46 protein-coding genes and 2 riboswitches (1 of these 48 only partly in view) are annotated in these 57671 nt (G+C 64.2%); of the genes, 16 read left to right on the forward strand and 30 right to left on the reverse strand.

The features are described from left to right. The 10 genes from KXD98_RS03600 to KXD98_RS03645 all read right to left on the reverse strand — a co-directional run. On the reverse strand, positions 1-217 hold the start of the coding sequence (locus KXD98_RS03600; protein WP_260761913.1) for a type III restriction-modification system endonuclease. 2864 nt of this gene lie to the left of the window's left edge; the window shows 217 of its 3081 coding nt (coding positions 1-217); its start codon is at positions 215-217; its stop codon lies off the left edge, out of view. Between the two features lie 5 nt (positions 218-222). Then, complete coding sequence (locus tag KXD98_RS03605) at positions 223-2079, reverse strand: site-specific DNA-methyltransferase (RefSeq protein WP_260761914.1); 1857 nt, start codon at positions 2077-2079, stop codon at positions 223-225. An 18-nt stretch (positions 2080-2097) separates the two neighbouring features. Further along, positions 2098-2754 carry a DUF4391 domain-containing protein gene (locus KXD98_RS03610; RefSeq protein ID WP_260761915.1) on the reverse strand — a complete coding sequence of 219 codons (657 nt, stop codon included), beginning with the start codon at positions 2752-2754 and terminating at the stop codon, positions 2098-2100. Beyond that, positions 2751-6020, reverse strand: a complete 3270-nt coding sequence (locus tag KXD98_RS03615; RefSeq protein ID WP_260761916.1) for a helicase-related protein — start codon at positions 6018-6020, stop codon at positions 2751-2753. The genes KXD98_RS03610 and KXD98_RS03615 overlap by 4 nt, the downstream gene beginning before the upstream one ends. A 3-nt stretch (positions 6021-6023) precedes the next feature. Continuing rightward, positions 6024-6218, reverse strand: a complete 195-nt coding sequence (locus KXD98_RS03620) for a helix-turn-helix domain-containing protein (protein WP_260761917.1) — start codon at positions 6216-6218, stop codon at positions 6024-6026. Positions 6219-6393: 175 nt separating this feature from the next. Beyond that, positions 6394-6810 carry a hypothetical protein gene (locus tag KXD98_RS03625; protein ID WP_260761918.1) on the reverse strand — a complete coding sequence of 139 codons (417 nt, stop codon included), beginning with the start codon at positions 6808-6810 and terminating at the stop codon, positions 6394-6396. Then, the gene (locus tag KXD98_RS03630) at positions 6807-8849 is read right to left on the reverse strand and encodes a hypothetical protein (protein WP_260761919.1); all 2043 of its coding nucleotides are present in this window, start codon (positions 8847-8849) and stop codon (positions 6807-6809) included. Before KXD98_RS03630 ends, KXD98_RS03625 begins: the two co-directional genes overlap by 4 nt. A gap of 14 nt (positions 8850-8863) precedes the next feature. Then, positions 8864-10684, reverse strand: coding sequence for a hypothetical protein (locus KXD98_RS03635; RefSeq protein WP_260761920.1), 1821 nt, complete (start codon positions 10682-10684; stop codon positions 8864-8866). Then, complete coding sequence (locus KXD98_RS03640) at positions 10671-12080, reverse strand: site-specific integrase (protein ID WP_260761921.1); 1410 nt, start codon at positions 12078-12080, stop codon at positions 10671-10673. Before KXD98_RS03640 ends, KXD98_RS03635 begins: the two co-directional genes overlap by 14 nt. A gap of 4 nt (positions 12081-12084) precedes the next feature. Then, positions 12085-12840, reverse strand: coding sequence for a hypothetical protein (locus tag KXD98_RS03645; protein ID WP_260761922.1), 756 nt, complete (start codon positions 12838-12840; stop codon positions 12085-12087). A gap of 131 nt (positions 12841-12971) precedes the next feature. On the opposite strand from KXD98_RS03645, the gene KXD98_RS03650 reads away from it, so the two are divergent. Next, positions 12972-13379, forward strand: coding sequence for a DEAD/DEAH box helicase family protein (locus KXD98_RS03650; protein WP_260761923.1), 408 nt, complete (start codon positions 12972-12974; stop codon positions 13377-13379). On the opposite strand, the gene KXD98_RS03655 is transcribed toward KXD98_RS03650, so the two are convergent. Further along, positions 13359-14330: an IS481 family transposase gene (locus tag KXD98_RS03655; protein WP_047328137.1), complete on the reverse strand. Its 972-nt coding sequence runs from the start codon at positions 14328-14330 to the stop codon at positions 13359-13361. The two genes, KXD98_RS03650 and KXD98_RS03655, sit on opposite strands and share 21 nt — an antisense overlap. A gap of 30 nt (positions 14331-14360) precedes the next feature. Here KXD98_RS03655 and KXD98_RS03660 point away from each other — a divergent pair, with 30 nt between their 5' ends. The 6 genes from KXD98_RS03660 to KXD98_RS03685 all read left to right on the forward strand — a co-directional run bounded on the left by KXD98_RS03660 (position 14361) and on the right by KXD98_RS03685 (position 27547). Continuing rightward, the gene (locus tag KXD98_RS03660) at positions 14361-16511 is read left to right on the forward strand and encodes a helicase-related protein (protein ID WP_260761924.1); all 2151 of its coding nucleotides are present in this window, start codon (positions 14361-14363) and stop codon (positions 16509-16511) included. Further along, positions 16508-20464 (forward strand): Eco57I restriction-modification methylase domain-containing protein, encoded by a 3957-nt coding sequence (locus KXD98_RS03665; RefSeq protein WP_260761925.1) that lies wholly within the window; start codon positions 16508-16510, stop codon positions 20462-20464. Before KXD98_RS03660 ends, KXD98_RS03665 begins: the two co-directional genes overlap by 4 nt. A 20-nt stretch (positions 20465-20484) precedes the next feature. After that, positions 20485-22764, forward strand: coding sequence for an McrB family protein (locus KXD98_RS03670; protein WP_260761926.1), 2280 nt, complete (start codon positions 20485-20487; stop codon positions 22762-22764). After that, positions 22739-23941, forward strand: a complete 1203-nt coding sequence (locus KXD98_RS03675) for an McrC family protein (protein WP_260761927.1) — start codon at positions 22739-22741, stop codon at positions 23939-23941. Before KXD98_RS03670 ends, KXD98_RS03675 begins: the two co-directional genes overlap by 26 nt. A 4-nt stretch (positions 23942-23945) precedes the next feature. After that, complete coding sequence (locus KXD98_RS03680; RefSeq protein WP_260761928.1) at positions 23946-24656, forward strand: hypothetical protein; 711 nt, start codon at positions 23946-23948, stop codon at positions 24654-24656. Between the two features lie 80 nt (positions 24657-24736). After that, positions 24737-27547, forward strand: coding sequence for a DEAD/DEAH box helicase family protein (locus KXD98_RS03685; RefSeq protein ID WP_260761929.1), 2811 nt, complete (start codon positions 24737-24739; stop codon positions 27545-27547). 24 nt (positions 27548-27571) lie between these two features. Here KXD98_RS03685 and KXD98_RS03690 read toward each other — a convergent pair. Continuing rightward, positions 27572-28824 (reverse strand): IS3 family transposase gene (locus KXD98_RS03690; RefSeq protein WP_260760098.1). Its coding sequence is split into 2 segments (ribosomal slippage): positions 27572-28551 and positions 28551-28824, totalling 1254 coding nucleotides; the frame shifts between segments, so codons are not numbered across the junction. A gap of 361 nt (positions 28825-29185) precedes the next feature. Continuing rightward, positions 29186-30253, reverse strand: a complete 1068-nt coding sequence (locus KXD98_RS03695) for an HNH endonuclease (protein WP_260761930.1) — start codon at positions 30251-30253, stop codon at positions 29186-29188. Between the two features lie 71 nt (positions 30254-30324). On the opposite strand from KXD98_RS03695, the gene KXD98_RS03700 reads away from it, so the two are divergent. The 3 genes from KXD98_RS03700 (at position 30325) to KXD98_RS03710 (ending at position 34115) form a co-directional block, all read left to right on the forward strand. Next, positions 30325-30654 carry a nucleoside triphosphate pyrophosphohydrolase gene (locus KXD98_RS03700; protein WP_260761931.1) on the forward strand — a complete coding sequence of 110 codons (330 nt, stop codon included), beginning with the start codon at positions 30325-30327 and terminating at the stop codon, positions 30652-30654. Beyond that, the gene (locus KXD98_RS03705) at positions 30651-33125 is read left to right on the forward strand and encodes an AAA family ATPase (protein ID WP_260761932.1); all 2475 of its coding nucleotides are present in this window, start codon (positions 30651-30653) and stop codon (positions 33123-33125) included. The genes KXD98_RS03700 and KXD98_RS03705 overlap by 4 nt, the downstream gene beginning before the upstream one ends. 438 nt (positions 33126-33563) lie before the next feature. Continuing rightward, a complete protein-coding gene (locus KXD98_RS03710; protein ID WP_260761933.1) occupies positions 33564-34115 on the forward strand; it encodes an EVE domain-containing protein in 552 nt (183 codons plus the stop codon). Between the two features lie 213 nt (positions 34116-34328). On the opposite strand, the gene KXD98_RS03715 is transcribed toward KXD98_RS03710, so the two are convergent. After that, complete coding sequence (locus KXD98_RS03715; protein ID WP_313901265.1) at positions 34329-35702, reverse strand: ADP-ribosylglycohydrolase family protein; 1374 nt, start codon at positions 35700-35702, stop codon at positions 34329-34331. Between the two features lie 67 nt (positions 35703-35769). On the opposite strand from KXD98_RS03715, the gene KXD98_RS03720 reads away from it, so the two are divergent. Next, the gene (locus KXD98_RS03720; protein WP_260761934.1) at positions 35770-36426 is read left to right on the forward strand and encodes an NrtR DNA-binding winged helix domain-containing protein; all 657 of its coding nucleotides are present in this window, start codon (positions 35770-35772) and stop codon (positions 36424-36426) included. Here KXD98_RS03720 and KXD98_RS03725 read toward each other — a convergent pair whose 3' ends face one another. Next, positions 36427-37053, reverse strand: coding sequence for a hypothetical protein (locus KXD98_RS03725; RefSeq protein ID WP_260761935.1), 627 nt, complete (start codon positions 37051-37053; stop codon positions 36427-36429). Next, positions 37039-37156: riboswitch (SAM riboswitch) on the reverse strand. It overlaps the preceding gene by 15 nt. Before the next feature lie 185 nt (positions 37157-37341). Here KXD98_RS03725 and KXD98_RS03730 point away from each other — a divergent pair. Then, positions 37342-38352 (forward strand): metallophosphoesterase, encoded by a 1011-nt coding sequence (locus tag KXD98_RS03730; protein WP_260761936.1) that lies wholly within the window; start codon positions 37342-37344, stop codon positions 38350-38352. A 357-nt stretch (positions 38353-38709) separates the two neighbouring features. Here KXD98_RS03730 and KXD98_RS03735 read toward each other — a convergent pair whose 3' ends face one another. From KXD98_RS03735 to KXD98_RS03760, 6 genes are all read right to left on the reverse strand, one after another. Beyond that, positions 38710-39093, reverse strand: coding sequence for a hypothetical protein (locus KXD98_RS03735; RefSeq protein WP_260761937.1), 384 nt, complete (start codon positions 39091-39093; stop codon positions 38710-38712). A 31-nt stretch (positions 39094-39124) separates the two neighbouring features. Then, positions 39125-39237: riboswitch (SAM riboswitch) on the reverse strand. 37 nt (positions 39238-39274) lie between these two features. After that, positions 39275-39559 (reverse strand): hypothetical protein, encoded by a 285-nt coding sequence (locus tag KXD98_RS03740; protein WP_260761938.1) that lies wholly within the window; start codon positions 39557-39559, stop codon positions 39275-39277. Between the two features lie 260 nt (positions 39560-39819). Further along, positions 39820-40080 (reverse strand): hypothetical protein, encoded by a 261-nt coding sequence (locus tag KXD98_RS03745; RefSeq protein WP_260761939.1) that lies wholly within the window; start codon positions 40078-40080, stop codon positions 39820-39822. Beyond that, complete coding sequence (locus KXD98_RS03750) at positions 40073-41341, reverse strand: hypothetical protein (protein ID WP_260761940.1); 1269 nt, start codon at positions 41339-41341, stop codon at positions 40073-40075. The genes KXD98_RS03745 and KXD98_RS03750 overlap by 8 nt, the downstream gene beginning before the upstream one ends. After that, complete coding sequence (locus KXD98_RS03755; RefSeq protein WP_260764966.1) at positions 41338-41622, reverse strand: WXG100 family type VII secretion target; 285 nt, start codon at positions 41620-41622, stop codon at positions 41338-41340. The genes KXD98_RS03750 and KXD98_RS03755 overlap by 4 nt, the downstream gene beginning before the upstream one ends. Continuing rightward, positions 41622-41933 carry a WXG100 family type VII secretion target gene (locus tag KXD98_RS03760; RefSeq protein WP_260761941.1) on the reverse strand — a complete coding sequence of 104 codons (312 nt, stop codon included), beginning with the start codon at positions 41931-41933 and terminating at the stop codon, positions 41622-41624. The genes KXD98_RS03755 and KXD98_RS03760 overlap by 1 nt, the downstream gene beginning before the upstream one ends. Positions 41934-42297: 364 nt before the next feature. On the opposite strand from KXD98_RS03760, the gene KXD98_RS03765 reads away from it, so the two are divergent. The 3 genes from KXD98_RS03765 to KXD98_RS03775 all read left to right on the forward strand — a co-directional run bounded on the left by KXD98_RS03765 (position 42298) and on the right by KXD98_RS03775 (position 47180). Next, the gene (locus KXD98_RS03765) at positions 42298-44454 is read left to right on the forward strand and encodes an EAL domain-containing protein (RefSeq protein ID WP_260761942.1); all 2157 of its coding nucleotides are present in this window, start codon (positions 42298-42300) and stop codon (positions 44452-44454) included. Positions 44455-44504: 50 nt separating this feature from the next. Next, complete coding sequence (locus KXD98_RS03770) at positions 44505-45458, forward strand: mechanosensitive ion channel family protein (protein ID WP_260761944.1); 954 nt, start codon at positions 44505-44507, stop codon at positions 45456-45458. A 66-nt stretch (positions 45459-45524) separates the two neighbouring features. Next, on the forward strand, positions 45525-47180 hold the full coding sequence (locus KXD98_RS03775; RefSeq protein ID WP_260761945.1) for an NERD domain-containing protein: 1656 nt from the start codon (positions 45525-45527) through the stop codon (positions 47178-47180). Between the two features lie 57 nt (positions 47181-47237). Here the strand turns inward: KXD98_RS03775 and KXD98_RS03780 are convergent, their stop codons facing one another. The 7 genes from KXD98_RS03780 to KXD98_RS03810 all read right to left on the reverse strand — a co-directional run bounded on the left by KXD98_RS03780 (position 47238) and on the right by KXD98_RS03810 (position 54044). Beyond that, positions 47238-47549, reverse strand: coding sequence for a hypothetical protein (locus tag KXD98_RS03780; protein WP_260761946.1), 312 nt, complete (start codon positions 47547-47549; stop codon positions 47238-47240). A 45-nt stretch (positions 47550-47594) separates the two neighbouring features. After that, entirely contained in the window at positions 47595-49184 is a 1590-nt protein-coding gene (locus tag KXD98_RS03785) for an MFS transporter (protein ID WP_260761947.1), read from the reverse strand. 121 nt (positions 49185-49305) lie between these two features. Next, the gene (locus KXD98_RS03790) at positions 49306-50196 is read right to left on the reverse strand and encodes a MetQ/NlpA family ABC transporter substrate-binding protein (RefSeq protein WP_260761948.1); all 891 of its coding nucleotides are present in this window, start codon (positions 50194-50196) and stop codon (positions 49306-49308) included. Then, positions 50193-50903, reverse strand: a complete 711-nt coding sequence (locus KXD98_RS03795; protein WP_260761949.1) for a methionine ABC transporter permease — start codon at positions 50901-50903, stop codon at positions 50193-50195. Before KXD98_RS03795 ends, KXD98_RS03790 begins: the two co-directional genes overlap by 4 nt. Then, positions 50900-51895 (reverse strand): methionine ABC transporter ATP-binding protein, encoded by a 996-nt coding sequence (locus KXD98_RS03800; protein ID WP_260761950.1) that lies wholly within the window; start codon positions 51893-51895, stop codon positions 50900-50902. The genes KXD98_RS03795 and KXD98_RS03800 overlap by 4 nt, the downstream gene beginning before the upstream one ends. A 126-nt stretch (positions 51896-52021) precedes the next feature. After that, a complete protein-coding gene (locus tag KXD98_RS03805) occupies positions 52022-53002 on the reverse strand; it encodes a hypothetical protein (protein ID WP_260761951.1) in 981 nt (326 codons plus the stop codon). A gap of 34 nt (positions 53003-53036) precedes the next feature. Next, positions 53037-54044, reverse strand: coding sequence for a TIGR03617 family F420-dependent LLM class oxidoreductase (locus KXD98_RS03810; protein ID WP_260761952.1), 1008 nt, complete (start codon positions 54042-54044; stop codon positions 53037-53039). A 169-nt stretch (positions 54045-54213) separates the two neighbouring features. On the opposite strand from KXD98_RS03810, the gene KXD98_RS03815 reads away from it, so the two are divergent. After that, positions 54214-56394 (forward strand): molybdopterin-dependent oxidoreductase, encoded by a 2181-nt coding sequence (locus KXD98_RS03815; protein WP_260761953.1) that lies wholly within the window; start codon positions 54214-54216, stop codon positions 56392-56394. Position 56395: 1 nt separating this feature from the next. Here the strand turns inward: KXD98_RS03815 and KXD98_RS03820 are convergent, their stop codons facing one another. Both KXD98_RS03820 and KXD98_RS03825 read right to left on the reverse strand, forming a co-directional pair. Continuing rightward, positions 56396-56974, reverse strand: coding sequence for a TetR/AcrR family transcriptional regulator (locus KXD98_RS03820; protein WP_260761954.1), 579 nt, complete (start codon positions 56972-56974; stop codon positions 56396-56398). A gap of 43 nt (positions 56975-57017) precedes the next feature. Further along, positions 57018-57617 (reverse strand): TetR/AcrR family transcriptional regulator, encoded by a 600-nt coding sequence (locus KXD98_RS03825; RefSeq protein WP_260761955.1) that lies wholly within the window; start codon positions 57615-57617, stop codon positions 57018-57020. Positions 57618-57671 lie beyond the last annotated feature (54 nt).

A 57671-nucleotide genomic window follows, 5' to 3' on the forward strand; every position in this document is an offset into this window, starting at 1 on the left:
CGAGCCGTTGCGCCGACGTCAGCGCAATCTCCGCGTTACGCAGGCCAGAGTCCGGCCCCATGCTCGGTTCAAACAACGTCGGGTTGCCGGTGTCGTTAACCCTGCCCGGATCGATTCGATACGAGATGCCGTCATGCTTCGGCTGTCCAGCGAATGCCTCGACAACCGCATCCACCGCGTCGGTCTGATACTGCTGGACCTTGAACTGGAGTTTCATCGACGTCAGATGGCCTTCACATCCGTTGCAGGGGAAATTTCACGGAAGATCTGCGTCGCATTGATCCGAGCATCGTCGGACGCAAAGCTCGAGTCGCGGAAAACGGCCCGCAGTGGCTCGCGCCTTGCGACGGCTCTCACCAACTCTGAATTGATCTCAGTCTCGAAACATGCAGCAACCGCGCCGTTCTCGACGAAGAAGACTCGATGTCCTTCGAGGTGTTCGACGTTGATGGGCATCGTCAGCTCGAGACCCCAGTCGAGCAGCACTTGGAACAGAAGGTCCTCGCCGGACCGGCCTGGCTTGACACTATCGATCAGTTGGACCAACTCAGCTTGGCCTGTTTCATCGGGCGTTGCGGACACGTCCGTCATGTTCGTCGTGTCGACCTTGAACGAGCGAAATCCCACATCCAGCTGATGGGCGGCAAGCCCGGCGTCTTCGATTATTCTCGCACCAGCGCGTCTGATCCGCTCGCGTGAAATCTCTGCGATGGTGTCGAAGCCAGCTTTTGCGGCACCAGATTTCGGATCCGGCTTCTCATCCAGCTGCACCATAATGAAGCGACGTCGGCCGCCGTCCTCCGCGTTCATCTGCATCACGGCATGTGCCGTGGTGGAGCTGCCTGCAAAGAAATCGAGGATTGTGGCCTCGGGATCGCTTGACGCCAACTGGAGGATGTACTTCAAGAGCTTTACGGGCTTTGGGGTGTCGAAAACATCCTCGGGCATTAATTTCATTAGTTCATACTTGGCCTGCCGGTTGTGTCCGGTGCGCTCTAGATCAATCCACAAGCTCGACGGTGGCAAGCCTTCCATCTCAGCGAGGTAGGTGCGACGCCGAATACCCTTGCCATCAGGGGTGAATCGAATCTCGCCAGAGGCGATCTTCGCGTCCATAGCTTCCCGAGACCAGCGCCAGCCGTTCTTGGGAGCGGGGATCTCGATTCCTTGCGGAGAGGTGAGTGAATAGATCAGGTTCTCTCGATAGTTTGGTGAATTGAGGGGATTGCCATCGAAGTATGGCCCCTTCGGATCGTTGTCAGGATTTTTGAAGTGGCCCCGTTTAGCGCTGTCGGAGATCCGCACAGGAAACCACTGACTGCTACGGGCATACACGAGGGTGTGGTTGTGATCCAGTGAAAACCGCTTGGCATCGTTATTACTGTTGTCTTTCGAACGCCAGATAGCGTCGACAACAAAGTTGGATTCCCCGAAAATCTCGTCGCACAGGCGCCGGAGGTTAGCTGCCTCAGTGTCATCGATCGAGATGAAGATGACCCCGTCTTCTGCTAGCAGATTCCTTGCCAGCTTGAGTCGCGGGTACATCATGGTGAGCCAGTTGGAGTGGAAGCGACCGTTGGACTCAGGGTTCGCAACCAGTCTCGAACCTTCGTCGTCAGATTGGCCGGATCGCCCCAGATAGGACGTGGTGTCCTCGGCGAAGTCATCCGCGTAGACAAAATCCCTGCCGGTATTGTATGGCGGATCGATGTAGATGAGTTTCACCTTGCCCAGGTACGACTCTTGAAGCAGCTTGAGAGCGTCGAGATTGTCGCCTTCGACGAAAATGTTTTGAGTAGTGTCAAAATTCACTGACTCTTCCACGACCGGCCGCAACGTCTTTGCGACCGGTGCATTTGCAGCAAAAATTGCGGCACGCTTACCCGGCCAATTGACCTGATATCGCTCCTGAGGCCCCTCGACGATGTGATCAGAAAGCTCCTGGCGTAGAAGGTCAAAGTCGATGCCCCGCTTCACAACTTGTGCGGCTCCGGTGCCCTGGAGCGTTTCGGTGATTACGCTGGGGAACAGGTCGGCGATCTTGTCAATGTTGGCCTCGGTTAAGTCAGGTGATGTCATGCGAAGTTTCTCCACCGGTTACCTTTGCTGTTCCAGTTCTGCTTGCTTGGCTTTCAGGATGCGCCGCAGCTCGACTTTGCGATTTAGTTGCGGCTCAGTTCGAAGTTTTCGTTGTAGCGCGGCGATGTCGCGCTCAAGCTTGCGGATCGCCTCCAGCCGCGCAGCCGCTTCCGATAGTCCTTCACCAGGTCGCGTTGACACCGGAGTGAGGGATTGCACGAGTGCTGTGTATAGGGCCGGCAGCGTAATGACGGGTGGAAGTGGTTGCCGTGCAGCGGTGTCTGTGTGCCAATCGGTCGTATAGTAGGCGCCGAGCTTCGTCGATGCGGAGGTTACCTGCTTGTGGGTTGCAGTCATGCGGGTACGTCCGTCACTGCTGGTGACCTCGAAGATGATCGGTGTCTGGACGGCTTTGTCGATCGCAGCGATCACGGGTTCGCTGACGTCGTCGCCTTTAGCGTCGATCTGGAAGACCTGAATCTCGGGGACCTGTTGGTCACCGGCGAGGTTAGTGGTGGACTCGGCGAGCTTGTAGGCCCAGGTGATGCGTTGAACCTCGTTGACGAACTTCTCACGCAGTGCGCCAGATACTGTGCCGTGTTCGTAGAACTTGGTCTTGGGTACTTGGCGGCCGAATTTGGCGGCGGCCGGCCAGCGGTAGAGGACGTCGGTCACGTCGCTCCCTTGCTGGGATCGACGACAGCGATGAAGGCGATCAGTTCGAAGTCGTCGAGACCGGCGATCGCTTGGGTTAGCGCTGTGGTGGCACCGCCGGTGAAGAGGCTGTCGATGTCACGTTCTTCGGTGACTTGGATCATCGAATGGATTGCGGCGGTGAGCAGTTCTGAGTAGGTGCCCATTTCTGCGCCCTCGCGTGTGGTGTCGTTGAAGATGTGGGTGACGTCGGTAACCGGCTCGTCGTAGGGGCGACATCCCGTACGGATCAAGTCGAGCAGGTGTTTGGCCTCGGTGTGGTCGGCGATGATATTGCCCTCGTTGTCGAGGTATACGAGGTAGTGGGGGTGAAGGCGATTGCCGCGGTTGATGTTGTCGTCGGCGTTGATGTTGCGGAGGGCGAAAAGCACGCCCGGAAGGAGACCTCTGGCTGGGTCGGCGGGAATCACTGCGTGTAGCCCCTTCGGGGCCGCGGCGAGGTCGCCGTATTCCTTGAGATAGCCGAGCAGGTCCATTCGAAAGTCATTGAGCCCGAGGTCGGTGATGGAAACACCGGTTCGGACGTCTTCCAGTTCGATCACTTCGTCCTGGAGCTTTCGGAGCTGCTCTTTGCGGAATAGTGCGTCACTGTCCTCAAGGGTGAGAACGTTATCGTCAGCGGTTCCGGCGAGATCGGCGATCACCATTCGGCTTTCGACGCGCTCCTTGAGATTGATGTACTCGTCCAGGGAGATGTCCGGCCAAAAGTTCACGAGTTGGATCTCGGCGTTGGTCGAACCGATGCGGTCGATCCGGCCGAATCGTTGGATGATCCTGACGGGGTTCCAATGGATGTCGTAGTTGACGAGGTAGTCGCAATCCTGAAGATTCTGGCCTTCACTGATCACGTCGGTACCGATCAACAGGTCCAGCTCGGCTGTCTCTTTGGGCATGGTGAGGTGACGTTGCTTGGATCGCGGCGAGAAGAGTGTCAGGGCCTGCTGGAAGTCATAGCCTGTACCCAAGGTCGTTTTCGCGGCGTGGGCACCACCGGTGACCAGTGCGGTCTGTATCCCGGCCCCACGAAATGATGGCGCGAGCTCGCGGTAGAGGTAGTCGGCTGTGTCGGCGAATGCGGAAAAGACCAGAGCCTTGCGATTCCCGGGGTTGAAAGGGTTTGCAGATTTGTCCTCGATGAGGCGTTTGAGCTTCTGGAGTTTCAGGTCGTGGGCCGGGGTGACCTTGTGCATCTCTTCTAGGAGTGCGCGTAAGGTCTCGCGGTCGTTAGCCAGGTCACGTTGCCAGGATTCCGTATCGATGTCGTTGAGGTCGATCTTGATCTTCTCTCCGAAGGAGAGGGCTTCGACGTTGGCGTCGTCTTCGTCGTCGACGTCCAGGTCGAGTCCGGCGAAGTCGACGTTAATCCCCGTGAGAGATCCGGTTCGCGAATCGAGTCGGTCGAGGGTGCGGTCAACTGCTGCTTCGATTTTGGAGAGGGTGAGACGGAACGCCTCCACGGAGCTTTCCAGGCGCTTGAGCAGGTTGACGGTCATGAGCTTCTTCAGGCCCTGCTCACGTCCGCGTTGTCCGATGTTGGAGCGTGCAGTACCGCCCTTGACGTTGTACAGCTCTTCGTACTTGCTGATTCGGCTGGGGAAGACGTAGGCGAGCGGCGTGTATACCGCCAAGGTCAGCACCTGGAGCTGGGCGAAGATGTCATTGAAGGCTGGCACGTCGGGGAGATCGGAGAGCGGCTGCCTGATCGACTCGGGGTGGCGACGTTTGGGGAATGTGCCGATCTCGGTGGTGTCGTAGAACGCCTGGATGTGCTTGCGGGAACGGGCAATTGTGACCGCGTCGAGGAGTTCGAAGAAGTCGAAGTCGAGCATCTGTAGGATTCGGTCGGCGGTGCGTGTCTCGGGGGGAAGTTTGGACCACTCGTTGAACACGCGCTGTGCGTCGCTGAAGACCTTATCGACCGTGGTGGATAGGTTGAGCTGTTGAGCGAGGTTGTCGGATTCACCTTCGTAGGCGAGTTGGAGTTGGTTCTTGAGGTCGTTGAAGCGGTTGTTGACCGGGGTCGCCGACAGCATGAGGACTTTGGTTTTGACGCCTTCGCGGATGACTTGGCGCATGAGCCGTTGGTAGCGCGACTCCTTCTCTTCGGCGTAGTCGGCGTTGCGGAAGTTATGGGACTCGTCGATGACGACGAGATCGTAGTTACCCCAGTTGATTCGGTCGAGCCGCAATCCTAGAGATTCACCCTTGGTGCGGGAGAGGTCGGTGTGGGCAAGAACGTCGTAGTTGAAGCGGTCGCCGGCGAAGATGTTGGTGGTCAGGTTGGCGTTGTAGTTGGTCCAGTTTTCGGCGAGCTTTTTCGGCGCAAGGACGAGAACGGATTTGTTGCGCAGCTCGTAGTACTTGATGACCGCAAGCGCGGTGAACGTCTTGCCCAGGCCGACGCTGTCGGCGAGGATGCAGCCGTTGTAGGTTTCCAACTTGTTGATGATTCCGGTTGCGGCGTCACGTTGGAAGTTGTAGAGGCTGTTCCAGACCTGTGTTTCTTGATACCCGGTGCGATCATTGGGCAGAACGTCCTCGCTGATGTCTTCGAGGAACTCAGAGAACAGGTTGTAGAGAACCACGAAGTAGATCCGGGCCGGCGAGTTCTCCGCGTACACGCTTGCGATGTGGTCGTGCACCGACTGGGTCACATCTTCAAGCTGATTCGGGTTGTTCCAGATCTGCTCGAAGAGCGCGACATACTGTGTCGCCATTGGAGATTCGTCCAGTTTGGTGACGATGTTGGAGACTGCGTTTCCGCGTTCATAGCCGAGGTCAGCCGACGTGAATCCTTGGATTGGTTGGTAGGCAACGCGGTCATCAATGACTGCGAACTGTTGCATCGGCGCTCCGGTCCGGTTGGAGCGGAATCGGACCTTGCGGCGCACCCAGTCTGCGCACTCCCGCGCGATAGCGCGTTGTGTCAGCTGGTTGCGCAACCTGATCTCGAATTGCGAACCGTAAAGCGAAGATTCCCCGTCTCGTGCCGTGGGGATGAAGAACTGGCGGCGTTCTTTCGGCAACTGATCGGTGGCGTCCGCAGCGACGAACGAGGGGGATGTGAAAACGAACTCGAGCTCTTCGATCCGTTCTAGCTCCTTGCGCAGCGCCTCGAACGCGAAGATCGAAAATGTCGATGCGGCGATCCGCAGTTTGGAGCCCGGCCGAACCTCACCTTTGAGGTCGTCTCCGAGCAGTTCGTTGACGTTGTCGATGATGCGCATTGCTCAGCCCTCGCCAATGTCGTCGGTCGCCGCGCCCCCGCTCCGGACCCAGTCGTCGACCTCAGTGGATTGGAACTTCCACAGCCGGCCCACCTTGTGCGCCGGCATTCCTTTGTCGGCGATCCAGGTGTAAACGGTGTCCTTGGTGACGCCCAGGTGGGAAGCAATGTCGTCTGCCGACAGCCACGGCTCAGACAAAAGGATCCTCCCGCTGCGTCGACATGGGTGCATGAACGGGCAGAGCCTAACTGACAGCAAACCGGTTTAACCGGGTTTCGACCCGATTATGCCGGTGACGCCAGATTTACCCTGGCCAGGGGGCGCGATTTGCCGAAGAGGGCACGGCCGTCGCACTGCGTGGCCGCGCGGTTGGTTACCAGCCGCGGCGTGGCTGGCGCTTTCGTATCGGCGTTACCGTGCCGTTCGGGGCCTCGCCACGGAACGCCTGGACTTGGGCGTGCAGCTCGGCGATGACAGTCACGGCGGCCTTGTTCCGGTGTTCGAGATCGGCGTTGTGGCCGCGAAGCGTCGCGATCGTCTGCCGGAGTTTGGTGACCGTTTCCTCCAGCTCGATGATCTTGGAATCCCGCGGTGCGGAATGTCCGTCGACGGCGGTTTCCCAGTCGGCGATCACGGCGGTGGCACGGTTCATGGTTGCGCGGCTGACGCCGGCTTCGGTGTGCAGATTGGCCTTGGTGAGGCGACCGTCGGTTCGTCTGGCCTTGCCTGCGAGGAGGCGTTCCATCGCGTCCCGAAGTTTCTGCTCTGTTGCCGGACCGACAGCGGTCACTTCGGCTCCTGTCGGGTGATCTTCTGGATATCGGCGAGCTGCGCTTCGAGACGTTCGCGGTGCACCGCTGCCATCTTCGTGTCCTTGAGCTTGTCGACAAGGTCGGATTCTTCGTGCAACCAGACGGGGAGGTGCTTGTTGGTGATGACCGAGTTACGGCAAGTAGAGGGCTGGCACATGCTGGGTATGGGGCCGCCTGCTCGGATCGCTGCGGACGCGCCGTCGAGGCAGAGCGCCTTGTCGGGGTCACCGAGACAATGATTGAGGCTCCCCAGTCGGATGGTGGCGAATTCGTCGCGCAGCAGGTTGCGGAGCATGCGGTCATTGCCCACCGCCACGGTGTTGGCCCTTTCTGATACGGCATCTAGGCCGTTGATGAAAGCTCTGGCACCGGGGCCGCGGATCGACTTTTCGCCGCGAGCATGGTTAGCCCAGTCCGCGACAATCTCCCCAGCTGCGGCTTCTTTGCCCTGGTGGTCGAATTCTTTGGCCCATTCGGGGGTGGGTGATCCGTATCCGGAGGTAGTGACGTTGGCCAAAGCCCGAACGGCGTTGTGTTTCAGGGTGATTCCTAGGGCTATTTCCCCGTCTGGTTCATTGGCGGTAATCACGGCCATGGTCCGGCGGAACATGTGCGGTGACAGGGGCGTCGTGGGAATCGGCTCGAGCCCGGTCGTGGCGGTGTTGGCGTTCACCCATGCAACGAAGCCGTTGATCTGTTCGTGCTGGTCGAATCCGGCCAACTGGCGGTCAGTGCCGTTGCGTACGCTTCCGAAGAGCCGGTCTGGTTTGATTGCGATCTCCTCGGCGATCTTCAAGGCCTCGATTACAGGACTGCTAACCCACCAGAGTTCGCGCTTGCCGGCGCCCTGTTGACCTTTATGCAGCATGCTCTCTACAGCGGGTGCGCCATAGTACGTTCTCAGAGATCCGCTGGCGATACCTTGAATTTCGCTGTCGCGCATCATCGTCATGATGCCGACGAAGATGTAGGCCGCGTTGCGGAGTTGGGTGACCTCCTTGCATACGGTGCTGTGGTCGAACCCTTCGATCCATGGGCCGCGAGTGCCGTCGCTCCGTTCGACCTCTTTCGGTTGCAGGTCGCAGACGCCGAGCTGCGTCGGAAGGCCGTGTTCCATGGCGTCGATGACTCGCTGTCGTCGAGGCATTCCGTAGGGTCCGTTGAAGACGGCACCGCTGCGTCTTCCAAACACCTTTAGGCTCAGTGCAATCCAGTTGGGTTGGCCGCGTAGGCCCTTACCCCAGTCCTGGATATGCAAGGGTATGACGGCATGCGGCGAGTTGAGCCAGGCGTCGAGTGCACTGTCTTGGGCGCCAATCCGGAATGCTCTACCCGTTCGCGGTAGAGACTCCAGAAGATCCAACTGTCGCCGGGCAGTGAGAATGTCCTCGGAGAACACACTCAGATAGGTCCAACAGGCACGGACAAGTGGCCAGAACGTCGTCGGGGGGATCACTGGCGTTTGGATGGTGCTCGATTGTCGACCTTCCATCGCAGGGAGTACCACATCAAGCGCACCGTTGGGGAGAACCGATCCGTAAGTCACGAACGCTTTGAGGAGATCTCGCGCAGCGAATGGAGCGGTCCGAGCCCTGGTGCGTTCAACCTCTGCCAGATATTTCTTGCAGTCCGCCGATGTCCACTGAGACAGGTCATTTGGCATTCCTTGTTGCGATGCCCACGTCGCAAATGCCTTCAACTCGGCGAGAGTCATCTGGATCGTCTTCAGTTTTCGCGGCCGGTTCGAACGGTATATACCGGCAGCGCGAAGGGCGCAGTGGGTCGGCTGAAGCATCGCCATCGCGAGGGTCTTCGCAGTAAGCCGCCAATCATCGGGGATGTCGTCGAATCGCAGCTGTGCCCGGTACGGCGCCAGGTTGGGCGCCAGACCACCGGCGATGAGGTCCCATCGAGGGAAGTCGCCGAATTTCGGATCCGGCCCATCCGCAACACGGCGACTCTCCGGCAGGACTGATTCATCCGCCGCGAACACCACCCCCTGTTCCGGCGCGGCCACGCTCTGACTGCGGGTCACTGTTCAGCCCGCTGACCCAGTGGCCGGTGCAGTTGCGCTTTACCCCGCGCTGATTCGACTATCTTCGAGTCGAATCTGTCGATGATCGCCCTCACGTTCAGTGTCTGTTGCCCATAGACTTCGCTATAAACCATCGGTGGAAGGTCTTTTTCGAGCGATTGCAGCACTTCGTTATAGGCGAGCAGTCGTGGCAGGTGCTCAGGGAAGACGACGGCATTGCGGCACTGCAGGCACATCGATGGCGAAGCGTGACACAGAGTTCCCTGCTGAGTGAAGGGGCCTTCGTAAGGATCGATGCATGCGGAGACGGTGAGTTGTTGTTCGACTGGCGTCTCGGAGGCAACCTGCCTGGCCAGCTCAACAAGTTTCTGATCACCGTCGCCTGTTTCGGCGATGTCCTCGGCCGTCGCTGTGACCAGAGCCGGACCAGCCATCGCGTTCTGAAGCACCTTCTGCTGCACGCGGATCGCGGTCTGGGCAGAGATCGTTCGCACGGTGGTCGACTGTGCGTAGTGCTGGCGGAAGACCTCGATTGTGTGATCGTCACCGGCGGCGCCGCTGAGGGTGCCCAGCAGCGCAGCCCGCGCACTTTTCACGGTCTTTCGCAGCCTCCGCATGTCGTGAGGTTCGCTGATCGCAAGCCCGCGGCGTTGAACGATCTTGCCCAGCGAGATGATCGCTGGTGAGAATGTGTGGGCGCGGATCAACCAGTTCGGGTATTCGCCGTTGCGCCGGTTCGAGCATTTCGCTGCGGTGGTCCAGAATGCGGATTCCTCGGGCGTCAATGCGTGAGCGTGCCGCATAGCGTTGGCAGCGCGGCGAAGGAGGTCTCCAGCGGTCCATCCCCACGGGTGAGCTTCTGAGGATCGCAAAGTGTGCCATCGAACTCGGTGTGCGCGAGCTTTCACGGCTTTGACCCTCACGGAATCGCTGGCGAACTTGATGTCGGCCCGAGTCAAGTCAGCGGACTCTTCAGGGGACCATCCAGTCTGCAGGTGCAGCAGGATTCTGACCGCAAGAAGGAATTCTGGATCAGGAACGAGGAAGGCACCGACGGCCGACACGAGCGGAGGCTTGTTGATTCGCGCAGGATCACGGTACAAGCCGGACAGCTGATCGACCTCGGTCGGATCCAGCTGGCGCTTGCCGCCAGCAATGAGATGAGTACTGAACGACTCGTCAAACGGCAGCCACCGTAAGGCCCACACGACGTTCTCTAGCCGATCCCATCCGAAGCGGCGTGGGTCTCGACCCATCGCCAGTAGGCGGTCACCGTGGGCCAGACGGTCCTCGGTATCGCGAACAATCTGTCGACACGCTGTTTCCAGTTGTTGGCGTTCGGCATTGCTGAACTCATCGAGCGGTGCGGCAATGAGTGGGCGCCCGTCCAGGACAGGGCTATCGGCCCAGTCAGCGATCACGCCGTTCGTGAGGTTGTTGGTCTGGATGAAGTGCGAGACGGCGATGCGGACGTCGTAGCCCATCATTTTGGGCTGCTTGCTCTCGGGCGGGTACTTCGCGACCATGGCGGCTTCCCAGTCGTGCAGCCGATTCGCAACCTCCGGGCCATCGCTGTGCAGGGTCAGGAATCGGTCGGACTCCTCGGTGAGGAATCTTCCGACCGCGCGAATCGAGGTCGCCCTCCCCGACACCGTGGACGCCGACAATTGGAACTCGACGGAGCTTTCTCTCCAGCCTTGCGCCAACTCACGAATGAGGGTGGCGGCGACGTATTCCGTTGGATCGATGCTGCAGCTTTTCAACGTGGAGGAGTCCGGGAAGGTCACCGTGTGGGGTTGAATGTCAGGCGGATTCATCGCGATGCTCTTCTTGGCCGATCTGCTCCATGACATAGCTCGCATAGTCTCGTTCGCTGTCGGCCCACGACTCGAAGGCGCGTTGAATCAGTTCGTCGGACTCGTCGATGTAGCGGAGGTAGATCATCGTCGTCGAAGGGCTGGCGTGACCGAGCAGCCGCTGCAACGTCAGCAAGGGGTTGTGAACGATGTGCTCACTGATGGTTCCCGTTCCCGTGCGGGGTCGTGTCGCCTCGATTGTCGCTGCGTTCTCCTGCAACCCACGGAGCATCACGACGGCGAATGTGTGTCGAAGGTCGTGCGTCGTTACCGCCGACGGCATCCTCGGCGGCCCAAAATCGAAGGCGGCCAGGCGCTCATTGGCTTCACGGAAGTACTGATGCCATCTACGGGCACAAGGTGGCCTTCCCATCTTTCCGAGGAAGAGCGATAGCGGTTGAACCCACCCATCCGGTCCTTGCTTCACGAGGATGCTGCGGATTCCGACTGGTATATCGACGATCTTTGCTCGATGACGGCATCCCTGATAGGAGTACGTGATTCTCCCTGCGCTCGTGTCGATTTCTTCTGCGATCGCCATGGAAGGAAGTCGTTTCCTGAGCAGACTCTGCGCGCGTCGAACGGTCGACTTGCGTTCTGTTTCGCGGTACAGGTTGACCATCTCGACGGTCGATACCGGCACGTAGACGCGCCGGAATCGCCCGTTCTTCGCGCAGGCGGCGAGCGCAAGGCTGACACCGCGATCGTTTTGCGGTACTTCGATGTCAAGGAGAGTTCGCCACTCGTTCAATCGCATCCCCGTGGTCAATGCGAGCTCGGCGGCGCAGGTGTTTCTGACTGTGGAGCGGCCGCGGTAGCTCGGATCGAATTCTCCGGAAGGTAGCTCGCCGCCCATGCCGATGTTCCTAAAGGCGGTCCATTGCTCGTGCGAGAGTGCTCTGACGTCGAGTTCGGTCTTCGTGGTCTTCGGTGTGACAAGGGATCTGCTCCCGACCCGAATCCAAGGTAGGTCTTTCCGCTGGCCCGTTTCGAACAGGTACTTGAAGAGCGTTCGGATCACTACCAGCTCCCGGGACCATGACCGTGTGGACAGGCCTGAGGCGAGGCGGTGTTTGCGGTAGGCGAGGAGATCGGCACGGTCGGCGGTCAACACATCTGTGTTGTTCTTCGCGAGGAACCGGGTAAAGCGAAGAGTATCAAGGGCATACGCGTAGGCCGAGTTGTGTGAGATGTTCTCGGAGTACAACCGAAGAAACGTGCACAGAGGCTCAACAGGCCGCATCGCCGAGTCGACGATGACCGGCGTTCCGTTCGCGACCGTCCGAGTGCGCGGTAGTTCAATGGCCGCGAGGCCAAGCCTCTCGACACCCTGCCAGTCTGCAAAGTACAGGTCCACGTCGCTACCTCGTCCAGCCCGTGAGAAGGGCACGTCTTGCGGCTATGTCGTCGAACCCAACGTGGGTACGCCCTTCGCGATACAGCGATACCTCCGCGTGGAGCCACTTCCACCGGCGTGAGTCAATGAGCTGGCCGAACTGGTACAGGCGAAACTCGATCGCATCCGCTGGCGTATCAAACTTCCGTGACCATTCGTGGACTGCATCGCAGAAGTTTTCGTAAACCGCCGGCTTCTCCTCTGAGTAGTCGCGGCCAGTGAGAGTGAAGATCGCAGCGTTCACCCGAGAGTCCAAAATCATTGCACGGCAATTCGATACCTCGCGGTTCGCGGTGAAGTAGAGGAACTTCGAGAAGAAGGCAGGACCCAGTCGCGGAACTTTGCCGCGGATCGCCGTGTAGGCAGAGCGAATGTCGCCTCGATAACTGGCTTCGGAGGCCGCGCTGAGAATGTCGTTGAGCCGGCGGCGCTGCGTGTCGCCGGCGGCGCTTTCCACGATCGTCGGGGAATTCCGGTAGTCGCCCATCACACCCCAGGCCAGTACATGCCACAGGAACGACACCCAATCCGGGTCAGCGCTTTCCCGGCGACGTTGGGCGAGTTCAAATAACTTGTCGCGATTTAGTTCCGCGGAATCGATCGAGATTCCACGATCAGCCCACCAGCTGCTCACTCTCACCGACTCGTCGATCTGACCGCTCGAACCGAGCACCCGCGACGCAAGCAGGTCGCCGACCGCGTTATCGGACTCCTCCCACATCGCCGCAGCCCCCTCCTTCGTGTACGTCTCGACCTATCCCGACCTTGCAACCGGAGAAGGCGCTAACGGCAAGGTAGCGGCGGTCGTGGGACCCATCCGTGAGACACGCCCAAATAGAGCACATAAACGATGTGGGCATCGGGAAAACCATCGAGGCCGCTTTGGTGGCCACCGAACTGTTGAAGGTCGGTGACGCTCACGGACTTACGGTGCTGTGCAGTCCCGCGCTGGCCGAGCAGTGGCAGGGCGAGCTCAGAGAGAAGTTCGGTCTGGAAGCAGAATTGGTGCTGCCCAGCAGGGTTCGCCGACTGGAACGCGGACTCATCGGCGCGGAGTCGATCTTCGAGCGGTACCCGATCACCGTCGTGTCCACCGACTTCATCAAGAGCGCACGCCGTCGCCACGAATTCCTTCGCACCTGCCCGGATCTGGTGATCGTCGATGAGGTCCACACCTGCGTCGCGGACTCCACCGCCAGCAGATCGGGTCGCACTCAACGCTACGAACTGATCCGCGACCTAGCTGTTCTTCACGGGTAGGTTGTGAACGCGTAGGCGCTCGATTGGTGTCATTCCGCCGATGCCGGTGTGGGGTCGGTGGTGATTGTAGTGATGCAGCCAGTGCTGGTAGGTTCCGGCGCGTTCGGCCTCAGAGCGGTAGGTCTGCGCATAGGCCCATTCGGTGGTCAGGGTGCGGTTGAATCGCTCGACTTTGCCGTTGGTCTGTGGCCGGTAGGGCCGGGTCCTCTTGTGGGTGATGTCGGGGCCGAGCGCTTCAGCGAAATTCTTTGACCGGTAACAGGATCCATTGTCGGTCAACACTCGTTTGACGGTGATGCCGTGGTCGGCGAAGAACGCGTTGGCGCGTTTCCAGAATCCCGCGGCGGTTTCTTTGCGTTCGTCGGTGAGGTCCTCGGAGTAGGCCAGCCGGGAGTGGTCATCAACGGCGTGGTGCAAGAACGTGTATCCCATGCCGCAGCGGTTGCGCCGGCCGGCTTGGCGACCCAGCTTGCGATGGCCGCCCCCGTCGGGGATGCGGCCCAGTTTCTTGACGTCGACATGGACCAAGTCGCCGGGAGCCGGGTGCTCATAGCGGCGGGGTTTGGGCCGGCGTACCGGTAACCCGGTGTTTTGGTCCAGGTGCCGCAGCAATGGCATCCGGTAGCGGCGCAGCACCGCCTCAACGGTCGAGCGTGGCAGGTGCAGGTAAGCGGCGATGCGATGTGGGCCCCAGCGCCGGGTGAAGCGCAGGTTGACGATGCGCCGCTCACGTCGTTTCGGCAACCGCAACGGACTGCGATGCGGCCGGCTGGGCCGGTCTACCATCGCTGCTTCGCCACCGTCGCGATAACGGTCGGCCCATTTCTTGGCTGTGGCCACCGAACATTGGAACCGCTCAGCCGCGCGCCGCAAACTCCAGCCCTGATCAACAACCGCCTGCGCAAGCCGCAACCGCCCACGAGGAGTCAACGAAGCATTAGCGTGGACCATGAGGACCTCTCGGTAATCGGATGTGCGTGTTTGGTAACCACACCGATACCGGAGGTCCTCACCTACTTCCGCTCACCACGCCGTTCACAACCTGTCTGGGAGTTACACCTAGCGGCCGACCCCGCCCGGCACCTCATCCTGGCCAGCGCCACCCCCCACAGCGGCAAGGACGAGGCGTTTCGCAACCTGCTGGGGCTGCTGAAACCCGAGTTGGCCACCGTCGACCTGGAGAAGAAGTCCGACCGGGAACAGTTGGCCAAGCACTTTGTGCAGCGCCGCCGCGTTGACATCCGCCGGTACCTCGACGAGGACACCCCGTTCCCGAAGGATCGCCTCTCCGCCGAGGTGCCCTATTCGCTGAGCCCGGAGTACGACGCGCTGTTCACCAAAGTCCTTGACTACGCCCGGGAAACGGTGCGTACCGACGAAGGCGGGCTGGCGCGGCGGGTCAATTGGTGGTCGGCGCTGGCGCTGTTGCGCGCGCTGGCCTCTTCGCCGCGCGCGGCGGCGCAGACCCTGCAGACCCGCGCGGCCACGGTCGCCGCCGACTCCCCGGAGGAGGCCGACGCCATCGGCCGGGCCATCGTGCTCGACCAGGCCGACGACGAAGCCCTGGAAGCCGTCGACACCACACCCGGCGCCGACACCGACGCGAAGACCGGAAACGCCAAATCGCGACGGCTGCAAGCATTCCGGGCCGCGGCTCTCAAGCTCGAAGGCAAACCCGACCGCAAGGTCACCGCGTTGGTGAAAAGCGTCAAGCAACTTCTGGGCGACGGATTCAACCCCATAGTGTTCTGCCGATTCATCGACACCGCCGACTACGTGGCAGAGCAACTCGGCGCGGCGCTGGGCAAGAAAGTCACCGTCCGCGCCGTCACGGGCACCCTGCCCCCCGCCGAGCGGGTTGCTCGCATCGAGGAGTTGGCGGACATCCCGGGCCAGCACGTCCTGGTCGCGACCGACTGCCTGTCGGAGGGCGTGAACCTTCAGGAGAACTTCCAGGCGGTGGTCCACTACGACCTGGCGTGGAACCCCACCCGCCACGAACAGCGGGAGGGTCGCGTGGACCGGTTCGGCCAACGGGCCGACACGGTGCGCGCGGTCACCCTCTACGGCCGTGACAACCAGATCGACGGCATCGTGCTCGAAGTCCTGCTTCGCAAGCATGAGGCGATCCGGAAGGCCACCGGCGTGGCCGTGCCGGTACCCGACAACAGTGAGGCCGTCGTGGAGGCATTGATGGAGGGACTGCTGCTGCGCGGACGCGATGCGGAGCAACTGGGTCTGGAACTCGATCTGGAGGAAAAGCGCGACACGCTGCACAACCAGTGGGAGTCCGCGGCCGCGCGGGAACGCAACGCCCAAACCAAGTACGCCCAGCACGGCATCAAACAACAGGAAGTCGAGGCGGAGCTCAAAGAGACCCGCGCCACTCTGGGCACCAACACCGACGTCGCCGAATTCGTCGACCACGCGCTGCGGGCGTTGCGGTCGACGGTGACCACCGCCGAGTCCGGGTTCACCGCCACGTTGGGGCCGTTGCCGCTGGGACTGCGTGACGCACTGCCACCCGGCCGCAAGGACCCGCTGCACTTCGCCGCCGACCTTCCGGTTGCGCGGGGGAACGCAGTACTCACCCGCACCGACGCATCGGTGGAGGCGGTCGCCAACTACGTCCTGGAATCCGCGCTCGACCCGCAGCTTCCCGACGATCAGCGGCCGGCCCGGCGCTGCGCGGTGATCCGGACGAAGTCGGTGTCGACGCGCACCACGCTGCTCGTCGTGCGCTACCGCTTCCATCTGCACCTGCCGTCCCGCTCCGGAAGTCGTGAACTGGTCGCCGAGGACGTCGCCACCCTCGCCTTCGAAGGATCGCCGGGCAAACCGCACTGGCTGTCGCCGGAAGCGGTGACACCGCTGCTGCACGCCCGACCATCCGGCAATGTCCCCGCCCCGCAGGCGGCCCAGTTCATCACCCGCGCCCTCGATGGTTTGCCCGACATCGCCACGCATCTCGCCCACCACGGCGACGAACTCGCCGCGCGACTGCTCGAGTCGCACCGCCGGGTGCGTCAGGCGGCCGCCGACGTAGTGCGCGGCCTGACAGTGACCGTCGAACCGGGCGCCGACGTCCTCGGCGTGTTCGTGTACGTGCCGCCCGCCGGAGGTCACCAGTGAGCGCCGACACCGGCTCCGCCACCTTCGTCGGTGTCCGCGTCGCCGGGGGTCTGCTGCCCGCCGACCTGCTCGCCAAACTCGTGTCCGGCCAGGCGGACGGATTGTCCTCCGAGGACTTTCACCTGGCAGCCGGTGAGACCGTGCGGGATGCCGCCAACCGGGTATGGGCGTACCTGCGGGGCGCCTGGACCACCTACCGTGCGGCGCTGGATGCGCTGCCCGACCACGACGCGGCGACCGGGCTGACCCGGGAACGCTTCACCCTCGTGCTGCTCGATCAACTCGGGTACGGCCGTGTCCATCCCACCGGGAAGGGCGGCCTGCACGTGGGGGACCGCGCCTTCCCCGTCTCGCATCTGTGGGGGAACGTCCCGATCCATCTGCTCGGCCGCGTCGCCGTGGACACCAGGACCAAGGGCGTGGCCGGGGCGGCCGGCGCCTCGCCGCAGTCGATGGTGCAGGAACTGCTCAACCGCTCGGACGAGTACCTGTGGGGCATCCTCGCGAACGCCACCACGCTGCGCCTGGTCCGCGACTCCACCTCGCTGGTGGGCTCGGCGTACGTCGAATTCGATCTGGAGGCCATTTTCGACGGCGACCTGTTCGCCGACTTCCTGCTGCTGTACTCCCTATGCCACGTCTCCCGCCTCGACCCCCGCGACCCCGAGGTCGGTCCCGCGTCCTGCTGGCTAGAGTACTGGCGCCAGAATGCCATCGAATCTGGTTCCCGGGCACTGAATCTGCTGCGCGACGGCGTCATCGATGCCCTGCAGGCCCTCGGCTCGGGTTTCCTCACCCATCCCGACAACGCGACGCTGCGCCAGGACCTCGTCGACGGCACGATCACCGTCGAGGAGATCAACCACGCGCTGATTCGGGTTACCTACCGGCTGCTATTCACCTTCGTCGCCGAAGACCGCAATGCCCTACTGGATCCGCACGCCGGTCCGCACGTGCGTCGTCGCTACCTCGACTACTTCTCCACCGAACGGTTGCGCCGGACCTCCCGGCGCCGCCGCGGTGGCCGATACGGCGACCGCTGGGAAGCCCTCAAGGTGGTGTGGCGCGGCCTCGGCAGCGTCGACGGTCTGCCCGAACTCGGGCTGCCCGGCATCGGCGGCCTGTTCGACACCGGTGCGCTGGACTTCCTCATGGAGTACTCGTTGAGCAACCAGGCGCTGCAGTCCGCGGTGTACTCGTTGTCCCTGGTGCGCGAACCACGCTCGCAGGCCATGCGGATCGTCGACTACCGCAACCTGGGTGCCGAGGAACTCGGCAGCATTTACGAGTCGCTGCTGGAACTCATGCCGAGTTGGGACCCGGCCACCAAGACCTACACATTGGCCGTCACCGCGGGCAACCAACGCAAGGACACCGGCTCCTACTACACGCCCACCTCGCTGGTGGAGTCGCTGCTGGACACCGCACTTGACCCGGTCCTGGACGAGGCCGAGAAATCCGACGACCCCGAGCAGGCTCTGCTGCGCGTCACCGTCTGCGATCCCGCCTGCGGCAGTGGACATTTCCTGGTCGGTGCGGCGCGGCGGATCGCCAAGCGGGTGGCCGCCCTGCGGACCGGCGACCCCGAACCGGCCCCCGAGGCGGTGCGCTCGGCGATGCGCGACGTGGTCGGGCGCAGCATCTACGGCGTGGACCTCAACCCACTCGCTGCGGAGCTGGCCAAGGTATCGCTATGGCTGGAGGCCCTCGAACCCGGACGCCCGCTGACATTCCTGGACGCGCAGATCAAGATCGGCAACGCCCTGGTCGGCGCGACCCCGCGACTGCTCGCCGACGGCATCCCCGACGAGGCGTTCAAGCCGATCGAGGGCGACGACAAGAAGATCACCGCCACCCTGGCCAAGCAGAACAAGGCCGAACACAGCGCCCAGGGCAGCCTTTTCGACGTCGACATGGTTGCTGCGAACACGAAACTGGCGGCGCAGGTGGAGAAGGTGGTCGCCGCCCCGGCGCTGTCACTGGCCGACGTGCACGTGCAGGAGCAACGGCTGCGCGCCTACACCGAGTCGACCGCCTACCGTGAGAAACTCCTGGCAGCCAACGCCTGGTGCGCGGCTTTCGTATGGCCGAAAAGCCATGGCGCACCACCCGCGCTCACCCAGCGCACCCTCACCACCCTGATCGACGGCGACGACAAGCTGACCGAGAAGCAACGCGCCGAGATCGAACGTCTGACCGCTGAGTACCGGTTCTTCCACTGGCACTTAGAGTTCCCGCACATCTTCCCGACCGAGTCCACGGCCGGCGACACCATGAACGACGCCACCGGCTGGTATGGTGGATTCTCGGTCGTGATCGGCAACCCGCCGTGGGAGCGGGTGAAACTTCAGGAACAGGAGTTCTTCGCCTCCCGCGATCCGGACATCGCGAAAGCTCCCAATGCTGCTGCAAGGAAACGCCTTATCGCGGCACTGCCCACCACTAACCCGGTGCTGCATGACGCCTTTGTGGCCGAGAAGCGAAGCGCTGAGGGCGTGTCGCACTTCATGCGCAACTCAGGCCGGTATCCGCTGGCGGGACGCGGCGACATCAACACGTACGCGGTCTTCGCCGAGACCGACCGCGAGCTCCTCGGTGGCGAGGGTCGACTGGGAGTGATTCTGCCGACCGGCATCGCGACTGACGCAACCACCCAGTATTTCTTCAAGGACCTCGTCGAGCATGGCGCCATCGCCAGTCTCTACGACTTCGAGAATGCCAAGCCACTTTTCGAAGGGGTGCACCGCAGCTTCAAGTTCTGCCTGCTCACCCTGACCGGGCGCGATCTGCGAGAACCGGAGGCCGACTTTGCGTTCTTCGCCCACGATCCCACCGACCTGGAGCGGCCCGGTGTGCGGTTCGCGCTCTCGCCGGAAGAGATCACGCTGCTCAACCCGAACACCGGGACCTGCCCGGTGTTCCGCAGTCGGCGGGATGCTGAGATCACCCTCGGTATCTATCGGCGGGTGCCGGTGTTGATCCGGGAGGGGGATCCGGACGGGAATCCGTGGGGCGTGCAGTTCATGCGAATGTTCGACATGTCCAATGACTCGCACCTCTTCCGAACACGCGACGAGCTGGAGGCAGAGGGGTGGACGCTGCGGGGGAATGTGTTTCACAAGGGCAAGCAGGAGATGCTTCCGCTTTATCAGGGGATGATGGCGAGTCTGTACAACCACCGTGCCGCGGATGTCGTCCATAGCGCTACGGCTGCGAAGCGCCAGAATCAGCCACGGTACTTATCTGAAGAGGAACTCGCCGACCCCGATCGGGTCGCTATGCCGGGGTTCTGGGTTCAAGCAGAGAAGGTTCCCGCAGTATCGCAATCCTGGTTTGTTGCATACTCGTGGGTCACAAGTCCGACCAACGAACGCACAATGGTTGCATACCCCCTGCCCAAATCGGCTGTCGGGAATAGCACTCCACTCGTATTGGTAAAGGACGGCGCGCCGCTGCTGGCAGCGCTATCTAGCTTCCCACTGGACTATGCCCTTCGGCAGAAACTCGGCGGGGTGAACCTCACTTACACGACTGTTCAACAACTACCCATCCTCCCTCCATCGCGCCTCTCCGTTAAGGCTCCCTGGGACAACGCCCAATCTGCCGGATCCTGGATTGAGGACAGAGTTGTGAGGCTGGCCTACACGGCGACCGACATGGCTCCTTTGGCTGACGACCTCGGTCATGTCGGACCGCCGTTTCACTGGAATTCTCAAGAGCGCGAACAACTTCGCGCCGAACTCGATGCCGCCTTCTTCCACCTCTACGGCGTAGAGCGTGACGACGTCGACTACATCATGGAGACGTTCCCGATCGTCAAGCGCAAGGACATCGCCGCACACGGCGAGTATAGAACCAAGCGTTTGATCCTCGAGATCTACGACGCGATGGCGGAGGCCGAGGCAACAGGCGTTCAATATGCGTCGCAGTTCGATAAAGCAGGCAAGCTGTAGGCGTGGAGGGGAGGTGCGGCATGGCTGAGATCGAGGTCGGAACGTTCGCTCGTGAAGCTGCAGTCGCGGTGGAGGCGGTCGGTCGACGGCTGATCGAGGCGGGCCTGGGCGGTGATGGCTCGCTGCTGACGCCCGGTGAAGCCGTTTGGACTCTTCCGCATCTGGATGAGCTCCAGAGGGACTACGTCGACAAGCCCGACATGGGAGGCGGCGGCTTCTTTGAGAAGCTGCAAGGTCAATTGGCTGGCGCGTCACCCGCTGTGGTTCAGCTGTACGCAGAGTTGCTGATCCTCAACGTGCTTCCGATCATTAACGTCGGCGGTCCGCTCAAAGTCAAGCAGGTGCAAAGCGTCCTAGACATGAGCAGCCAGCCGGTCACACTGCCCGCTGACGTCGCGGAAGCACTGCTCGGCGGGGGCGTGTTCCACGGGGGCCAGGCCTTCACCAGCTACCGGTGGGCGCAGATCGCTTACCTGATTCAGTTTGCGCGTCAATTCAAGTCCCTTCCCGAACAGCGGCGGATCGACGCGCTGGCCGACCCGCTGATCTTTCGCGAAGAGGTCACTGCGGTGCCGACAGGGCAGGGAGCGCAACGACAATCACTGCTGTACTTGGCTTTCCCACACTTCTTCCTGCCCGTCGTCAAGACCGAACACCGCACTGCGCTGCGCGACGCGTTCGTCGGTGACTACCTGGCCGACCCGTCCGGTGACGTCGATATCGACCTGGCACGCATCTATGCCGCCATCACTGAGGCCGAGGGCGGGCACGTCGACCTCTACGCCAAACCGTGGATTGACCTGTGGCAGAAGCCATCGTCACCAGCTCCCGAGCCGACGGATCAGGTGCAGCACGCATGGAAAGTTCACGGATCCAACGTCAAAGGCCAGGACATGGTGCCGACCTGGCGGGCGAAGCAGTCGGTGTCACTGGCAGCGAGCCTGCTGCGCCCAACCGATCCCGACGTGACCCGGGAAGAGCTAAAAGCATTCGTCGACGAGGACTATCGGTCCTCGGGTTACGCCGCTCGACAAGAGAAGTTCGACGAGTTCTACACCTTCCTCAAGCGTATGCACCCCGATGACCTGGTTGTGACGATCAGCCAAGGGGTGGTTCACTTCGGCACCGTCACCGGACCGGCCGAGTTCATCCCGAGCAGCGACGGTCGATCGAACCTGCGCCGGTCGGTCAAGTGGTTCGAGCACCCGTGCCCGTGGTCTGACATCCCCAGCGACATCGCGGCGCGGCTCAGCGCACAGGGCGAAGTGCTCGACCTGAGCCAGCATCTGAAAGAACTGCTGGCACTGGCCGAACGCCGACCACCCCGGCCCGGCCCGGCGGTGGTACACCTCCCCAACGCCACCCAAGAATTGGCCGACCACATCCATGTCGGGCTTGACTGGCTGCAGGACTGCGTCGAACTCCTGCGCGACCGCCGCCAGCTCATCTTCTACGGCCCACCAGGAACCGGAAAGACCTACATCGCACAGCAACTCGCCTGGCACGTCACCGACAAGGGCAATGTCAAACTGGTGCAGTTCCACCCCGCGTACTCCTACGAGGACTTCTTCGAGGGTTTCCGCCCTCAGAGCGGCGCGGCAGAGGGGCAGATCGGGTTCACGTTGAAGGCCGGGCCGCTGCGCTCTCTGGTCGACAAGGCCGCCGAGAATCCCGAAGCCGCATACGTCCTGATCATCGATGAGATCAACCGCGGCAACCTGCCGAAAATCTTCGGTGAGTTGTACTTCCTTCTGGAGTACCGCGACCAGGCAATCGACCTGATGTACTCCTCCGACAGTGCCGAGCCGTTCTCGCTGCCCAAGAACATCTTCGTGATCGGCACCATGAACACCGCGGACCGTTCCATCGCGCTGGTCGACACCGCACTGCGCCGACGCTTTGCCTTCCTTCCGCTGCATCCCTCGGAGCAGCCCACCCGCGGCATCCTGCGCAGCTGGCTGGCCGCCAAGGGGTACGACAACACGCTCGCCGACCTCCACGACGAACTCAACGCCCGGATTAGTGACACCGACTTCAAGATCGGACCGTCGTACTTCATGCGCGAGAGGATCGCGACCGACACGACCGGCAAGGCCATCGAACTCATGTGGCGCACCGACATTCTGCCGCTGCTCGAAGAACATCACTTCGGTGATCGCAACATCGACGTTCCCGGCCGGTACGGACTGCCGGCGTTGCGGACGAGCCTGGCCGCCAGGTCCGCCGTCGCGGTTGAAGACGAAGACATACCCGTCCCCGAACCCAGTGACGACGATGCCGCCACCGCTGGTCCTTACTGAGGGCGGCCCCGCCCAGGCCGTCGCCCTCACCGGCGCGGAGTGCCGCGCGCTGAACGATCTCGGCATCGCCACGGTAACCCCGACGTTCGACGAGGGCGTCTTCGATGTCGTCGCGGCACGCAAGGTGGGGGCCGTCGCCGTCGGCGAGCGCCAAGTAATCGTGCGCCCGAAGATCACCGACCTAAATCGGCTGCTCTTCCTGCTGGGCTACGCCCGTAACCCGCAGATTTGGCGCGACGACACGGTCCGGGTAGACCCTGCCAATGAACTGCTGCCAGCGCTCGCAGAAGCGTTCGCCCGGATCGCCAGCCGTGCCGTCGAACAGGGGTTGTTGCAGGGGTACCGGAACATCACCGATGCGCTGCCGGTGCTGCGCGGGCGAGTCCTGGCCGGGGAGCAGATGAGCCGGCACTACGGACTGCCGGTCCCGATCGCGGTCCAGTACGACGACTTCACCTTCGATATCGCCGAGAACCAGCTGCTGGCGATAGCGACGCTGCGGCTGTTGACCGTTCCCCGCATCGGCGCCCCCGCTCGCGGGTTCCTGCAACGGCTGCGCCGCACGCTGGCGGAGGTCTCGGTGCCGCCGCGGGGTGCGCCGACGCCGCGGTGGCAACCGAATCGTCTCAACGCCCGGTATCACGCCGCCCTGCGGCTGGCCGAGATCGTTCTGGCGGCCGAGTCCTTCGAGCACCGTCTCGGTGACGTGACGGTCACCGGATACATGTTCGACATGTGGAAGATCTTCGAAGACTTCGTCACCGTCGCGCTGTCGGAGTCCCTGAATCGCACCGGCTGGCAATGCCAATTGCAGGCACCGTTGCATTTGGACGAGCAACGCCGCATCGGCATGCAGCCCGACCTGCTGTGCCGCCACAGCGACGGGCAGGCCGCGGTTGTCGATGCCAAGTACAAAGCGGAGCGTCCCGAGGGCTTCCCGAATGCCGACCTCTACCAGATGCTGGCTTATTGCACCGTGCTCGGTCTGCGCGAAGGGCATCTAATCTACGCCAAGGGGAACGAGGAAGGCAAAGTTCACACCGTGCAGCGATCGGGTGTCACGGTCTTTTGTCGGGCGCTCGATCTAGGGTTAGACCCGGCCGGGCTGCTCTGGCAGGTGGATCAGTTGGCCGTTCGGGTAGCGAAACCCGGCGCACCCGCACTTGGGGAGGGGTAGAGGAGTGGCAGAGGGAACAGCATTCCGGCTCGACGCCGTGGACATCGCCGTCGAGTCGGGCTGGGATTTCGAACACACCGGTCGTATCGACGAGTTCAGCAAGGATGGCGTCACCATCACGGTTCAGTACTCGGCGGATGACGACATCACCGGCCTTACCCGGTCAGGCAAGCGGCCCGAGGAGGAGGTGTTCGGGGCTGATTCGGCGGGAAAGCATGAGCGGCTTCGGATTTGGTTGACGGGACGGGCGACTAGCGTCGCCAAGCCGGCAGCGCAGAACGACAAGATTTCCATCGAGTATGGACAGGAGCCTGGGGGCTGGACGCTTGACGAGTTCATTGAGGCTGTAGAAGATCCGAGCGACCGTGCCTTCCTGTCGAGACTTCTCGCGTTGGTGGACGCCAACAGCCGGCTTCCTCGGCTGGGGACGTGGAAACCTCTTGTTTTCGGAAGGCGCCCTCGTGGAGGAATGTTCGTCTATCCGTTCGGTCGTAGACATCCTCCGTTCAACCTCTCCGTGAAGAACGGCCAACTGAAGATCGCAGGTTGCTGGACCCGATTTTCGGAGGTGAAAGGACATCCAGGTTTCGCAGCCCTAGCGACAATGCTCGACCTCGATGAGAGCGGTCCCGCAACGGCTGTTCCCGTCGCCGGTCTCGATGCCGACGAAGTTTGGCGGGTCGGTGAAACGGTCTCGCAAGCCATCAACTCATGAGCCAGAACGGAACGAAACGCCGTATGCGCGCCGAGAAGCATTACTGTGATCGTCAGCGGCGACGTCTCTAGGCTGAATCAGTGTCGGAACTGAATCCTGGGATCTACGAGGCACTCGTCACGGAGACGCTGCGCGCCCGGCTCGTATCGCTCGACAGTTTATTCCGCCCGGCGCGACCCTTACACAAGGCCGAAGCTGCTGATCGAATCGCCCTGCATCTCAGCCGCCAGATTGAGCAGTCCCTCGCAGCAGTAAGCGAGGATTCGCGAGTCCGGGTCGGCATTGAAGTGGCACAAGCCCTGATCGCACGGCTTGCCGAGTTTGTCAACGTCGACACATCCGACACACCCACCGAACCGGGCGAGGTACTGCACGCGATCCTTGAGCCGCGGCCCGATGGGACGCCGCGCCCGATCACAGAACCTCTGATCCCGCTCCTCGACACCACCCTCCTCACCAATGCCCCGGGCGAGCCGGGCCTGCTAAACCAACTCGATGCCGAAATCGATTCCGCCGACGCGATCGACGTCGTCATGGCTTTCATTCGCCGGAGCGGAATCAACCCGCTTCTCGGGTCACTGCGCCGGCACTGCGAACGCGGCAGACCGCTGCGCGTCCTCACCACCACGTACACCGGATCAACCGAACGCGCCGCGCTCGACCAACTCAGCGGTCTCGGCGCCGACGTCCAAATCTCCTACGACCTCAGTACCACTCGCTTGCACGCTAAGTCCTGGATCTTCCACCGCCGCTCGGGCTTCTCCACCGCGTACGTCGGCTCATCAAACCTCACTCTCTCGGCGCAGGTTACCGGACTGGAGTGGAACATCCGCGCCTCCTCAGCTCGAAACCCCGACATCCTCGCCAAGTTTGAGGCGGTGTTCGAAAGCTACTGGCAAGGAAGCGACTTCGTCCCCTACGACCCGAACGAGTTCGACGCGGAGCTACAACGGGCCGGCCGGATCGACACCGGACCCACCGTCATCCTTAGCCCCGTGGAACTTCGTCTCGAGCCATTCCAGGAACGCCTGCTCGAGCAGATCGAGCTGTCCCGCGACCGCGGCCACCACCGCAATCTGCTTGTCGCCGCCACCGGCACCGGCAAGACCGTTATGGCTGCCGTTGACTATGCCCGGCTGCGTGCAGAACTGCCACGCTCCCGGTTGCTGTTTGTGGCCCATCGCAACGAGATCCTCGATCAAAGCCTTGCGACCTTCCGCTATGCGCTACGCGATGCATCGTTTGGCGAGAAGTGGATCGGAGGTTCACGCCCGCATCATTTCGAGCATGTCTTTGCTTCGGTGCAGAGTCTCAACGCCGCGAATCTCGGTGACCTTCCGCCGGATCATTTCGATGTCGTCATCGTCGACGAGTTCCACCACGCAGCGGCGTCCTCCTACCGCAAACTCCTCGACCACCTGAAGCCCGTGGAGCTGCTCGGCCTCACCGCCACACCGGAACGTAGTGACGATCTTTCAATACTGCACTGGTTCGATGACCGCATCGCTGCGGAACTGCGGTTATGGGATGCCATTGACCAACAGCGCCTTTCGCCATTCATGTACTTCGGTATCCATGATGGGCTTGATCTCACCCAAATTCCGTGGCGCCGAGGCCACGGTTATGACCTCGAAGCCCTGAGCGGCCTCTATACGAGCACCGACGCCTGGGCCCGCACCGTCCTCCAAGAGGTGCTTCGCCTATCCGACGATCACAGCACCATGCGCGGCTTGGGATTCTGCGTCAGCATCGACCACGCGAAGTTCATGGCGAAACACTTCAACAAGGCCGGCGTGCCCGCTGTTGCGGTATGGGGTGACAGCCCGCCGGCTGACCGGAGGGCGGCACTACAGGACCTCGCCGCCGGCAAGATCCGTGTCGTCTTCTCAGTTGACCTCTTCAACGAGGGTGTCGATGTGCCCACTGTGGACACCGTGCTGATGCTGCGCCCAACCGAAAGCCCCACCCTGTTTCTTCAACAACTCGGCAGAGGTTTGCGGCGCGCGAAGGGCAAGACATTCTGCACCGTCCTGGACTTCGTTGGCACACATCGCCGCGAGTTCCGCTTTGACCGGCGCTACCGCGCGCTCATTGGCGGAACCCGCCGCGATATTGAACGCGCTGTGCGGCAGGGCTTCCCGTTCCTGCCGGCGGGGTGCTATATGCACCTCGACGCCAAGGCATCTGAGATAGTGCTACGCAGTCTGCGTGAGGCGATTCCCACGCGGTGGCCAGCCCGCGTCGAAGAACTGCGAATCATCCACGCAAAGTATCCCGATGTCACACTGTCGAAGTACCTCGCTGAGTCCGGACTCGACCTGCCGGATGTCTATGACGGCTCGCGTGGTTGGTCGGACTTGTGCGCGGCGGCTGGGGTGCCGACCCAAGAGGCGGGGGTGCACGAGAAACCGTTGCGCAGGGCGCTCGGACGCCTATTGCATATCGACGATGATGAACGCATCGCCACATATCGACGGCTCCTCGAATCACCCACCCCGGTCGACGTTTCCGGATTGTCCGAGCGGGAGCGACGCCTCGTGAGGATGCTGGTCGCCAGCACCGTTGACCAGGTGCTGACGAAGGAAGCTTCGTTGCAGGACGGTGTCGATCTGTTGTGGGCGCACCCGCAGGTGCGCGCCGAGCTAGTCGAGCTGCTGCTCGAACTCGACGACCGGGTGGACCACCGCCATGGCGCACTCGACCGTCACCCCGGCGTGCCACTTCAAGTGCATGCCCGCTACACGCGTATCGAGATCCTGGCTGCATTCGGCATCGGGAAGGGGGCCACGGTGCCGTCGTGGCGGGAGGGCGTCTATGAGGCGAAGACCGCTAACGCCGAGCTGTTCGCCTTTACTCTCGATAAGAGTAGTGGCGCCTTCTCGCCGACCTGAACCGTCCCGGGTTTGATGCCGGCTTCATGTTTGAGACATCGCCGGCTGGGATGCCCGGAGTTGAGCGTAGTAGGCGGTCTCGTATTCGGCGGGTGGGACGTAGTCCAAGACGCTGTGCAGGCGGCGGTTGTTGTACCAGTCGACCCATTCCATCGTCGGGTACTCGACGTCGTCGAGGTTTCGCAAAGGCCCGGGCCGAAACGGGCTACCCGCCCCGATCGCTTCGGTCTTGAACAACCCGATGGTGGTCTCGGCCAATGCATTGTCGTAGGCATCCCCGACACTGCCGATGGAGGCTGCAATCCCTTCCAGGACAAGGGTTTCGGCGAACGCGATCGAGGTGTACTGGGATCCGGCGTCGCTGTGATGGATCAATCCTTGACCGACGGTGTGGCCGTGATGGTCACGGCGCCACAGTGCCATCTTCAGCGCGGTGGTGACCATCGCGGTGTCTTTGGTCTTGGATACCTGCCAGCCGACGATGGCCCGCGAGAAACAGTCGATCACCAATGCCACGTAGACGAACCCCGACCAGGTCGGCACGTAGGTGAAGTCGGTGACCCACTTGCGGTTGGGGGCGGTGGCGGTGAAGTCGCGGTCGAGCAGGTCCGTCGCCCGGGCCGCTCCCTTGTCCGGGATCGTGGTGCGATGCCGCCGGCCTCGCGTGATTCCGGACAGTCCCTCGTCGCGCATCAGCCGGTCCACCGTGCAGGCGGCCACCTGATGGCCTTCTCGTCGCAGGTGAGCGGTCATCTTGCGCCGCCCGTACATGCCCTCGGGGCTGCCGACGGTGCTCAGCAGTGCGTCGGTCAGGTGTGCATCGGTGATGGTGCGCGCCGAGGGCTGAGCGGTCTTCCAGTTGCGGTAGGTCCGTGGGGCGACCTGCAGACCCTGCTCACGCAGGATCGTGCAGATCGACTCGACCCGGTAGCCGGCCGTCCGCATCTGGTCGATGAATCCGCAGATCAGCGGTTGCGCGGGTCGAGCTCCCGCGCGAAGAAAATGGAGGCAGCTTTCAGAATCTCGTTGGCCTCTTTGAGATCCCGGTTCTCCCGCTCGAGCTCGCGGATGCGCTGCTGCTCGGCAGTTGTGACACCGGGCCGCTGCTCAGCATCGACCTGGGCCTGCAACACCCACCGGCGAAGCGATTCCTTGCCGACGCCGACCTTCGGGCCGATCGCCGCGCACGCGGCATACACGGACCGGTATTCACCGAGGTGATCGAGCACCATCCTCACCGCACGCTCACGCTGCTCGACCGGGTAATGCTTGGCCATACTCGCCATCCTTCTCACAGAAGGAAGCGGCATCAAACCCGGGACGATTCAGCACAACAAGAAGCCGACCGCGGTCTTGAACTAGAGTCCTGATGGCTTCCAGTTGCCCATCACGAAAGTGTGCAGCCGGGCCCAGCCCGCGGCGCAGCACCGCGACTGCTTCGTCGTCAATCGATGAATCCACGAAATGATCCCCCTGCGAGAAGTCAATCAGTATCAGTGTAGGTAGGGATCGAGGCGCCCCGCCTCTCTGTGTCGTCGCTGGATACCCGCCATCGCGGAAGGCGAGCAACGTTGCGTACATTTCAGGGTCTACCAGTTCCGCGATTTGCCGGCCAACTTTCCGAGCACGTCCCTGCGACTACACCCATCCCGGCGGAAAGCTGATGTCCAGCCGCTCCCGTTGCCGGTACCCCAACCACGTCGGCACACCAGCAGGCTGGCCTCTATAGATCCCACGCGCCGCCGCCACGACGCGCTCATGCTGGGTCGGCCATTGCAGCGCAGACGCGATCTCCTCCAACAGCATTCGGTCACGCTGCAGCACGCGGTCAACTAGACCGACCGCTGGGAGCGCACCGCCCTTGTCACCGTTACATCGAGCGCAGGCCAGCACCAGATTCGACAGTCCGTCGATGCCCACCAGCGACCAGGGCAGGACGTGGTCGACGGGGTTGTTGGCCGGCAGGCGGGCACTGCAGTAGAAGCAGCGTGGTCCGAATGCCTCCTTGAGCGGCTCGCGCACTGAAGACAGAGCTGTCCGCTCGCGGCCGAACAGATGTCCGGCGACGTCGGGGACCTCCGCATCGAGGAACTTGTTCATTCGGCGGACGTCCTCGACCCACATGATCTCGAGGGCCGGCTTCAACAGGCCGGCCAAACGCGCGAGCCCGGCGGCGACTCCCGGTCTGAGTTCAATCGCGTCCCCGTGCGCGAGCAGTGCCGAACGTGACACATGGTCGTGGAGGAACGAGTCGTCGTAGAGGAACGGGTCGCTACCCGTCGCGCCGGGCAGCCTCTGCAGCCGATGCAGCGGCTGCTGAGCCAGGCACAAGACGATCGCGTCGATCGCCGTCTGGTAGTCGGCCGGCACGCGCATACGCGCGATCTCCACCGACCCGGCTCGGTCCGCTGCGGCGCGCAACCGGCTGGTGGCAAGGAGTATCCGTGCGCGCGGTTGCGTCGACTGGCGAAGCTCGTGCCCGTCGAACGGCCGCACCTGGCGCCAGTAGGTCTCCAACACGCGATGCGCCAGCTCCGGCAGCGGTACGTGAAGAGTGTCGGCGGGGCTCTCGGGCAGGTTCTCGATGCAGTGCTCGATCAGGGCCATCAGTGTGGCCAGCTTGTACGTTGCCGTCCGCAGGCCCGTCTCCAGGATCGCGACCACCCGCTGGCCGAGCAGCAGCGGGTCCACCGTCTCAGAGGTCACCGGCCCGACCTCGTTGTCACTTCACCCAGGTACAAACGCACCATCGCATTATGACGAGCAGGGGGGACAACATGGGCAAACTCGTCCGTGACAAGATTCCCGACCTCATCCGGGCGTCAGGCCGTACCCCGCAGGTTTCCACCCTGTCACCGAGCGCCTATCGCGAAGCCCTGATGGACAAGCTCCAAGAGGAGGCATCCGAGCTCCAAGCTGCGCAAACGCGGGAGGCGGTCGTCGAGGAGGCTGCCGACGTTCTGGAGGTCCTCGCCGCGATCGCCGCCGAACACGGCGTGACGCTCGATACCATCGGCGAAGTCGCACGAATCAAGCGGGAAAAGCGGGGAGGCTTTGCCATGCGGCTGTGGCTCGATTCCGTCGATCCAGCATTGGGGGAGCTGTGACGACGTCGCATACGGACGACCAATCCGGTGGGACGGCTCCGGACGCCCGGCTGAAGGACTATGTCCTGGCGCGCGCAGACGAGGACACCGACCTCAGCGAGGAGGCCCGGCTGGTCGTTCTGGCGGCTATGGAGGGGGCCGACGACCTGGCCGAGGTCCTTGGCGACGAAATCACGCGGTCCGAACTCGTCACAGCGCTGACTACGCCGGGCAACACCGCCGCCGAGCCGGTGGGTGCTTACCTCACCTCGATCAGCGTCGCCGGATTCCGCGGGATAGGTCCCCAGACGACGCTGCCTCTCCGGCCGGGACCAGGCTTGACGGTCGTCGCCGGACGGAACGGGTCGGGCAAGTCGACACTGGCCGAGGGGCTGGAGCTCGCCCTGACCGGCACCAATTCCCGATGGAGGAACAAGCCCGCGATCTGGTCGCAGGATTGGCGCAACCTCCACGCCGGCGATACGGCGAAGATCCGCGTCGGTCTGGCCGAGGAGGGCGCCGGCACCACGGTCATCGGCGTCGACTGGTCTGCCGGTGACGTAGCCGTGGACGAGTGCACCAGGTGGGTGCAGCGCACCGGTAAGAAGCAGGAGCCTATTGCCACGTTGGGCTGGGAAACCGCCCTTGAGATGTACCGCCCCCTGCTGAGCTATGACGAGCTCAGCGGGATTCTTGAAGGCACCCCCAGCGCGTTCTACGACCAGCTCTACAAGCTACTGGGGCTCGAACAACTCAACGAGGCGATCACCCGCCTCGACGGTGAGGTCAAACAGCTGCGGCAACCTGCGTACGAGGCCCGTAAAGCGCGCGACGCGCTGAGGCCGAAGCTGGAGTCCCTCGATGATCCGCGTGCTGCCACGGCCCTGTCGCAGCTCAAGAAGACCAAACCCGACCTCGACGCCGTGCGGCCCCTGATCACCGACGGCACGAACAACGCTGTCCCGCAGGCGTGGGTGCGCGCCGAGCGCCTGAGCACGCCAGAGTCCGGGGACATGAGACTCAGGTGCGAGGCGCTGCGCTCCGCCGCCGAGAGCGAGCGCCAGGAGATGCAGCGGTCGGATGCCCTCGCCGCTGAGCGGGCCAAGCTGTTGGAGATGGGGCTCGACTTCCATAAGCACTTCGGTGACCAGAAATGCCCGGTGTGCGGGTCCGGGACACTCGACGACACCTGGGCGGTCGCGGCGCGCGCCGCACTCGAGCAGGAGCAGGAAGCAGCGCGATCGCTGACCGCCGCGCGGGCGGCTACCGCGCAGGCCCGCTCGGCGGTACTCGCCGCGCTGCGCGACGTCGCCGCCCCACCCCCGGCCGACCCGGACCTGACGACACTCGCAGACGCCCGCGCTGCATACGACGCATTCGTGAAGGTGCCTGCTGACGGTGAGGCTGGTCTCGCCGAGCATATATCGGACAGTCTCGGTCCCCTGCAAGACGCGTATGCCCATCTCCGCGCCGAGGCTGCCCAACTGATCCAGGAACGTGCCGACGCTTGGGGAGCGGTCGCCGTGGAGTTGGCCGAGTGGGTCGGGAGGGCCGAAAAGGCAGCCGAGGCGGCGCCTAAATTGAAGATGGCTGACGAGGCGATCAAGTGGCTCCATCGGAATGCCGGGGAGTTGCGCAATGAACGCATCGCCCCGCTGGCGGGGGAGGCCAAACGCATCTGGGGTGCGCTGCGGCAGGAGAGCAACGTCGATCTGGGCGAGATCCGGCTAGAAGGTCAAAACACCTCCCGCCGAGTGGTTCTCAAAGCCGAAGTCGACGGCTCCGATACCGACGCGTTCGGCGTGATGAGTCAGGGCGAGTTGCAGGCGCTGTCTCTGGCGATCTTCATCCCGCGCGCGACCTCGCCATCGAGTCCCTTCAGATTCCTGGTCCTCGACGACCCTATCCAAGCCATGGATCCGTCGAAGATCGATGGCTTCCTCGAGGTCCTGGTCCGTCTTGCTGAGACCCGGCAGGTGATCGTCTTCACCCACGACGACCGGTTGCCTTCCGCCACTCGCTCCACCCGGGCGCCGGCGCACATCATCGAGATTGTTCGAGGGCCGAACTCCGTGGTCTCCGTTGTTGAATCGACCCGTCCTGCCGACCGACTGCTGGATGACGCCTACGCCATCGCCGTCGATGACGCGGTTCCGGCCGACGTCAAGAAAAAGGCGGTCCCGATGCTGTGCCGTGAGGCGCTGGAAGTCGTTGCCTGGGACGTATTTTCGGCACGACATTTTTCCACCGGGCACTCACGTGCTGATACCGAACAGGTGTGGGACGCGGCGACCACGACGCGTCAGCGCGTTGGCTTGGCGGTGGATCCGTCCAACGAGTCGGCGATCGACAGGTGGTTGTCCGGCGGTTCGGCCCGGCGCGCGACGATGACCGCTGTGACCAAAGGCGCACACCGCGGCGTAGACGACTATCTGGACGTCGTCAGGTGTGCCCGCCTGGCGACCGCGGACCTTGCGAAGCTGACGTCGTGACCGGGCGTCTCTCCTTGCTCGACCACGCTGACCGATTGCTGGACGGTGCCTACGGTTTGGAGGCACGGGGGCCGCGGATAGCGGCGCTGCTGGCGCGTTCTGTGCTCGAGGAGTGGCTGGACGAACAGAATGCATCCTGGTCGGAAGAAGCATCGGGGTACCCCACCACACGGTCCAAACTCATAGCGCTGGAAACGCTTCGCGGCCGACAGCTGGCGGACCGCGCTAAACGCGTATGGCACGGGCTGAGTCGCGCCGTGCATCGGCATGCCTACGAGCTGCAGCCCTCCGTTGCGGAGGTGAGGTACCTGATCGGCGCGGTGCGGGACCTCGAATCGCGAACGAATCCTCAAGCGGATGGCGAACCGGAGCCGTGCATTTGCTAGCACCTCACACATTCTCTGGCGAGATGTGTACGACTTGAGGCAGGCTTTGTTCGTGGGACTGCACACTTGGTGGCTCGACGATCCAGCGCAGCGTTACTGGATGGAGATTACTCATCGCCCAGACGAAGACATCGGTACCAATCTCTGGTGTCCTGTGAGAGACGTTTGGTCCGATCAACTTGCTTCTTGGGTTCGGCCTGGTGATCAGGTGTTGCATTGGAAGGCGTGGGAAGCCGACCGCGAGCCATCCCTCGTCGGTTGGTCGAAGGCCATGCAGGAGCCAAGAGTAATCGCCGACGACCACGACTACTACGACGACGGCGACTATTATGACGATGACTCTGATTCGTCGCCTGATACTTGGTTCGTAGTCCTCGACGGTCTGAGACGTTTCCGTAGACCAGTTTCTTCATCGTCGTTGTTGGCTGAAATTGATCAGTTGATGGACGTGAAAGCGGCGCTCGAAGATGCCTACGGAAAACCGATTTACTTTCCGTTCATTCGTTATAGGCGAAGGGAACTCCGTGCCCAGCAGGGATACCTGACCAAGTTTCCCGCTGAGCTGTTCGAGGTCATTCCTGGAATCCGCAGCGCTAGTAGATAGAGCGGGTAAATGAAGCCAGCTCTGCTCCGCCGGATGATCGCGGAGAGGCGCATTTCTGAACTAACAGGCGGCTCAGCGAGCACGCGGTGAACCCGCATTGGTTCCTGCAGTGCACAAGATGCGTCAGACTCTCCTCGACCTGAGCGACGCGTGTCAGCCCGCCGGATAACTGAATCGATTTTAAGTCGACTGCCTAGCCTTTTCGAAGACCGACTACCGGAGCAAAGCGGTCCAGTGCCTCTCTGAAAGCCGCGTTCGGCCGAGCACGCGGAAGAACCCGCAGTATCGCGTCGATTGCTTCATCCGCGCCCACCCCTCGAAGGCGCGCCCCGTACAGTGCCGCGACCGATGGTGTCCGGCTTTGGGCTTCGACGCAGTGCAGCAGTCCAGATGCGGGTTCTCGTCGGCTCCGTCGCGGTCGATCAGCCGCACCTCGACGTGGGGAACACCGCGGGGGACATCGTCGTCACCGATCCGGCACAGCGACACCACCGCGTCGACGTCGCCAGGCAGATCCCGCAGCGCACCGACCCCACCCAGCAGTACCCCGTCGTCGTAAGGATGTCGTGCGAGCGCATCGATGCGGTAGCCGCGGTAGCTGGGATCGAACCGCTCCGGCCGACCCCCGCGCGCAATCGCACCGGCCAGCTTCACCAGTCCGCGCGCAGTACCCCCGGGCCAGCCGTGCAAGAGCGTGCGCCACTCCAGCGGAACTGCTGACGCTCCGTGGACGGCACCGAGCAGGCCGCCGGCGATCGCCGCGACCGTGTCGGTGTCGAACCCCGCCCGCACCGCGGAATCAAGAGCCAAGCGCAGGTGGTCGGCCCGGAACACGCCGCTAGCCGGATCATCGGTGGGGACGGGTGTCGTCACGATCGCCGACCAGGCCGCCTGCAGCGCCGCCACCACCCAGCCGTTGTTCGGAAAGTCGACCGGCCTCGACCGCTCGGCGACATCCAATCGCGCCGACCACAGCTCGCGACGCTGAGAGTCCAGATGCCGCAGGCCGACTCGCACATCGAGCTCGCCCGTGAGCACGCTGTGACGAATAGCGCTGCACCACAACACACAGGCGTCGCCAGCATCGGGGTCGAAGTGCGTCAGCTCGCTGATCGCGCGAGCAGCCTCCACCATGGCATCCGCATCGTCGAGGTAGGCCAGAGCGACAGGCGCGGTACGCATCAGCGATCCGTTGCCCGCCGTGCGTCCGGTCCGCCGGTGCAGGTCCTCGGACATGGCTCGTGCGCGCTTCGCCGTGATCGTCGTGCCGATCGCCGCTGTCCGCAGTACCGAACTCGTTTGAATACCGATGTCCTTGGTGTCGCGCGACCACTGCAGCCACCTGCTGACGATGTCGTCCTGGGCGGCTTCGTCGCGCAGGTCCGCACCCGTCGCTGCGACCTCCGCGATGGCGACCGCCATCGCAGTGTCGTCGGTCCACTCGCCCGGCTGCCACACGCCACCCCCGACCATCGCGACGTCGAGCTCGGGCCCGCGCGGCGGCTGGAACTCGTACGGGGCCCCTAGCGCGTCCCCTGCTGCCGTCGTCAGCAGCACCCCTTCGATTCGATCCTTTTGTGCTGTCATCCCGACCCCCTCTCGAAAACAATTAGAGCAGATATGCGCTAAATATGTCAAGGTAGGCTGATCCACCATGGACAAGGCGGGTTACCGGGACAGCAGCGGGCGGTCGCTCGACGACTATCCGCGGCCATCGGTCGCCGTGGACACCGCCGTGTTCACCCTCGACGAGGACGAAGGTCTCCTCGTTCTGCAGGTCCGCCGCGCGGCGGGCAGGGGCTGGGCGCTACCCGGCACCTTTCTGCACGAAGGCGAGACCCTGGCCGACGCCGTCGACCGGTCTCTGAGGGTGAAAGCCAATGTCAGCGGCCTGCATCCGCGCCAGCTCCACGTCTTCGACGACCCATCCCGCGACGACCGCGGCTGGGTCCTGTCCGTGGCACACCTCGACGTCGTCCGGCCCGACCTCTTGCAGTCGCGCATTCCGGACACCACGCGCCTCGTGCCGGTGCACTCCCCGGGCCGGCTCATCTACGACCACGCCGACATCATCGCCCGCGCGGTCGATCACCTCCGTGTCCAATACACCGACAAGCCAGACCCTTACGGGCTGCTCGGTGACCACTTCACCATCCGCGAGTTGAGGTTCGCGCATGAACAGGTCGCCGGGCGGCCTCTGCAGCGGGACTGGTTTCGCCGCGTCATGGAACCCCAACTGATCGCGACGGGCACCATCGCCAGTCGAGGACGCGGCCGTCCTGCCGAACTGTTCCGACGCCCCGCCGATTGATCACTCGCGGCTGGCCAGGCGAGCGAAAGCGTCGCGCGATGCATCCCGGCCTGGCGGGTGCACTTTCTGCCACTCGCGCAGCGGAACATCGGCCAGCGGATCGAAACTGGCGGCCAGTCGCTGATATTCGTACCGCCGCCACTCACGCAGGCGATCGTCGCCGCGCCTGAACTCTTTGAGGCGCTCAACTTGCTCTGCCTTGACTTCAGCGTTGGCATTGAGCCGGACGCCGATCCCATTCGCCAGACTGTGCCGCTCGAGCTTCAAGGGCGGAAGATCGCGCATAGTGAGGCGAACGGAGTTGCAGTCGGTGCAGGCCAGATGAGCCCACCGCGCTCGGCCACCGGCGGTCCCGCGGAAGCAGATGATGCACAGGTCGTAGTCGCGGGAGACATCGGCCCACTTGCGGTCCCACTTCACCGGGAAGTCCTCGCAGCGGCACGACTGCCACAGCATTGGACTCGCCGATACCGCGCGGTGCACTGGCCCGCGAATGCCGCCGCACGGAATGTGCACCGACAGTTCGAGAAGACGTTGGCGCAGCGCGGCATCGGTTGCACTGAATGAGTGTTCGGTCATCGTCTCGCCGTCCTGGCGACGCCACCGTCGGGCGTCCACCGCTTGCACGCTCGCACCGCGTGCCCGCTCTTCCCCTGGGGCACCGTGCGGTGGTATCGCGCGGTTGCCGGGACGGCGGACCAGGTACCCGAACAGCCGTCCGCTCGTGAGCTGCCACCAGAATAGACGATCGCGCGGACATGTCGGTAGGCCTTGCTACCGTGCAGTTGTCGGCCCGGTGCGAACGTGGGAGCCGCTTCGCCCCACGGTTTGAGGTCGGACATCCCGGCGCCGCACAGCCGATGTCCCACGCAAGAAGCCACGCCTTTGAACGAGGCCAACGACGAAGGGGGACAGATGAGGGCACACCTCGACACCGTGGGCTACGACGTCATCGGCGACGTCCACGGTTGCGCCGACGCGCTGTACGAGCTGCTTGACGCCATGGGCTACCAGCCGACCGGGCGGGGCGGTGCGTACGCGCACCCGGCCCGGACGGCGATCTTCGTCGGCGACCTGATTGACACCGGAGAACAACAGCGGCAAGTCCTCGAGACCGTCAAGGCGATGGTCGACAGTGGCAGCGCGCACATGGTGTTGGGTAACCACGAATTCAATGCGATGGCTTATGCCGCCGAGTGGCCGGCGGGCTCCGGGAGATACCTGCGCCCGCACGACGACCCGACCAACGAATGGTCGGCGAAGAATGAGCGCCAGCACGCGGCGTTCATCGAGCAGCTCAGTACCAGGGAACGAAGCAGCTATCTGAACTGGTTCTGGACGCTTCCGCTGTGGCTCGACCTTGGCGGACTCCGCGTAGTGCACGCCTGCTGGCACGAGGACTCGATCACCTATCTGCAGGGGGAGCTTGGCGGTAGCCGTTTCACCTCGATCGAGCAGCTGGCGCGCGCCTCCGCGCCGGACGCTCCCGCGTACCGAGCGGTAGAGACGCTCCTCAAGGGCCCCGAGATCAGCCTGACCGACCATGGCCTGGCGCCGTATCACGACAGAAGCAAGGACCCACGGGACAAGGCTCGGGTGCAATGGTGGGTCGAAACCGCCAGGACCTTAAGAGAACTGGCTGCGATGACCTCAAAGTTCACCACCGCAGACGGTAACGCGTATCCCGCGCTACCCGACATCGAGGTGTCGGCTGAGCACCGCTCGTATGTGTACACCGACACCGTGCCGGTGATCTACGGCCACTACTGGCGGCAGGGCGCACCGGAACGTCACGAGGACTGGACCGACTACACAGCGTGTGTCGATTTCAGCGCGGTCAGGGGTGGGGCGCTGACCGCCTATCGCTGGTCGGGGGAGGACCGCATCCGACCGGAGAACTACTTCGTCGCCGGACAATCTTCCTAGACCGCCCGCGAACTCTGGACGGGCGGGATGTCGGCGGGGTTGATAACCATCGATCGTGACTGACGGGGGGAGGTAGTTGTGGGCATCACCGGTGCCGGGCGCGGGCCCGGAGTTCGTGACCACCTTTCTTCAGCGACTTGGTGATGTCCACATCAGCGGGCGGCAGCGGGCGAGGCGTACCGCGCTCGGAGCGTCGCAACGGCACGATCGCGGCATGCCCTTGGGATTAGCTCAGCTTCGGCGGTGCCGTTTCATGTGCGAGGTCGCTCCCGCCCAGAAAATGACCCTCTTGCATTTTGGGCACTGCCAGTTGGGGTGTTTCACGTCAGCCACCTGCAGCCTCACTTCGCAACGTGGTCATGAGATAGGGGGCGGTTCAACATTCATACACCCCCGCCGTTGGTCCGGCCGAGCCATGTTGAAGACGCTGCCCGCACTGCCCACTGACGACTCCGCGGGGACCACGAGTAGGTACCAGCGAGGCTTCCACTCCGCACGGCCATCGAAGCGCTCCAAAGCCTTTCGCACCAATTCAGCCTGGTGATTCCACCTTACTAGGGGCTCACCGCCGTCGATATGGATGTGGACGAGGTCGTGGTCGTCGACCGTCGCCGTGGCGGGGATGACCTTGGACGGCTTTCGCATCGAATGGTTGAAGTGGATCCAGTGCACCCGATGGCCCGGCACATACAGTTCGCAGTGCTTGGCCGTGCCGGAAAGGTCCCAGACATGCTCTTTCATCGAAACTCCCACAGCCGGTGCCTCCGGGCTGGAGGCGCTCTTGCCGACAACCGATCGGTGTCCGCCGCTTCGTCATCCGAGCCACCCACGAGCGTGGGGTTGGCGTGCCGTCCAGTCGGAGCTTGCCGACGGCAACTCATGAAGCAGCTTTGATTGTAGCTGCGTAGCTTCGACGCTGCAGCTAGCTCTGATCCCATACTTCAACCAGCAGCCGCTCGTGGCTGTTGCATTGAGCGATCGTCTCGCGGTTGAGATACACATTCCGGACGCCGGGCTCGTTCAACGGGCTGTCCGGCGGTACCGGATCACCGATCAGTGGCAGCACGTCTTCGGCGTACACGCTGAAGGTGGAGGGGTAGCCTCCTTTTGCCAGCTGGACGCCCTTGCGGTTCTTGATGAGTGCGAGAACCCAGTCCACCCCGCTGATGCCAGCATCCCAGCGCGCGAGGATCTTGTCTTTCGACATCGACGGACCCCACGAGTCGCGGTGCACCGTCACTGACCATCCGAGCATGTTGAACCTCCTCACTTAGCGTGCCGTTACGACCCACCTCGTTATCAGTCGCCGGGCGAAGCCAGGGCGCGCTACAGAGAGTCGCCCAAGAGACTCCGGGGTGTGAGTGTCTGGTTGCGACAACATCTGGTTCCGCTGTTCAATTGGCATATTGCCGCCCCATGCCAACGGTGCACCCAGGAGGGCCGGACTTGCCGGCAAGCCGGGGATAGTCAGGGCCATTCGGCGATCCGCGCGGCATTGAACCTGGCGAGTAGACCGCTTACGACAAGACCGTATTCGGTTGGCTCCCAGTCGTCATCCAGGTTGTTGGCCAATTCATCACCGAGGGCGTTCACGATCGCTTCGGCGTCGGACTGCGACACCGCGCTCGTGTGCCGAAGGCGGTGGGCGAGCTCAGGGTTGCGTCGGGCGACGACCTCATTGAGTAGTTCGGACTCAGCATTGGCGAGAAAGCCGAAACCGCTATCCACCAGGTCCTCCTGTTCCGCCGGTGTTGTTGGCCCAGCCGGTGATTACTTTGCCTTGTTCGTTGACCACGGCGGTCGCATTGTCCCCGGTGTATCTGTAGCTGATCCTGCCTCGATCGTCCACAAGGCGCTCGACATCTTGGACAGGACGGTTGAAGGCGTCTTCTAGAGCTTGTTTGTTGACACCGATCCCACCATCCCGTCCGGCCATCTGTTCCTCGGCATGTTTGGTGTAGCCGTTGATCTGTTTCGGAGCTGAGTCGGGAATCTCGACTTTGGGCACCGCAGGCTTGTCTTCCGGCTTGTTCTTCCGCCCCAGATTCTTGATGCGCTGCAGATTCTGCCGCACACCGGCGAGGTCGTGAACGCTCTTGACACCCCTGCTGACATTCTTCGAAATCTTCCACGCCCCGACGGCTTGAGCGATGATGCGGGCGAACTTGGTGACCGAATGTGCCGCCTTGGCGGTCGCCGCAACCGCTCCGGCGCCGAACGACACGAACGACGCGGCGACACCTATTGCTGCGGTGGTGGCCAATTCGACCGCGAGGTCTTCGAGGATGCTCTCCAGGGATGCCCGCAGGTCATCAAGTGCCGCTTGGTAATCCCGGCAGGACCGGGCCAGCTCGGCGCACCCGTCCAGTATCACGGAGGTCGCGCTGCGTAACTCCTCCAGGTCGCGCACGAGGTACTCGACCTCCGGAGATCTGGTGTCGGCAAACGCGCGGGCGGCGACGCCGAGCCCTTCGGCGATAGTCGTCGTCTGGTACACCGTGGCCAGGCGGTCCCAGGCATCGGCGGCCGTGGACACCTTGTCGGTATCGCCGTCCGGCACCGGGACACCGACTTGCTGCATCAGGCCGACATTGTCGAGCAACCCGGTGCCCGGGCCGCCGGCTGAGGGCGGAGCCGCCAGAACTCCGGCCGAGCTGACCGGCTCCGGCGGTTTCACCGGTGGCGCAGCTCCCCGGTCTGGTGTTGCGTTGTGTTCGGCGACGGCATGGTTGTAGCCGGCCTGGATCACCACACCGCCGTAGTTCTCCATCGCCTGCGTCAGGTCGTTGACCGCAGAAAGGATTTCGGCGACGCGCTGGTCATACGATGCGGCCCAGGCGGTACCGGTGTCATCGGTTCCCGCCATCGCCGCGGTCTCACCGAGGATCGCGACGTTGACGCTGAACGCGTCATAGAGCGCGCCCGCCTTGCTGAACAGGCCCTCCCCGACCGCGTAGAACGTGTCGGGATCGACGTCTTGGACCGTCATCGCAGCATGTCGAGATTCAGCTGCGCCGCATCGGTGTAGTTGTGGTGCGCATGATGCGCGGCCGATCGCAGTTGTGCGAGCGCGTCACCCATCTGCGCGGCAGCGGCCATCCATTCGGAATGCCGAGCCTGATGGGCTTCGGCGCCGCCCCCGGACCACGTGGTGTGTAAGGCGTCGACCTGGCCGTTGACACGTGCGGCGACCTCCTCCGCGCGCTGTTCGAACGCCTGCAGGCGGTCGACGAACGCCAGCAGCTCATCCAGCTCGACGCGGTAACGCATCACAATCCCAAGGGTGTTGCCGCAGAGTCGATGGACTCCGCGGACCTGCTGTCCTGACCGGCATAGTGCGCCGCGGCCGTGGCGACCTTGCGTGACAGATCCTCCAGCGAGTTCACCAGAGTGGTTGCACCGTCGAACCATTGCGCCCACCACGGCGCATAGGCCGACGATGCGGCTCCGGTCCAGCCGCGTGACAGGTTGTCCCAGTCCCGTTGCAGGCCGGTGAGTTGCTCGTGCAGTTCGACGGCCTCATTGCCCAGTGAACGGGAAGTGGCGAACGCGACGTCCGGATCTACTCTCAGGTGGTCCATGGCTTCCTCGGCGGCGGTATGTCCTCGTCGAGCCTAAAGGCGCACAAGAGGGGGTCGCGGCACCAATTTCGGGACCAGTCCCCGCCGGACACCGTGGCCACCGGACACGCGTGAGACTGCGTCCAGGGTTGACCTTTCTCGAACTTTGCCGCCGTGAGCGCAGTCTCACGCGTGCCGATTCACCCGCCCAGATTTCGCGACGAAGACCCTCGTAATTTGCCTGTTGGATGCGTATATGTGCACCCAGGGCCGGAATCGCGCACCGCAGCCTGTCGTAGCACGCCGTTGCTGCAGCTTGACAGGCGCTGCCATCATTGAGGGTTGCGCGGCGGGCACGTAATTGTCGCGACTATCATTTTTTGCTATGTCCTCAGAGCCGGTGAACCTCGGCTTCACCGCGGACCGGCCGGAGATCCCTGTGGACCTGGCTCGCACCCTGCTGGGCGTGCTGCGGCAACGCCTCGGACTCGACACCGCGTGGCTGTCCTCGTTTCACGACGGTATGCAGGTCATCGAGGTCCTCGACGGCGACGCCGACGCGCTGGACGTCTCCGCGGGCAAGCGCTCCCAGCTGTCGGAGTCCTACTGCGTACGCGTCATCGACGGACGGCTGCCGGCGGTCATTCCCGACACCTCGGCCAACCAGATCACCGCGGCACTGCCGGTCACCCGCGAGTCGGGCATCGGGGCCTACCTCGGCGTGCCGGTGCTCGGCGCCGGCGGAACCATGGTCGGGATGGTCTGTGTGGTCAGCCAGGACGCCAAGCCCTACCTGACCGACGACGATCTGCGCATCGTCAAACAGGTCGCTGACCTGATCGGAACTCTGATCGACTCGCCCGCGCGAGCCGCCGACCCCACCGTCGAGCAACGCAAAGCCATCCGACGAGTGGTCGCCGAGGAAGATTTCGAAGTGGTCTTTCAGGCCATCCACGACGCCGGCACTGGGAAGGTTGTCGGGGTCGAGGCACTCTCCCGCTTCCCGTGCGAACCGTTCCAGCCGGACGCCTTCTTCCGCCAGGCCGCACTGCTGGGTCTGGACGTCGAGTTGGAGACCGCGATCGTGCGCCGAGTGCTGTCGCTGATCCCGCAGTTGCCCGAGGACGTCTTCGTCGCGATGAACATCTCGCCGACCGCAGCGCTGGCCATGCCGTGGCCTGAGCTGCTCGCCGGGGTCGACGCATCGCGCATCGTCCTGGAGATCACCGAGCACGACGCCGTGCCCAACTACGCCGCGCTCGAGGAGGTCCTGCAGCCGTGCCGGGCCAAGGGCATGCGGCTGGCCGTCGACGACGTCGGGGCCGGCTTCGCGTCGTTCTCGCACGTCCTGGAACTCGCGCCCGAGCTGGTCAAGATCGACCAGTCCATCACCCGCCACATCGACGCCGACGACGCCCGACGCCGGCTCGCCCAGGCCATCGCCGAGTTTGCTGGGCAGATCGGTGCGACGGTGATCGCCGAGGGCGTGGAGACCCAAGGTGAACTCGACGCCGTCGCGGCCGCCGGCATCACCCAGGCGCAAGGCTTCTACCTGGGCCGCCCGCAACCGTACGATCATGGTTTCCCGACCGCACCCGCCGCCGTCGCGCCCGAGCACTTGCCCACACCGGCTGATCTGTTGGGGGAGCGGCCTTTTGAGCTGGCTTTGGCGTACTCACCGATCGGCATGGCGGTCGTCGGATTGGACGGGACGTTCCTGCGCACCAACCGGGCCTTGCGCTCCATGCTCGGCTACAACCGACCGACGTTGGCAGGCATGACCTTTCAGCAGATCACCCATCCCGACGACCTGGATTCCGACTTGGCGCTGGTCGCCGAATGCCTGGAAGGGCGCCGGCGCTCCTACCGCATGGACAAGCGCTACCTGGCCGCCGACGGACGCGTCGTGTGGTGCGCGTTGACCGCCGTTCTGGTGCACGCACCGCGCGACCGTCCACTGTGCTTCGTCTCCCAGATCGTCGACGTGACTGCCGACCGGATGCGTGAGGCCGAACTGGCCCGTCAAGCGGCCACCGATCCATTGACCAGGATCGCCAACCGCTCAGCCGGATGGAGCCGCCTGGAGCAACTCGACGCCGACAACGCGGGTTACGGCGTGTTGTTCTGCGACATCGAAAGATTCAAGTCCGTCAACGACCAGTGCGGCCACCACGCCGGTGATCAATTGCTCGTCGAAGTGGCCACCCGACTGCTGGCCGCCGTCAACGACGATGACCTGGTCGTGCGGTGGGGTGGGGACGAATTTCTCGTCATCACCGAGACAACGGACGACGCCGCTCTGACGCTGCTGGCCGGCCGGATCACAGCGCAGTTCGACCGTGCGCCCATCGCACTACCGGACGGAACCGATATGCGGGTGGCGTTGACAATCGGATTCGCCGCGCACCGGCCGGGTGACGGTCGTGGCATCGACGACGTGCTCGACTGCGCTGACCAGCACATGTACCAACAGCGACGCACACGCGACGGGACGACCTGGTACCCGAACGTCGACATCGATGCGCCGACTTTGCCGAATTAACCGCGCAGAGTGATTGCCCGCCCGTCCGGTGGGTACGCATACTGGCGATCATGGATGTCTACAGCTTGGCTTTCGAATGGACAGAGACGAACCGACACTGGCTCATCGAGGTGCCCATTCGCATCGTTGCCTACATCCTGGTCGTCCTGATCGCGCGTTATGTACTACACCGGATGATCGACCGCGCCGCCACCGGCAGAACCCGCAAGGACCGCGACAAGGGCGGTGAGCAGAGCAAGCGGCCGCCGCTGCTGCGGCACCTGCGCGATCGCGCCCCGTCCTCGGCCAGCGGCGCCGAGACCGCCGAACGCCGCCAGCAGCGCGCTCAGACCATCGCCTCGGTGCTCAAGTCCACGGTGTCGATCGTGCTGCTGGTCTGGGTGGTGCTGGGCGTACTCAACGTCCTCGGCGTCAACATCGCCCCGTTCATCGCCTCGGCCGGCGTCGTCGGCCTGGCCATCGGCTTCGGCGCCCAGAACCTGGTCCGCGATTTCGTCACCGGCGTGTTCATGCTGCTCGAAGACCAGTACGGCGTCGGCGACATCGTCGACCTCGGCGAAGCGGTCGGTGAGGTCGAGAGCGTCGGGCTACGGGTAACCACGGTTCGCGACATCGACGGCACGCTTTGGTACGTCCGCAACGGTGAGATCGCCCGCGTCGGCAACATGAGCCAGGACTACGCGGTGGCCCGCGTCGAGGTGCCGGTCGCGCTGTCCACCGACATGGCCCGGGCCGAGGAGGTCGCCGTGGCAGCCGCCGAAGAAGCCCTGGCCGACCCCGCACTCGCCGCCAAGGTGCTGGGCAAACCCGAGATGCTCGGTGTGCAGGAACTACGGCCTGACCAGGTCACGCTGCGGATGACCGTCAAGACCAAGCCCAGCGCGCAGTGGTCGGTGCAGCGCCGGCTGCGCCGCGAGATCCTCAAGGCCTACGACGAGAACGGCATCGAGCTGCCCTACCCACCCGGCCGCATCCCCACGCTGGTCGGCGGGATCGGCGAGTAGCCGAGGTCCCACCTGAGCGTCGGTCCGGCTGGCTACGATCACCCCTGATAAAGGGGGGTATCGCCAGTGAGCATCACCGTCGCCGAGACACCGCGGCTGGCCAACGGCGCCGAACGCCGGGTGTGGCAAGCGCTGATCGACCAGCTCGAACCGGGGGACCTGGTCATCCCCGGCAAGCGGGTGACCGACCACCTCAAAGACCACGAGGTCGACTTCTTCGTCGCGATCGAGGGAGCGGGCATCGTCTGCGTCGAGGTCAAGGGCGGTGAGGTGTGGCACGACGGCCACACCTGGCGGCAGAAGCGCCGCGGCCGCGAGGCCGAGATCGACCCCGTCCGTCAGGCCCGCGAAGCGTGCTACGCGCTGCGCAGCTTCATCGAGAGCGACCCCGCCTGGACGCAGGGCCGGCTGCGCTGGGACCACGTCGTGGTGCTGCCCAACGTCGATCTGGCCGAGGACTTCGCGCTGCCCGACTGCCCGCGCTGGAAAGTCATCGACCGCACCGAGTTGGCCGACATCGCCGCCAAGCTGCGCCACATCCTGCACAGCCAGGAACTCGACCGCCCGTACCTGACCCGCGACGGCATCGCCCAGCTCGGTGAGGCGCTGAGCGGTCGCGGCCTGCCGCAGCGCTCCGTGGTGGCACGCGCGTTGGAGAACGAGGACGCCGCCGACATCCTCACCGAGCACCAGTCGGTGATCCTCGACGCGATCCGGCTGCTGCACCGGGTGGAGATCCGCGGCGGTGCCGGCAGCGGCAAGACCTTCCTGGCCATGGAGCAGGCCCGGCGGCTGGCCCGCAACGGCAAGCGGGTGGCGCTGGTCTGCTACTCACACGGCCTGGCGTCGTATCTGGAACGCATCACCGATGCGTGGAACCGCCGCCAGCGCCCGGCCTACGTCGGCGAGTTCCACGACCTGGGCAAGACCTGGGGCGCCCCCGAGGGCCCCGACGAAGCGCTGCGCACCGAGCAGACCGTGCAGTTCTGGGAACACGACCTGCCCGCCCAGATGACCGAGCTGGCAGCGCAATTGGAGACCGGGCACCGCTTCGACGCGATCGTCGTCGACGAGGCGCAGGACTTCGCCGACGCGTGGTGGGATCCGCTGCTGGCGGCCTTGAAAGACGAAGAGACCAGCGCGCTGTACGTGTTCACCGACGAAGGCCAGCGGGTGTTCAACCGCTACGGTTCACCGCCGGTGCCGCTGGTCCCGCTGGTGCTCGACCACAACCTGCGCAACACCCGCCAGATCGCCAACGCGTTCCAACCACTGGTCGACCACCCGATGCGGTTCCTCGGCGGCGAGGGCCCGGCCGTCAAGTACGTGGCGTGCTCAGCGGCCGAGGCGATGGAGGCCGGCGACGACGAGGTCGAGGCGCTGCTCGAGCAGGGCTGGCGGCCCGAGGACGTCGCGCTGCTGACCACCGGAACCCGCCACCCCGAGCAGCGGGAACGCCAAACCGGTGGAAGCGCCGCCTACTGGGACAGCTTCTGGGACGCCGAGCAGGTGTTCTACGGCCACGTGCTCGGGTTCAAGGGGCTGGAGCGGCGCGCGGTGGTGCTGGTGGTCAACGAGGCCTCGGCGTTCGACCGTTCCCGCGAACGCCTCTACGTCGGGCTGTCGCGGGCGCGCGATCAACTGGTGGTGTGCGGGGACCCGGACTTCATCCGTGCCGTCGGCGGACCCGACCTGGCGCGCCGGCTGAACATCGACAGTTAGCCATTGAGTCTGCGGTCGCGGTGGGGTCTGGCGTTGAGGCTGCGTCAGCGGTGGGGGTTACTCGCACTTTTGCGCCGTGAGCGCAGACTCGACACCCGAGACTGGGCGGCCGGTGAGCGTGTCCAGCAGCGCGACGAACTGGTCATCGACGAAATGCGTGTGCGGCAGATGTGCCAGCCGCGCCAACAATTCCGCAGGCAGGGCCGGATTCGGCCCGCGTACCACCGCTTCGAGGGCCAGCACCATCGCTTCGCCGTACTCTCCGATCCCCAGCAGCACGAACGCCGTGTTCACTTCGTCGCCGACCAGCGACGCGCGGCAGTGCTCGACGAGCTCCCACGCCACGTCGCTGAGCTCGGCCCTGTCCATGACGTCAATTCTCGACCACCCGCCGCTGCGGCGCGCGGCGAGCGGCTAGCGCACGGCCAGGTAGTGATGCGACACCGGCGTGCCCACCACGTGGGCGAGCACCGCCTGCTCGATCAGCAGATCCTGGCCGGTCTGGCGGACATAGTGCTGATGCATGTGCTCACCCCACGAGCGCACGATGAAGGTTTCCACGAACGTCGCCTCGTGCTCGACGTCGCGGTAAAGCTGCCACTGCGACGCCCCGGTACGCAGCCGCGAGCGACCCTGCACCGCCATCGCCGCCAGGAACTCCGGCTCCTGGTCCGGGTCCACCCGGTAGGTGATCGACACCATCACCGGACCGTCGAGCGGCTCCGGCTCGAAAACCAGCATCGGCTCCGGCCAGTGCGCCGACGGCGACAGATCGAGGTTTCCGGTCTTGGCGTGCAGTGGCCACCACAGCGAGGACAACGCGCACACCAGCAGCAACACCGTGCTGACCAGCAGGCTGGTGACGCTGCTGGTGCCGCCGGCCAGCAGCCCCCACGCCAGCGATCCCAGCGCCTGGCCACCCATGAAGATCAGCTGATACATCGACAGGCCGCGGGCGCGTACCCACGCCGGCAGGCTCAGCTGCATTGAGGCGTTGAGCGTGGACAACGACAACAGCCACGACGCGCCGCCGATCACCAGGGCCACCACCACCAGCGCGAAGACGTGCACCAGCGCCAGCACCGCGGTGGCCACCGCGAAACCGACCGCCCCGATGGTCAGCAGCGCATTCTGGTCGAACCATCGGCGCAACACCGACAGCGCAAACGCACCGGCCACCGCGCCCACACCCAACGACCCCAGCAGCAACCCGTAGCCCGACGACGACAACCCCAACTGGTTGGCCGCGATCACCGGCAGCAGTCCCCACAGCGCGCTGGCCGGGGCGATGAACAGTGCCGCCCGCAGCAGGATGCGGCGCACAATCGGCGAGCTGCGGATGAAGCGGCCACCCGTCGTCAGCGCCGCCAGAGCGCGCTCCGACGGGTACTCGTTCTGCACGGCGGGCCGACGCCACCAGACCAACACCACCACGATCCCGATGAACGAGATCGCGTTCAGCCCGAACACCAGCGTCGGACCTGCCACCGAAACCAGCACACCCGCGATCGCCGGCCCGATCGCCCGCGCGCCGTTCATGCTCATGCTGCCCAGCGCCGCCGCCGCCGGAATCTGGTGCGACGGAACAAGGTCGGGCTGGATGGCTTGCCAGGCGGGCGCGGTGAGCGCCTGCCCGCACCCGATGAGGAACAGCAGCGTCAGCAGCACCGCCGGCGTCGTCAACCCGAACCCGGTCAGCGACGCGAGCAGACCCACCCCCGCGGCCATCGCGCCCTGGGTGGCGATCAGCAGTCGTCGCCGGTCGATCAGGTCGGCCAGCACGCCCGACGGCAACGCCAGCAGCATCACCGGCAACGTCGCCGCGGTCTGCACCAGCGGCACCAGCACCGCCGCACCCGGGTCGCCGACCAGCATCCACTGCGCGCCGACCATCTGCATCCAGGTGCCCAGGTTGGACACGAACTGCGCGATCCACAACGCGCGGAAGACCGGGTTCTGCAGCGGCGCCCACGTCGACGGCGATCGGGTGTCTTCCGCCGTCATCCACCCCTCCTGTGGTCGATGCTCACAGTAGGGGTGTGTACCCGTTGCCGTGAACAGCGCCCAAGGCGGGGTGTCCAGCAGGAGAGCGCGCGCCGATTCTGCGCCGCTCGGCGACGTCGGCTCAGAGCGGAAGCAGGATCCCCTTCACCGAGGGGTCGGTCGCCAGAAAGTTCTGCACGGCTGGATCTTTGAAGGCCTCGACGAGCTTTGTGATGTTGTCGGTGTCGGCCCAGCGGCTGCCGATGGTCAGCTGGCCGGCGAACTCGTCCGGGGCAGGCGGGGCGAAGATCTGTCGCTCGATCGGGACCTTGGCGGCCAGGTAGTACTCGGTGTAACCGACCGCGGCGTCCAGGTCGGGCAGCGAACGCGACTGCGCGGCGAAGTCCAGCAGCGTGAACTTCAGGTTCTTGGGGTTGGCCACGATGTCCTTCTGCGTGGCGGTCCACTTGTCGACTTCCGGGTTCAGCCCGATCAGTCCCGCGCGCTCGAGCAACCACAGACCCTGGGCTTCATTGGCCGGATCGGAGTACAGCGAGATGTTCGCCCCGTCCGGGATCTGCGCCACGTCGGTGTACTTGTCCGACCAGATCCCGAAACCCCACCGGAACACCGGTGTCGCGGCCTCCTCGCGGAAGTCCGGATTGGCCTCCAGCACCTGGCCCAACCACAGCTTGTGCTGATAGATCGTGCCGGCCACCTCGCCGTCGCTGACGGCGCGGTTGATCGTGTTGCTGTCGGCCAACCCGCGGAACGCCACCGTGATGCCGTGGCGCGGCGCCACCTCACGGGCGATGAACTCGATGAGCGCCTGCTCGGCGGCGTTGCCCTCGTTGGTGGCCACCACCAGCGTGGCGCCGGGTATCTCGTTGGCGGACTGGGATTCTGCGAAGAACAGGAAGCGTCCGGCGATGACCGCCACGATCGCGACGGCCAGGCCGGCCGCGATCCACAACCATGTCGGTCGCTTCTTCAGTTCGAATCCGTGCTCGACGGGAGTATCGGTGGCGGTCATACGGTGACGGTTCCTCTCAGGCGGGCATGCGGTGTGGTGAAGCGGACGAGTGCGTCGCCGACCAGTTGCACGGCGGCGACGGTGACGACGAGGATGACGATGGTGGCGAGCATGACGCCCTGATCAAAACGCTGATAGCCGTAGGTCACTGCGACGTAACCGATTCCGCCGGCGCCGATGGTTCCGGCGATTGCCGAGTACTCGATCATCGCGATGACGTTGATGGTCAGACCGCCGAGGATCGACGGGACCGCCTCGTTGAGCTGCGCGGTGCGGATGATCTGCAGACGTGACCCGCCGGAGGCGCGAGCCACCTTCACCACCGACGGCGGCACCGAGCGCAACGAGTTCTCCACGATGCGGGTGAAGAACGCGATACCGGCCAGCGACATCGGCACCACCGCGGCCGCGATACCGATGTTGGTTCCGGTGATGAACCGGGTGAACGGCATGATCGCGGCCATCAGGATCAGAAACGGCAGCGAACGCCCGATGCTGATCACCCAGCTCAAAACCGTGTGCAGGGCTGGGTTCTCGAACAATCCGCCTGGTGCCAGATTGTGCACCAGCGCGCCCAGCGGCACCCCGACCAGAACCACGATCGCCATCACGATGCCGACCATCGTCAAGGTGTCGAGCAGAGCGGGGAACAACAGCCCAGGCAGCTCGCCCACCGGAACCTTGCTGGCCACAAGCGTTTCGGTCATGCCGCACCGCGCAGCAGCACGTCGCCGGTGGCCAGGCCGTAGCGGGCCAGCACCGCCGCGGCCCGATCGGAGAGCTCGGCGGGGATACCCAGGGTCGCCGCGCCCACCGGCACGCCGTGAACCTCCTGCACCGAAGCGCCCAGCACAGCAATCGGCGCACCCAGATCGGCCGACGCGCGGGCGATCCAGTCCGCGGGCACATCGGGGGAGTCATAGACCACGTTCCACACCTGCTGGCCCGCCGCGGGTCGGGTGGCCACCCCCTGCGGGCGCAGCTCGGCGCCGAGCGCAGAGTCCCGGTCGGTCAGAAGATCTGTCAGACGGCCGGATTCGACGATGGTGCCGTGGTCCAAACGTGCCACCGAGTCGGCGACCTTGAGCACCGTGTCCATCTCGTGGGTGATGAACACGATCGACAGGTCGAGGTCGTCGCGCAGCTCGCGCAACAGGTCGACCACCGATGCGGTGGTCGACGGGTCCAGGCCTGCGGTCGCCTCGTCGGACAGCAGCACCGACGGACGCAACGCGAGAGCGCGCGCGATGCCGACCCGCTGCTTCTGCCCGCCCGACAGCTGGAACGGGTAATGGTCAGCCCGTGCGGACAGGCCGACGCGATCGAGCAGTTCGGCGACCCGCTTGCGGGACTCGGTTGCCGTGACGCCGAGATACTCCAGTGGCAAAGCGACGTTCTCGGCTGCCGTGCGCCGCTCCAGCAGACCGGCAGACTGGAACACCGTCCCGATGCGCCGCCGCGCCACCCGCAACTTGTCTGCCGACAGCGTGGTGAGGTCCTCGCCGTTGACGACCACCGACCCCGACGTCGGCGCAGTCAGCAGGTTGATGCACTCGGCCAGGGTGCTCTTGCCTGCGCCGCTCGGGCCGACCACCGCGAGGATCTCGCCGGCCTGCACCCGGAACGTGATGCCGTCGAGCACCACGGTGCGGTGTTCTCCGCGGCCGTAGACCTTGGTCAGCTCGGTGAGCTCGATCATGGAGGATCCTTTGGGAAGTGAGGGACGCAGGCGTCATCGCCGTCGGTCGGTCACGTTGTCAAACCGTCCCCGCTCCGGACAGCATTGCGCTCAGGGTGAGTCAATCGCGATGAGCACAACGGGACGTCACGGCGGGCTGATCTCGTTGCACCGAGCCTTCAGCCGGTCCAGCAGCGCTTCGTCGGACTTCACGTCCAGTGCGATGGCACCCAGATCGATGGTGCCGTTGGCGTGGGACAGGATCCGCGGGAACGCGTCGACCAGTTCGACGAGCTCGTCGATGAACACGCGGTAGGCCTCCAGCGGTTCGTGCAGCACCCGGGCGCAGTCGCGCAACACGTCAGAATGCGCCGACGGCGCGGACAGCGCGCGGCACTGCTCGGACAACTCCAGCAGCCGCACGTGATAGTCCATCAGCCGGCCAGCGACGTGCTCGATGGCGTCGGCATCAGGGTCGGGGCCGCGCTGCCCCAGCGCCCGCATGAAGTCCGGCGCCGCCATGAATGCCATGACCTGGTGCAGGATCGCCCACATGTCGTCGACCAAGGAGTACACCCGGTCGGCAAGTTCGCTGCCGCTGTAGATGCGGGTCGTCGTCGCCGGGACGAACCCCAGCGCGCTATCGCGCAGCCGCGCTGCCAACGCTTCCCTGCGCTGCAGCAGAATTGACGTGAACAGCGCCCAGTGCCATTGCTGTGGCCGCTGCGTGCGCAGCGCGGTCAACCCGCTGCCGGTACGGGTGATGGTCGCGATCGGCCGGTCCTCGTCGTCGTCCTCGTCCTGGTCGACGGGGTCGTCCTCGGTGACCCGGCGCATCACCGCGGCACCGTCGGGACCGTAGGTGCCCCGACTGTCGCCGATCAGCGACCACCGGTGCTGCCGGTCGGCGCGAATCCTGAGGTCCAGCTCGCGCCTGCGATCGCGCTCGGCGGCGGCGTCGCGCAACTCGTCCTGACGCCGCAACCAGACAAAGAGCCAGGACAGCAGCCCGGTCAGCGCCACCGCGCCCAGAATCCACCAGATGTACTGAATCACCACACCGAACAGCACCAAGAAGATGAACGCGGCGACGAAACCGCCGCCAGACTCCGATCGTCGCTCCCCCATGGGCGCACGATAGACACGGGCACTGACAGATTCGTCAGAGCCGGCGCGCCACCTCCCCGTAGCGCTCGAACCGGTCCGGGTCCGACAGCGCGTTGTAGAGCACCAGGCGGGTGGCCGTCCCGCCGTACTTGCCGGCCAGCGCGTCAGCCAGACCGTCCCACGTCGACTCGGTGGCGAAGGTGGCGATGTGCTCGTCGGTGATCTGCGCGGCCATGCCCGCGAAATCGCCGGCCTTCTGCTTTTCCCGCAGGCGTGCCGTCGTCCCCTCGAAGCCGGCCTCATCCCAGATGAACGCGTAGTTCGGGGTGCTGCCGTAGAAACTCATGCTGGCGCGCACCAGCTCACGCTCGCGGTGGCGCTCCTCGTCGCTGTCGCCGACGATCGTCATCACCGGCACGATGATCGCGAGGTCGTCCGTCGAGCGCCCCGACTTCGCCGCTCCCTCGGCAAGACTGGGCAGCACATGGCGGGCGAGGTAACCGGGCTCGCCGAGTGGGTGCACGTGCACACCGTCGGCGACCTCGCCGGCCATCCGCAACATCCACGGATTCACCGCGGCCACATCAACCTTCGGGTCCGGCGCATCGATCGGGCCGGCGCTCCACTGGGGCGTGATGAAGTCCAGGCTGTAGAAGTCGCCGCGGTGCTCGAGCGTGCCGGTCCGGAACGCGGTGAAACACGCCTTGACCGCCCGCACGTAGTCGCGCAGTCGCGGGCCGGGACGCTCGAACTCCACCCCGTAGCGCCGCACCACATGCGTGCGCACCTGGGTGCCCAACCCCAGCCGGAAGTGGCCTCCGGTGGCCTCCTGCAGCTCCCACGCCGTCGCGGCCGTGATGAACGGGCTGCGCGGAAAGGCCACCGCCACTCCCGTGGACAACTCCAATCCCGGCGCGGCCTGCGCCGCCAGTGCGGCGTTCAAATACGGGGTGCGGCCGGTCTCGGTGAAGAGCATCCCGTCGAACCCGGCGCTTTGGGTCCGCCGGGCAAGATCGCCGATCGCCTGCAGCGGCTGCGGGGTGGTCATCACGTCGACGTGCACAGATCGCACCCTACGCCCGCGCCGGGCGCACATCGCTGCGACGCTGCGCACCTGGTGCCGATGACCGATCGTGCCCGGCGTCACATCGAGTTAATACGGCAGAAATTGCGTTGCCACACCGGTGTCGTTGACTGGGATCACACCCAGCCGCCGTCTGAAGGACCGCACCGTGACACTCGACGCGCCCAAGCAACTGACGATCGTGCGGGGTGCCTGCCCGCACGACTGCCCCGACACCTGCGCGATGCTCTACCACGTCGAAGACGGCAAACTTGTTGATGTCAAAGGAGATCCGGACCATCCGATGACCCGCGGTGGGCTGTGCGTCAAGGTCAAGAACTTTCACGAGCACCACTACCAGCCCGATCGCCTGCTCTACCCGATGCGCCGGGTCGGCGCCAAGGGTGCCGGCGAGTTCGAACGGATCAGCTGGGAGGAGGCGCTGGCCGAGATCAAAGCCCGGTGGACGGAGATCATCGACACCTACGGCAGCCAGGCGATCATGCCGCACGCCTACCTCGGCCATCAGGGCGTGCTCAACGGGCTCACCTCGGGCGACGCGTTCTTCAACCGGTTGGGCTCCACCGTCGCAGAGAAGACCTACTGCGAATCGGGATCCTCGACCGCCTGGCACATGACGGTCGGAGGATCGGGCGGGCTGGACGTCGAGTCGATGGCCCACGCGAAGTACATCATCGTCTGGGGCATGAACATGACCAGCACGAACCTGCACGGCTGGCCGTTCCTGCTGGAGGCGCGCAAGAACCACGGCGCCAAGATCGTCGTGATCGACCCGGTGCGCAATCGCACTGCCCGACAGGCGGATTGGCACATCCCGATCCGTCCCGGCACCGACGGCGCTCTGGCGATGGGGATGATGCACGAGATCATCGCCCAGGGCCTGGTCGACACCGACTACGTCGAGAACTACACGGTCGGCTACGACGAACTCGCCGACCGCGCCGCGCAGTACCCGCCCGAACGCGTCGAGGAGATCACCGGCATCCCGGCCGACGACGTCCGCAGGCTCGCCTTCGAGTACGCCACCACCCAGCCCGCGGCGATCCGACAGGGTGTCGCTTTGGAGCGCAGTCGTGGCGGAGGTCAGGCGATCCGCGCCATCACCTGCCTGCCCGCCCTGGTCGGCGCGTGGCGCCATGTCGGCGGTGGCACCATGGAGATGCCGATCTGGGAGTTCCCGACCAAGTTCGACGAGATCTGCAAACCGGAATGGATCCCTGAGGGCACCCGGGTGGTCAACGAACTCGATCTCGGCATGGCGCTGACCGGCGAGATGGAACTCGACCCGCCGATCAAGTCGCTGTTCGTGTACAACTCGAACCCCGTCTCGCAAGGTCCCGCGCAGCAGAAGACGATGCAGGGGCTGATGCGCGAGGACCTGTTCACCGTCGTCAGCGAGCACTTCATCACCGACACAGCGAAATTCGCCGACCTGCTGCTGCCGGCGACGATGCAAGCCGAGCAGCTCGACATCATGGTCACCTGGGGCCATCTGTACATCTCGCTGAACCAGCCCGCGATCGAGCCGCCCGGGGAGTGCGTGCCCAACGTCGAGCTGTTTCGGCGACTTGCGAGAACCATGGAGTTCGACGCGGAATCCATGGCCTACTGGGAACGCACCGACCGGGAGATGCTCATCGATTTCCACGACTGGGATGCGCCGGCGCTGGAGGGCATCACCTACGAGAAGCTCGAAGACCTCGGTTGGATGCGGCTGAACGTCGGAACCCCCGACGTCCGAGCACCGCACGCGCAGGGCAATTTCCCGACGCCGTCGGGCAAGTGCGAGTTCAAATCCAGCCTCGCCGAGGGCGGCAACTTCGTGGTGCCGGTGTGGCGGTCGATGTATGAGGCGATGCAGCCCGGCGGTTACGTCGACCCGCTGCCCGACTACGTGCCGCCGTTCGAGTCACCGCAGTCCAACCCCGAACTCGCCGAACGCTTCCCGCTGTCGATCATCTCGCCCAAACCGCACGCCTTCCTCAACAGCCAGTACGGAAACTCCGCGGACAAGCAGAAGGTGCAGGGCGAGCAGCGGGTGTTCATCCATCCCGCCGACGCAGCCGAGCGCGGCATCGCCGAGGGAGAGCTGGTCCGCGTCTTCAACGACCGGGGTGCCTTCCAGGGTCCGGCCGCCTACGACGACGGCCTGCTTCCCGGGTTGGTCATGGCCAATGTCGGGCATTGGCAGGACAAATCATCAGGCACCACGGTCAATGCGATCACCGCCGACCGGCACTGCGGGCTCGGTAACGCCGGTGTCTACGGTGACAACCTGGTCGAGGTCGAGAAGTTCGATGAGCAGGCCCTGGAAAGAGAAGCCAGCTGAACTACGACAAGTGCTCGTCCAGTAGCGTCAGCGCCCTGAAGTAGTCCCCCTCCGGCAAGGGGTTGTCGTGCGCGGTGGCGATGATGACACCGACCAGCGCACCGGCGATCATCCGTCGTTCGAATTCGTCGACGTCCGGCCCGAGACGATCCGCCAGGACGTCGGCGAGCAGGTCGATCAGTCGGATGTACTCGGCGTAGATCAGACCGTAGGCCTCGGGCACCTGATACAGCAGCCGCTGGCCAATGATCGCGTCCTCGCGTTCCTCGGCGGACAGGCCGCCGAACACTGTGTGGATCGCGTGGCGATAGGCCGCCACCGTTGACAACTCCTTCGGAGCCGCGGCGAATGCGGCGACAACGGGCGACACATGGTCATCGGAGATCAGGACAGCTTCCTTGACGCCGAAATACCGGTAGAACGTGCGCGGCGAGACCTCGGCGGCCTCCGCGATCTGCTCGACGGTCGTGTTCGCATAGCCATGCTGCTCGAACAGCCGGAACGCGGCTCGGCGGATGGCCAGCCGGGTCTGCGCCTTCTTCCGTTCGCGCAAACTGCCGGAGTCCTCGGGCACGAACACGCTGCAAGTTTCCCTTATCAAACAGTTTCCGCCAACATGGCAGTCACTGCTGGTTCATCGCTTTGCTCGCGAAGCCCAGAAGTGGCTTCTTCAATGCCGTCACCGCAGCCGCGTCACCATCGGCCAGCGCATTGGTGACCAGCGCGGAGATCGCGGACACCAACGCCTGACAGGCGAAACGGTCGGCTGCACTGCGAGCGTTGAACACCTTCGCGGCGGCCTTGACGAACTCCTGCTGCAGTTCGACGCGCCGACGCATGGCCTCCGGTCCGGCTGCGTACACCTCGACCAGGAACAGCCGCGACCGGAGCGGGTCCAGCGCGATGAAGTTCAGATACCGGTCCAGCATGACCTCGAAGCGCTCCATCGGCGTTCCGGTCGTCGGGCTCGCATGCATGGCCGCCACAACACGCTGCTGGGACCGCGCGAAGGCCGCCATGAAGCAGTCCTGCTTGGAGGTGAAGTGCTGGTAGAAGGTCGCTTTGGAAACGCCGGCGGCTTTGATGAGATCGTCGACCGTGGTGTGGCTGTAGCCGTTCTGCGCCATCACCGTCGCAAGGGCCGTGAACAACCGCTGCTTCTGGTGCGCGGCGACTTCTTGCCGGGAGAGCTGGTGTCGCCCAGATGCGAGTCGCTCGGCCATCTGTGGTCTCCTCTGACCCCGTCTGCCGTGTCCCCGAGGCCGAGTATAGGTACG

The sequence above is a fragment of the Mycobacterium sp. SMC-4 genome, assembly GCF_025263265.1.
GTDB lineage: Bacteria > Actinomycetota > Actinomycetes > Mycobacteriales > Mycobacteriaceae > Mycobacterium.

Excerpts from the sequence above, each read along its gene's own strand:
- KXD98_RS03765 (WP_260761942.1), top strand. The coding sequence starts at position 42,298 with ATGTCCTCAGAGCCGGTGAACCTCGGCTTCACCGCGGACCGGCCGGAG.
- KXD98_RS03795 (WP_260761949.1), bottom strand. The coding sequence starts at position 50,903 with ATGACCGAAACGCTTGTGGCCAGCAAGGTTCCGGTGGGCGAGCTGCCT.
- KXD98_RS03645 (WP_260761922.1), bottom strand. The coding sequence starts at position 12,840 with ATGTGGGAGGAGTCCGATAACGCGGTCGGCGACCTGCTTGCGTCGCGG.
- KXD98_RS03735 (WP_260761937.1), bottom strand. The coding sequence starts at position 39,093 with ATGAAAGAGCATGTCTGGGACCTTTCCGGCACGGCCAAGCACTGCGAA.
- KXD98_RS03670 (WP_260761926.1), top strand. The coding sequence starts at position 20,485 with ATGGCTGAGATCGAGGTCGGAACGTTCGCTCGTGAAGCTGCAGTCGCG.
- KXD98_RS03635 (WP_260761920.1), bottom strand. The coding sequence starts at position 10,684 with ATGAATCCGCCTGACATTCAACCCCACACGGTGACCTTCCCGGACTCC.
- KXD98_RS03770 (WP_260761944.1), top strand. The coding sequence starts at position 44,505 with ATGGATGTCTACAGCTTGGCTTTCGAATGGACAGAGACGAACCGACAC.
- KXD98_RS03780 (WP_260761946.1), bottom strand. The coding sequence starts at position 47,549 with ATGGACAGGGCCGAGCTCAGCGACGTGGCGTGGGAGCTCGTCGAGCAC.
- KXD98_RS03720 (WP_260761934.1), top strand. The coding sequence starts at position 35,770 with ATGGACAAGGCGGGTTACCGGGACAGCAGCGGGCGGTCGCTCGACGAC.
- KXD98_RS03755 (WP_260764966.1), bottom strand. The coding sequence starts at position 41,622 with ATGCGTTACCGCGTCGAGCTGGATGAGCTGCTGGCGTTCGTCGACCGC.
- KXD98_RS03615 (WP_260761916.1), bottom strand. The coding sequence starts at position 6,020 with ATGCGCATCATCGACAACGTCAACGAACTGCTCGGAGACGACCTCAAA.
- KXD98_RS03730 (WP_260761936.1), top strand. The coding sequence starts at position 37,342 with ATGAGGGCACACCTCGACACCGTGGGCTACGACGTCATCGGCGACGTC.
- KXD98_RS03740 (WP_260761938.1), bottom strand. The coding sequence starts at position 39,559 with ATGTCGAAAGACAAGATCCTCGCGCGCTGGGATGCTGGCATCAGCGGG.
- KXD98_RS03785 (WP_260761947.1), bottom strand. The coding sequence starts at position 49,184 with ATGACGGCGGAAGACACCCGATCGCCGTCGACGTGGGCGCCGCTGCAG.
- KXD98_RS03800 (WP_260761950.1), bottom strand. The coding sequence starts at position 51,895 with ATGATCGAGCTCACCGAGCTGACCAAGGTCTACGGCCGCGGAGAACAC.
- KXD98_RS03760 (WP_260761941.1), bottom strand. The coding sequence starts at position 41,933 with ATGGACCACCTGAGAGTAGATCCGGACGTCGCGTTCGCCACTTCCCGT.
- KXD98_RS03675 (WP_260761927.1), top strand. The coding sequence starts at position 22,739 with ATGCCGCCACCGCTGGTCCTTACTGAGGGCGGCCCCGCCCAGGCCGTC.
- KXD98_RS03605 (WP_260761914.1), bottom strand. The coding sequence starts at position 2,079 with ATGACATCACCTGACTTAACCGAGGCCAACATTGACAAGATCGCCGAC.
- KXD98_RS03750 (WP_260761940.1), bottom strand. The coding sequence starts at position 41,341 with ATGACGGTCCAAGACGTCGATCCCGACACGTTCTACGCGGTCGGGGAG.
- KXD98_RS03790 (WP_260761948.1), bottom strand. The coding sequence starts at position 50,196 with ATGACCGCCACCGATACTCCCGTCGAGCACGGATTCGAACTGAAGAAG.
- KXD98_RS03700 (WP_260761931.1), top strand. The coding sequence starts at position 30,325 with ATGGGCAAACTCGTCCGTGACAAGATTCCCGACCTCATCCGGGCGTCA.
- KXD98_RS03825 (WP_260761955.1), bottom strand. The coding sequence starts at position 57,617 with ATGGCCGAGCGACTCGCATCTGGGCGACACCAGCTCTCCCGGCAAGAA.
- KXD98_RS03805 (WP_260761951.1), bottom strand. The coding sequence starts at position 53,002 with ATGGGGGAGCGACGATCGGAGTCTGGCGGCGGTTTCGTCGCCGCGTTC.
- KXD98_RS03655 (WP_047328137.1), bottom strand. The coding sequence starts at position 14,330 with ATGGTCCACGCTAATGCTTCGTTGACTCCTCGTGGGCGGTTGCGGCTT.
- KXD98_RS03715 (WP_313901265.1), bottom strand. The coding sequence starts at position 35,702 with ATGACAGCACAAAAGGATCGAATCGAAGGGGTGCTGCTGACGACGGCA.